Source organism: Acinetobacter harbinensis, from assembly GCF_000816495.1.
GTDB lineage: Bacteria > Pseudomonadota > Gammaproteobacteria > Pseudomonadales > Moraxellaceae > Acinetobacter > Acinetobacter harbinensis.
On the sequence record NZ_JXBK01000001.1, the window covers coordinates 1,454,647 to 1,500,373 of the forward strand.

Genomic DNA, 45,727 nt, shown 5'->3' on the forward strand with positions numbered 1-45,727 from the left:
AACGCGCCATTTCTTTGCATGAACTACACTTCGTCGGTTTTCTTGAATATAAAATTACAAATTACAATATTTTTAATCCGAACATTGTTTAGTTAAAATAATATTTTTATAAGGTCTGGGTTATATTTTGCATTAAATAACTGAATAGACATCACATTTCCAAATTTTTATTATTAAGATATTCTATTTAATTATTCTTATTTTGATTATTTATATTAATTAATTAAATTGAAAATATCTTTGATAACAAATACACTACAATAATAAGTATATGATTTTTATTAATTTTCGCAGTAAGTGGGGGTTTTTTATGAAAACTGTGACCAAGTTTCCAATAAATATATTAAATCTGTGTATCGTTTCAGTAATGCTAACGGCTTGTGGCGGTGGTGGAAGTGAAGGTTACTATGCAGATAACGATAAAGGCTCTACACAAAAGCCAAGTGGTGATTCCAATCAAGAGCCGGTGGATGATGAAACAACCACCCCAGGAACAGATGCCCCTTTAACACCAAGTGAACCGGATACACCTGCTACACCCGGCAGCAGTATTCCTGCCACGCCAATCGGGCCGGGTACACCGAGTATTCCCTCAACGCCAATCGGGCCAAGTACGCCAGTAAAACCAGGAACCAGTATTCCTGCAACGCCAATCGGACCAAGTACCCCGAGTATTCCTTCAACACCAATTGGACCAAGTACCCCAAGTATTCCTTCAACCCCAATCGGACCAAGTAAACCGATCAAGTATCCAGAGCCGAAAAAAGATGTTGCTAGCATAACTTCTTTGGGTTTTTTTGATCATAACGATAGAGCGGGAACAATTCGAACTATTCGTCCAGATCTGGTTGGTTCTTTTCAGGCCATGATTCAGTTTGGCCAGAATCACACCGTTGACCCACAGGGTAATGAAGCAAACAATATGCCGCGCTTGACGGCAGAAAAAGAAGCTATCTTATTGGTCACCCCAACGCTTGAAATGGGTGATATTGATAAACTCGTGGCTGAAATTTATAAGGATGGGCTTTTCCTAAGAACAGTTAATCTTGCTGATCCGACTCAAATTCCAGCCACGGATCAGACCAATACTGATGCGCGTCCTCGCGTTTTTTATAGTAAGCGTGCATGGTCGACTAAACTTAAATGGGATGAGGTACAGGGCGGTCTCAAAATTCGCATTATCGATGGAAAAAATCGGAGTGGTGAATTATCAGAAGATAAAATAGATTTTGCCGCACCGGGTGAGTTGATATTAACCAATATCCGTCTAGGCATGTTAACCAATCCGCCTCAATCTTGGGGGCATTACATGTTACGTGACCCAGAAAGAGCCGGATCGGATTATTTCCAAACCATTCCAGCGGCAAGAATCACCGTTGCTCAATATGATGACATGAAGCTTGAAAAAGTAATGGTGTCTAATGGCACTATTTATGATTCGGTGAGTAATTCAGATGGCGGCGTTTATGACGGCGATATGCGTGAAAACACCGCAAAAGCTACCTTTGGTGTCGGCATTAACTTGGCCAACTGGGGCGTAACCAGTGCCTCTATGCAAAGTCAAGAGCAGCCACAGCTGACCCAAAATGTGAATGCGCATCACGCGCGCGGTAAGTATAAAAATGGTGAACATAACCACGGTTTAAGCGGTGGTAATGGCATGCTGACCATTATTGACTCGGTCGGGAATGAGTTTAGTCACGAAATTGGCCATCATTATGGTTTAGGACATTACCCAGGCGAAGTAAACGGCGATTATTTCTGGGCAGAGCATCATGCCAACAGTGGCTGGGGCTTTAATGGTATCAGAAATAAAATGCGCGCTAATTTAGACTGGCCGCGACAAGTTTCAGGTGATGGTCTCACTGGTAAACCGCTTTTCTTGGCCACCTATGGCTATGGTCGTGATGCAATGTCTGGCGGCTCACAGAGTGGGGCTTATTCAGACTACACCCATTACACCGGTTACAGTACCAAAATAAAAATACAGCCAGCATTTGATCGTGCAGTTTTTGCTAATGATTCAGCAACGGGCTATAAAAAGTGGAATGCAGCACTTAGAAAAATGGAAGTGATCCAACCTAAAGTGCCAAAATCTACCAATGTTTGGTATAACAGTGCCGATGGTAATTACTTAAAACCACGCTTACAAGGTGTACCGGTTTTCACTCTATTGGGCGGTTATGATCCTGTGACGCAAAAAGGGATTATTTATCCTGCGTTACGTGGTAATTGGGGTAATATCTTTAACTTACCTGCACCAAACAACTCAGCAGAGGCAGCAAGCTGTTGGTTGACCGTCACTTATAGTAATAACACGGTAAATAATATTGCCTTGTCGCCTAATCGTATGAATGGCAACGCCAATAAATTCCATGTCAATTTAGCCATTGCTGAAAATCCGAAAAAAGTAGATTTGTATTGTAAAAAAGCCAATGAAGCGCAAGCATTGCTCGCATCAGCAGATATTCCTCAATATAGCGATACCATTAAACCCGTCGTGACTTTCGGTAAGCAAGATGGTTATACCGCACTAAGAAAAGTGGAGTTGCCAAGCTTAGAGGAAAAACTTCTTGCACAAGCAGAGAATGCTACGGTTAGTTTAGATGCAAATACAAAGTTGTTGTATGACTCTTATAAAGACTATCGTAGCGAATTAAGCCCTGCAGCAAGTCAGGTATTACAGCGTTATGAGCAGCAACAAGAAACGATTTATCGTCTAAATCGTTGGGTTAATGTTTACCGAGAGGCTTTAACCACCAAAGATCCTGAAGCGCTCACTGATTTTCAAAATTTCATGAAGACCTTGGGTTTGCAAGATGATAAACCTTTAGAAAATGTCAAAACTATAATGAATGGCAAAAACTGCCTGAAAGTGGAGAAGTTAGCAGACGGCAAGTTTAATAGCTTTATCAGTGGTCCAAGTGCGTGTACTGGGGATGACTCTGAGCAGTGGGTTTATGATCTTAAGGGTAAAATTCACAGTAAAATGGCACTGGATCAGTGTTTAACACAACAAGACGCTTGGGTCGTTTTGGGCGATTGTGGTTTAGACTCACCAACGCAAATTTGGAATATGAATGGTGCCACGGAAATTAAACAAGGCAATAAATGCTTTGATTTACGCACGGGTAATTTAAGCAATAACCGCGGAAGCTTAATTGTTTATAACTGTAGTGGTGGTGGTAATCAAAAATGGACAACCATGACCAAAAATTCAAGCTTGATCTTGGCGACAGCCGGTAGCAATCTACCATTAATTGTGGATAGCATGCAAAATCAATCAGCAATGATGAGAACTATGCAAATGCAATCATTAAGTGTGGATAGTGCGGAAGAGCCATCAATGCTAGAGAAATTAGGCACAATGATCAGTGATTGGGTTGATGAGCTGTTAAGTTAAGCGTTTATACACAAGCTTAATGTGCTATCACCCAAGTAGTGACAGTTAAAAGGGGATGAGCATGATCAATAATCCAAGTTTAATTCTGGCAACCGCAGGGAATAATCTACCGTTGATTGTTAAAAGCATGCAATAAGTCATAAAGTTGATAAATAAATAAAAAATAAGCCCATTAAGGGCTTATTTTTTATCTGAATTTTATGCTTGATTTTAAATATCTTCCCAGTCATTTATTTCAATTCAATAAAAAATAATGACATTGTTACTATTATTGATTGAATAAGATTAAATTTTAGATACAAAAAAAGCCCTTAACGGGCTTTTTTCAATGCAACAACTTAGTTAGCCAAAGCTTTAACTTGTGCATTCAAACGGCTCTTATGACGAGCTGCTTTGTTTTTATGGATGATGCCTTTATCAGCCATACGGTCAATTACAGGTACAGCAGTTTTATATGCTTCTGTAGCAGCAGCATAATCACCAGCAGCAATAGCAGCTACTGTACGTTTTAAATATGTACGAACCATTGAACGTAAGCTTGCGTTGTGTTTGCGCGCTTTAACGTTTTGACGGGCACGTTTTTTAGCTTGAGCTGAGTTTGCCACTCGTGCACTCCTTGAAATAGATTGGTCTGGGCGGGCTGAAATTGCAACTGAAAACCTTCATCAGAAGAATTATCACCAGCCCGTAAACAAGTGCCATATTGTGATTAAACTACAACGTTAAGTCAAGACTTGACTTGCTTTGACAACATTTTAGATGCATAAAAATTCTAAAGAAACCGTTAGATTAGTAATAACTTGAAGAGATTGCTTAAAAAATGACTGAATCAATTAAAAGTGTAATCGTAATTGGCGCAACTGGCCTTGTCGGGCGTGAACTGCTAAAACAACTCAATGCACTTCAAAGCTGTGAAAAAATCACTGCTGTTGTGCGCCATGAAGATGCTGAACTCAAAAAATTAGCCAAAGTGCAGCAATTTATTATTGATGACTTTTTATTACTCAATGATGAAGATGTCCAGGGTTATAGTCATGCATTTAGTTGCTTGGGCAGTACGCTTAAAAAAGCTGGTTCTAAGCAGAATTTTTACAATATTGATTACGAGATTAATGCCCATTTTGCTGACTTGCTGCAAAGTAGTGCAACGCATTATCTATTGATCAGTGCAATGGGTGCCAATCCACAATCTAGAATTTTTTATAATCAGGTGAAAGGCAAGTTAGAACAGTATATCCAAAGTTTAACACTGACACGGGTCTCTATTATTCGCCCTTCTTTATTGTTGGGACAACGCCCTGAACAACGTGGATTAGAAGATGCTGCACAAAAGCTCTATCAAAAATTATCCCATTTGGTTCCAGATCGCTTTAAGTATAAACCGGTGACTGCGCAGCAAGTGGCGAGTACCTTGGTCGATGCAGCGCAAAATCAAACTACAGCATTTGAAATGTATGATAATTTACGCATACATAATTTTAAATAAGGATACTCAAACATGTCTGATGTGGCTTTTGTAACTTGTGATTTGCTCGATGATTATCCAGAAAAAAATATTCAAGTGGTTACGCCGTCAATGGATGGCAAATCCTTTAAAAGTTACGGCGCACGTAAAATTTTTGCTGGTCAAGTGGTGACGGTAAAATGTTTTGAAGACAATTCGCGGGTGAAAGAGCTGTTGGCAACCGATGGCACAGGTAAAGTGCTGGTGGTCGATGGTGGCGCTTCTATGCGCTGTGCGCTCATGGGTGACATGATTGCCGAATCTGCCGTTCAGCAGCACTGGAATGGCGTGGTGATCTATGGTTGTATTCGTGATGTCGATGCAATTGCTGAATTAGATTTAGGCGTACATGCCTTGGCCGCTATACCGCAAAAAAGTCAGCGTAAGGGTTTGGGTGAAGTCGATCTTGGCTTGTGTTTTGGCGGCGTGACGATTCACTCGGGTGATTACTTATATGCCGATAATAACGGCATTCTCATTACACAAGAAAAATTAGTCGATTTCTAAGCACAATTAAAAAAAGGATAAAACAGTGAACCATCAAATTAAAGTTATACAAGCCTTAGCATCCTCATTGTTAGAGGGCGGACGAGGTATGCAGGGTACAGCCTTTCCTCAGCAACCTGAAAAACCCCTGCAATTATACGAGTTTGAAGGTTCGCCGTTTTGTCGCCGTGTACGTGAAGTGTTGACCTTGTTGAATTTGGATTATGAGGTTTATCCTTGTCCCAAAGGTGGAGAGAAATACCGAAAAATAGTGCAAGAAAAAGGCGGTAAACAACAATTTCCTTTTTTGGTGGATGAAAATTCTGGTGTGGCGCTGTATGAGTCACAAGACATCATTCATTATTTATTTCAGCATTATGGAAAAACTGGCAAAACGCCGCAAAAATTTGCCCATTATCCTCAACTGCCTGTGGTGGCACTGGCAGGTACGCTGGTAAATGGCGCACGTGGTATTTGGATCAATAAAAAAATTATTGATCGTGCTGCACCGGCTGAATTATTAGAATTATGGGGTTTTGAAGCCAGTCCATTTACTCGCGTGGTGCGCGCAAGCTTAGCTGAGTTAGAGCTGCCGTTTATCTATCACAATGTGGCGAAAGAGCGCTGGCAGGATATGGGGCCAGCAGTTTTGCGTTTTAAACCAGGGAAATACCAAGCGTTAGCCGGTGGCAAGCGTGAAAAAGTGATGAATGTGATGGGGCGCGATATTCAAGTACCGTATTTGGTCGACCCGAATACGGGGGTAAAAATGTTTGAATCTGCAGCGATTGTAAAATATCTCAATAAGCACTATGGCTAATGACTAAAACCTAAAGCTGAAAATAAAAAATAGCTCAATCAAGAGCTATTTTTTTGAATTTAAACATCAATCAAAGTATTTGCTTTCTGACTGATGGTTTATTCTTCATCTGCAGGTGGTAATAACATCAAAATAGATTGATTGAGCAATTCTGCTAAATTTTCTAAAATATCATCCTGTTGCAAGGCCGCATCCAAAAGTAAAGGCTGACCATCGGCCAGTGCTTGCAGTTTCTCAGTGAAAGCCTTGGAAATGCATAAGGCATCGCCATTGCCCCAAAAATGAGTTTGACCATCTTGCTGGGTGTAAAGTAGGCGTGACGCTGGCTCAAGCATAATTTGATAGCCTAAACCCATGGCTTCTTCTAAATCACCTGTGCCAATTTCATCCACTTCCGGAACATCGTTCGGATAGCCGGGGCGTGAAATCAAGCTCATTAAGGCGTGATCCAATAAGTTGGAATGTTGCAGCCCTTTGAGTAACTCTGCTTTTAAATAAGTCAGCTCTGCGCTATTGATCTGTCCGATTTGACTAGACTGCTGACGTGCAACATCGATTAACGGATTTTTCAGTAAGTCATTTTCAGCACACTGATCACCAACACTATCAATCATGTCAGAGACGTTTGGCATACGAAAGCCAAAAGAGTAGGTTAAGCAATCATCTTCTGCTACGCCATAATGGGCTAGACCCGGTGGAACATAGAGTAAGTCACCCGGAGCCAGTACTTCATCGAAATTGACGTCTATCTCATGCAATAGTTTTAACGGCTGACCAGCCACAAATGGCGTGTTTTCATCACACATTTGTCCCAATTGCCAGCGGCGATGACCATAACCTTGGACTAAAAATACATCATAAAAATCGAAATGCTGACCGACTGATCCACCTTTTGGCGCATAAGAGACCATAATATCGTCACGACGCCACTGTGGAATAAAGGGGAATTTTTTCCATAGTTCGGCCAAATCAAAAGAATAGTGATCGACTGCCTGAACCAACAGCGTCCACAGTTTAGGCATTTTTTGGAAATCAGCTTTGATTAATGGTGAGGATTTAACCGACCATTGCTTAGAATCTTTATCCTTTTGCTTGATTAAACGTGCAGTAATATTTTCATCGAGTGCCAGTTCCATCACATCGCTCGGCTCTAGCAATTGCGTAATTTCAGGCAATGCATTACGCACCAAGAGTGGTTTTTTTTGCCAATATTCGGTAAGGAATTGTTCAGCGGTAATCCCGCCCAAGATATCTAAAGTGTGTGACATATATACAGCCTAAAAATTAAGGAACTAAAATATTGAGTTGGCGAAGAATTTTACACAGCTGAATCATCGGCATGCCCATCAGTGTGGTTTGATCTTGTCCGATCATTTGTTCAAACAAGCTAATGCCCAAGCTTTCACATTTAAAACTGCCGGCACACATGAGCGGCTGTTCCACTTCGATATAGCGTTGAATTTCGGCCAAGCCCAGTTTGCGGAATTTCACTTTATAGTGCTCAACCAAGGTCTGTTCAAAGCCTGTTGACAGCTGTTGCACACTTAATGCGGTACTGAAATAAACAATTTTATCCGAATTGGCCTGTAGCTGTTTGACCGCTTTTTCTACCGTTAAAGGTTTGCCCATAAAAATATCGGGTGCGCCTTCACGCCAAGCCACTTGATCTGATCCGATCACAATCGCGTCGGGATGCTGCTTAGACACGGTGCTGGCTTTTTCAAAGGCCAGTCGTTTGGCCAAATGATCGGCATGATTTTCGCCACGCGGTGATTCATCAATATCTGGAACAATACTTTGATAATCAATCCGCAGACGATCCATCAATTCTTTACGTGTTTGGCTACTTGACGCCAAAATAATTTGAGAATGAGTCATTAGATCGCGTATTCCATTAAGATATTAAGCGGAACGTAAGACAGCACCGCTTGATGGCAGGCTTGCAGTTTAATCGGCGGTGCAACGCCAGCTTGGTAAGCATCGACCCAACGCGTGACACAGATACACCAAAAATCTCCGGGTGCTAATCCGGGGAAATCGACTTCTGGCAGCGGCGTAATTAAGTCATTGCCCACTTTTAACGAAAAATTAAGAAATTCAGCAGTCATCTCTGCACACAAAGTGTGTTGCCCTAAATCGGTGGTGGCGGTATGACAAAAGCCATTGCGAAAATATCCGGTAATCGGGGCATAACAACAGCTAGCTAAAGATTCGCCTAAAACATTTAAACGATTGATGTTTGGATCGGGGTGAATAGACATAAGCTCTAAATCATGATGTGGCTTTTGCCTATCATAATCAAAACTTTGCCTTTCGGCAGCTTTTCTACAAAAGAAGCTAACCTTTTTCTACACAATCATTTAGAATCAGGCCGTTTTGATATCGATAAAGAGAGCTATACATGAATTTTCAGCGTATGACAGACCTTGATTTAGCAGGTAAACGTGTTCTTATTCGTGAAGATTTGAACGTTCCTGTAAAAAATGGTGAAATTACCAGTGATGCTCGCTTACGTGCAGCATTGCCGACCATTAAAGCCGCCCTTGCCCAAGGTGCTGCGGTGATGGTGTGTTCTCATCTTGGTCGTCCCGTTGAAGGTGAAGCTCAAGCTGAACAATCTTTAGCACCCGTTGCTGCGTATTTAACTCAAGCTTTAGCTCAAGATGTCCAATTATTGACTGACTACTTAGATGGCGTTGAAGTTGCCGCAGGTCAAGTGGTTTTGCTTGAAAATGTGCGTTTTAATCATGGGGAAAAGAAAAACAACCCTGAGCTTGCACAAAAATATGCGGCACTGTGTGATGTATTCGTGATGGATGCCTTTGGTACAGCGCACCGTGCTGAAGCATCCACTGAAGGTGTGGCACGTTTTGCTGCAGTTGCTGCTGCTGGACCTCTGCTTGCGGCTGAATTAGATGCATTGGGTCGTGCGCTAAAAACTCCTGAGTCGCCAATGGTGGCAATTGTTGCGGGTTCTAAAGTATCGACTAAGCTTGATGTATTGACCTCACTCTCAAGTCTGTGTGATCAAATTATTGTCGGTGGCGGGATTGCCAACACCTTCCTTGCTGCGGCCGGTTACAACGTGGGTAAATCATTGTGTGAAACTGATTTAATCGACACAGCTAAAGCCATTGCCGCGAAAGTCTCTGTTCCATTACCAACCGATGTGGTCGTCGCGGATGCAGCTGAAATCAACTTTGCTGATTTCCTCGGCTCATTGGCCAAAGCCAAAGCTGTAGTGAAAAAGGTTGCTGATGTAACCGATAACGACATGATTTTGGATGTCGGCCCAGAAACAGCCAAAGCCTTTGCTGAAATTATTAAAAACTCAAAAACTATTCTGTGGAATGGTCCAGTTGGTGTATTTGAAGTCGATCAATTCGGAGAAGGCACCAAAGCCTTATCTTTAGCGATTGCAGAATCGGCAGGTTTTTCAATTGCTGGCGGTGGAGACACTTTAGCCGCCATTGATAAATACCATGTGGCCGATAAAATTGGTTATATCTCAACTGGTGGTGGTGCATTCCTTGAATTTGTTGAAGGTAAAACCCTTCCTGCGGTGGCCGTATTACTTGAACGTGGCTAAGCGCTAGCAATGTCTTAGTGGCTATAATAAAAAAGGTTGATCATGTGATCAGCCTTTTTTATGCGTAGGATATTTGGGCTTCATGGCGTGGTCATCAAAATGACATATTGCTGCAATAAAATGATGCTCATTCAATCTGCTGGGATAGAAAAATCGAATGACTTTAAAATTAACACTTGCAGCACTGTTGGCTGCATCTTTGGCTTTAACGGCGTGTAGTAAAAAACAAGATACCACCAGCGCGACCTCTGCTGAAAATAGTGCAGCAACTGAAAAAATCACTGCTGAACAACAAGCGGCCATTGATGCGATTGATCAGCCTGTTTTGGATGAAAAAAATACCGATGTGGCGGCAGAGATTGCGAATCTACCGGCAGATGAGGCCACAGCAGTTGCTGAAATGCCAGCTTCTAGCGCGGTTGCGCCTTAACTTTTCAGGTTTTATCTGGAAGTCTCTGCAAATGCAGGGACTTTTTTTGAAATAGTGTTTTTTCTTGCTGAATTGAAAGTCATCAGCATGTAGAATATGGGGCATTACCTGGGAGGACATTATGGCACTTATCTCATTGCGCCAGCTCTTGGATCACGCCGGCGAACACAATTACGGCGTACCAGCATTTAACGTAAACAATTTAGAACAAATGCGCGCCATTATGTTAGCGGCAGACGAAACCAATTCACCTGTTATCGTACAAGCATCTGCCGGTGCGCGTAAATATGCAGGCGCGCCGTTTTTGCGTCATCTCATTTTGGCTGCAATTGAAGAATGGCCACATATTCCAGTGGTAATGCATCAAGACCATGGTACTGACCCTGATGTTTGTCAACGCTCAATCCAACTGGGCTTTTCATCGGTGATGATGGATGGTTCACTGGGTGCAGACGGTAAAACGCCAACAAGCTACGACTATAACGTAGATGTTACGCGCCGTACTGTTGCCATGGCACATGCCTGTGGTGTTTCAGTTGAAGGTGAAATTGGTTGCTTAGGTAGCCTTGAAACCGGTATGGCTGGTGAAGAAGATGGCGTAGGTGCTGAAGGCATACTCGACCATTCGCAGCTGCTTACTTCAGTTGAAGAGGCCACGCAATTTGTTGCTGATACCAATGTCGATGCTTTAGCGATTGCGGTAGGTACTTCACATGGTGCGTATAAATTTACCCGTCCACCGACAGGTGATATTTTAGCCATTGATCGTATTAAAGAGATTCATGCCGCGTTACCGAATACACATTTGGTGATGCACGGTTCAAGCTCTGTGCCACAAGAATGGTTAGCGATTATTAACCAATATGGTGGTGAAATTGGCGAAACTTATGGTGTGCCAGTTGAACAGTTGGTTGAAGCGATTAAACATGGTGTACGTAAAATCAATATTGATACTGACTTACGTTTGGCATCAACCGGTGCAATGCGCCGTATGATGGCTGAAAAACCAAGCGAATTCGATCCACGTAAATTTTTCTCTGCAACTGTTGATGCAATGAAACAAATTTGTGTCGATCGTTATACCGCCTTTGGTACAGCGGGTCATGCTGATAAAATTCGTCCTATTTCATTAGAAAAAATGGTTGATCGTTATAAATAAGGTTTAATCCTTAGCGACCAGCCAAAGCCCACATTGATTGTGGGCTTTTTCTATTTAACTGTAAAAACAAGGCTCAAGATGGAACTTATATTTGCTGCCGCCTGTTGTAGTGTGATTATTTCAATCCTACTCAAGTTGGCAAAAGCCCACGGTTTTGATGCGCTACAGATGATTGTTTGGAATTATGCTTCGGCCAGTGTGCTGTGTTTTTTATGGTTTAGGCCCGATATACAGCATATCTCTATCGGTGATACGCCGTGGTTGTTAATCCTTGCTTTAGGGCTGTTGCTGCCGAGTGTTTTTTTATGTCTTGCGAAGTCTTTACACTATGGCGGCATTGTCAAAACTGAAATTGCCCAGCGTTTATCGGTGATATTATCGCTGTTGGCTGCCTTTTTTATTTTTCAGGAACATTTTAGTGCGCTTAAAATGCTTGGTATTATTTTAGGTATTCTGGCTATATTCACACTTTTATATTCACAGCATAACAATCAAGGGCAGCAGACCCATCCAAAACGCGCGATTATGTATTTGGCTTTGGTGTGGTTGGGCTATGCACTGGTTGATATCTTGTTAAAGTACAGCACAGGATTAGGGTTGCAGTTCGCGGTGGCGCTGAATCTGATATTTGGCTGCGCGTTTATCCTGTCCTTGATTTATATTGTTGTCACCACAAAAACAGCCGGCAGCAACAAGAATATCTTGGCTGGTTTGGCTTTGGGGATCTTAAATTTCACCAATATTGCGCTTTATGTGCAAGCGCATATGCTACTTAAAGACACGCCCGCCGTTGTATTTGCAGGCATGAATATGTTGGTGATGATTTTGGGGGTGTTCAGTGGTGTGATTCTTTTTAAAGAGCAGTTAAAGCCTGTGATTTTATGTGGTTTAGCTTTGGGACTCAGCAGTATTATTTGCTTAGCGTATGCGATAGCTGTTTAAACAGGGTTTGTACAAAGGTTTTGGGATGCTTAATCAGATCTCGTTTGTCCGCAGTACCCAGCAATAAGCCATCTTTTTTACAGGTTGGGCAGGCCGGATAAGAAGTCATATTGTGCATCGTGTAGGGATACATATAGATTTTATTACAGGTGGTACATTTGAATTTCATGGGCATTTTAGCTGCAACAGACATGGTTCAGTATTCCCGTTTAATTTTTGCGCAAATATACCTGATTTCGGCTCAAAAAATAAGCCCCTAAAGACAATAAAATGCCAAAAATATCACACTTTACTGTCTTTAGGCTTAAATTAAAGTTGAGTGAAAATTTCTTCGGCACTTAAGCGCGATTTTGGCAGCTCAGCATTGAAATCATGTTGACTACGATAACCCAGTGTCAGTAACACTGAAGGAATCAGGCCTTTTTCTTTTAAGTGTAATTCTTCACTGAGAATCTGCTCATCAAAGCCACCCATTGGCGTTGCATCAATACCTTCAATGCCGGCGGCGAGTAACAATTGCCCCAAAGCAATAAAGGTTTGATTTTCTGCCCAGCGCTGAATATCACCTTTTTCATTGCGATAGTAATCGACATAGCCTGCACGTGCGTCTTTTTGTCCTTGTTTGGCATTTGCATCTTTAAAGCGCCCCTGAATTTCATCTTGACTGAGTAAGTGATCAAGATGTTGCGGGTCAATATCGGCTTTGGTACAAAATAAAATCGTGTGTGATGCATCTAAAACTTTCGCTGCGTTATAGGCATATTTCCCCACCAAGGCTTTGGCGATGCGCTGCTTTGCAGCATCATTATCGGCAACAAAGAAATGCCAAGGTTGAATATTAATCGAGGAGGGCGTCAGGCGCAGAATTTCCAGTAAGCGTGCAATTTTTTCTGCTGGAATTTTTTGAGTGGCATCATACGCTTTAGTGGTATAACGCGTTTTAGAAACAGTTAATAGATCCATCAATGAACACTCCATTTATTCAGTATATTTAAAACAGTCTACCTTAAAATTTAATATAACAGATTAGGCTTAGACCTTAGTTGTTTAGCACTATTGACTTTAATACGCTACAGTTTTTAGAAGCAGAGATTTGAATTATATAAAAAATTAATTTTCATTTGCCATGCTGCAAATGGTTCTAATACGATAAAGATTACTTTAATGATTGCTTAAAATACAGCAAACGCTTACAACTAAAAAAACTCAGTAGCACCATGTTTTTAGTTGTAAGTCTTGCTCTGGTTGATTGTCATCTATTTCTAAAATTTGTGCTTCATGTGCGCGCCAATCACCCAATACAATACGTTTTTTATTATTCACCATATGAACATTCGGACGATGCGTATGGCCGTGAATTAGGACATCTACCGACTGCATGGCCTGTACAACTGCCTGCTGATTAACATCCATAATGGCATAAGATTTTACTTGTTTGGTTGCTGCACTTTTATGACGGAAGCCATTGGCCAGTTTTTGCCGGAAACTTAAAGGCATGCTTTTTAGAAAACCCAAAAGTAGCGGATTGCGAATGATTTTACGGAATTTTTGATACGAGACATCATCTGTGCAGAGTAAATCGCCGTGTTCTAAACGAATATGAAGATGACCGATGGTTAAGGTGTCGATATCTGGCAGTAAGCTGGCATGAAATTGCTTTAAAAAGCGCTGACCAAGAGCAAAGTCGCGGTTTCCCACTTGAAAATAAATCTGATTGCCGGCGTGATGAAACTGTTTTAGCGCTTCAACCACTTCATCTAGCCATGCAGCGCTGTAGTCATCGCCAATCCACGCATTAAACCAATCTCCCAAGATATATAACTGAGTATTTTTATTTTGGTAATGGATTAATAAATCTAAAAACCCCCGAACCAGTCGAGGGTGTTCAGGTGACAAATGTAAATCTGCGATAAACAAATAGGTCACGCTATTTCCTTTTAAAGTATGTCGCCTTCGCAAAGTTGTGCTTCACAAAGGCGACACTAAAATTATTCAGAGATAATTTTAGCAGATTCAATGACTACGTTTTCTAAAGGTACATCAGCGTGATAACCACGGTTGCCAGTAGGAACGTTTTTGATGGCTTCAACAATGTCTAGGCCTTCAACAACTTTACCAAATACGGCATAACCCCAACCTTGCGCTGTTTTACCGCTGTGGTTAAGGAATGAGTTGTTTTTAACGTTGATAAAGAACTGAGCAGAAGCAGAATGCGGCGCTTGCATACGTGCCATAGCAACAGTACCTTCGTCATTGCTTAAACCGTTGTCTGCTTCATTTTCAATAGAATCGCGTGTGGCTTTTTCTTTGAAGTTTTCATCCATGCCGCCGCCTTGAACCATGAAGTTTTCAATGACACGGTGGAAAATCACACCATCATAAAAACCGTCACGTACGTACTGAAGAAAGTTAGCCACCGTAATTGGAGCTTTTTCATCATTCAGTTCAAGAACAATACGTCCTTTATTGGTGTTTAATTCAACTTGAGGAAAACTCATTGTGTAATCTCCTGATCATGGGTCTAAAAACCCATGGTTTTTTGGTTGAGAGAAGCATAAGCAAACTGTAAACTACAAGGCAAGCAAAAAACTTTATTTTCTTTGTTAATACGCACAGAAATGCGGTTTTATTATCCTATTTTATATTATAGAAGTGATTTATCAACTATGAAGCCGAATGATGTTGTTTCATCCCTGCCAAATAACCCGACAACAAACACTCAATCTGTCGATGCTGTGCAGCAAGAACAACAGCTGGGCTTAGACTTTGTCCGTCAAGTCATCACTGACGATCTTGCAGCAGGTCGTACTCAGCAGGTGGTGACTCGTTTCCCACCCGAACCAAATGGTTATTTGCATATTGGCCATGTTAAAGCCATTTGTTTGAATTTTGGCATTGCCCAAGAGTTTGGCGGCGTATGTAATTTACGTTTTGACGATACCAATCCGGATGCCGAAGAACAAGAATATGTGGATGGCATTGCCAACGATGTAAAATGGTTAGGCTTTGAATGGAATGGCGAGCCGCGCTATGCCTCAAGTTATTTTGAGCAATTGCATGCGTGGGCGGTACAGCTGATTGAGCAGGGCGATGCCTATGTTGATCTGCAATCGCCAGAAGAAATTCGTTTAAACCGCGGTAATTTTATCGAACTGGGTAAAAACTCTCCTTATCGTGACGGTACAATTGCAGAAAATCTAGCACGCTTTGTACAAATGAATAATGGCGAGTTGGGCGAGGGCAAAGCGGTACTGCGTGCCAAAATTGATATGGCCTCTCCTAACGTGCATATGCGCGATCCAATTTTGTATCGTGTACTGCATTCTGAGCATCATCAAACGGGCGATACATGGAAAATGTACCCGATGTACGACTATGCGCATCCATTGTCTGATGCCATTGAAGGCATTACCCATTCGCTGTGTACTTTAGAGTTTCAAGATCACCGTCCATTTTACGATTGGGTGGTACAAAAAGTTAAATCGGCTTCAGTACCGCATCAGTACGAATCGAGCCGCTTAAATATTGATTACACCATTACCTCTAAACGTAAATTACGTAAATTGGTTGAAGGTCACCATGTACAAGGTTGGGATGATCCGCGTATGCCAACCGTGGTTGGAATGCGTCGTCGTGGCTTTACCGCGGAAGGCTTACGTGATTTCTGTAAGCGCGTTGGGGTCTCAAAAACTGATGGTATTGTCGATGTGGCCATGCTGGAGTTCTGTATTCGTCAATCGCTGGAAAATAATGCCGCACGCGGTATGGCAGTGCTGAATCCTCTGAAAGTGACCTTAACCAACTTACCTGAAGATATGGATTTAACCCATGCGCGCCATCCGAATGTGGATATGGGCGAACGTGTTATTCCCTTGTCTAAAGAAATTTACATTGATCGTAAAGATTTTGAAGAAGTACCGCCAAAAGGCTTTAAGCGTTTAATTCCACAAGGCGAAGTGCGTTTACGTCATGCTTACGTGATTAAATGCGATGAAGTGATTAAAGATGCCAATGGCGAAGTGGTCGAGCTGAAATGTTCAATCGATCCAGACACGTTAGGGAAAAACCCTGAAGGACGTAAAGTCAAAGGCGTTCTACATTGGGTCTCTGCAACACAAGGTATTGCCGCAGAAGTTCGAATTTATGATCGTCTGTTTAACAAAGCGGCACCGGATGCAGATGATGACTTCTTAGCCAACTTAAATCCTGATTCTTTAACTGTATTACAGGCGATCATTGAGCCTGCACTAGCACAGGCAAAAGCAGAAGATCGTTTTCAGTTTGAACGTGAAGGTTACTTCGTGGCGGATCAATATGATCATACGACTGAAAAGCCAGTGTTTAACCGTATTTTAGATTTACGCGATAGCTTTAAACCGGGTAAATAACTTAAGCACTCTATTTCAGGCAAAGATTGTCATTCAATCTGAATAGCACTATGCTGAAATAAGCCACAAAAGCTCAACTTAGGTTGGGCTTTTTCATGTATATCGCTCAGGAATTGCCGTGATTATTCGAGATAAAACCAATAGTTTTGCACTGCTGTTTGCTTGGCATGGCACCATTTTGCCTAAAGTCTTTCTTGCGCTGATGATGGTGGTATTCATCTCGACGACCTTGGTGTATTTATCCGTCCATCATTATGTTTCAGTGCCGGAAGTTCCCGCGATTGGTTTCACTGTTTTTGGAGTGATCTTGTCGATTTTTATGAGCTTTCGAAATACGGCCTGTTATGAACGTTGGTGGGAAGGGCGGCAGTTGTGGGGCGCGTTAATTGCCAGTTCACGGCATGTGATCCGTGATAGCCATGTGCTAGAGGATAAGCCACGTCAAGTGTTGCTGTACCGCGTTATGCTGTTTAGTCATTTACTGCGTGATCGACTACGTAAGCAAACACACGCATTTGAACATGATCACACACAGATTCAATGCACAGCGCAGCAATGGCAGATACTGAGTCAGCATATCAATCCACCTCAGTATTTATTGGAAATCACGCAAAAAGATTTGGCTGCACTTTATAAGCGTGCTGAGATTAGCGATATTATTTATAGCAGCTTAACGCAGCATACAGTTGCCATTGGCAATATTCATGCCGGTTGTGACCGAATTTCATCAACCCCGTTACCATTTTCATATTCGGTATTGCTACACCGCGCCGTGTATTCATTCTGCTTTATTCTGCCGTTTAGCTTGCAGTCCAGTTTGGGGATTTGGACACCAGTGATTGTTGCGCTGATTGCGTACTTATTTTTAGGTTTAGATGCCTTAAGTGCAGAGCTTGAAGAACCCTTTGGCATTCAGGAAAATGATCTGGCTTTAAATTCGATTGTCCGCAGTATAGAACGTGAAATACTCTGTTCGCTAGAGCAGGACTTGCCGCCTGCCATTGCGGCGCATCAAGGCAATCTGCTTTAAACCTGTATAGAGTTTTGCACGCAATTACGGGTTTTTATGTTCACTGGCTTTGAGCAGTAAGTCATCGGCATCTTTATGTTTGGCTTTATCACGTAATTTTTTCTTGATATACAGCACCAATGCAAAACAGGTGGTGGTGATGGTGAGCAACATACTGCTCATATAGCTCATGATCGAGCTGATATAGCCAATAGTGGTTAGACGGTTCATCATACGCAGAACCTGCGGACTGCTTTCTACACCGGTAATGGCCCATGTGCATAAATGTTCGCAATTATTGATAATCAGGTGATAGTTGTTTTCATTCATGCGTGAGCGCATGCGCCGTACCACTTTGCGCCCTTTAAATTTTGGGTGCTGATAGTCTTGCTGAACAATGGTTTTACCAAAGCTAAATTTTTCAATCGAGGTGATTTCAATCGGGCGTTTTTTAAAGAGATGTGCAAAACCTGAATAATGAATCACACGACCACGCCCTGCATAAATACCATGATGGGAATAGCCTAAGTGTTTAACAATAAGGTGTGCGCCTAAAGGAAATCGTATATTTTGCTGTTGCATCCTAGGTATGACCAATAACGTTGCCCATATAAGTTATGACGACGCTAGTTTACTGCGTCTACGGCGAAGAATCGACTATTTTAATCCGCTTAATGATTTATTCGACATAGCGCATAAACAGCTAAAATCGTGCTGAATGAACTGTTCAGAATAATCGAAACCGGCGCTTAAAACGAAGATAAGCGCTTTATCACTGGAAATATCTCAGATTTAATCTTTAAAAATAGCGTGCTTATTTAGTCACGCGAAAGAAAATTTCCGATCAAACTTTTAAAACAAAAAAGCACTTGGGATGAGCCAAATGCTTTTTTTTGCTTAATCTGTACTATTGCAAGGGTAAATGCTGTAACTCATTCAGCTCTTTGCGGCTATAACCGCGTGAAGCTAACAGCTTTTTAATGCCAATGATGACATCTTCATCGACTGCCTTTGATAAAGTCTGAATCAATTGTTCATTTGACTTACAAGAATAATCATTTTCAACACACGAGATTTGATTCTTGTGCTCATTTTGCTGTTGATCTGCAATAAACAGCTTCTGCCAAAAACTCATATAGACTTCACATTCAACCTAACATAGAACGAAATATAGCCAATTCCCTAAATAATACAAGGCCATATCAGTGATAAAAGCAGCAGTTGAACTCTAAATTTTCCGATGCTAATGGCTAAATTTAACGGGATTATGACAGTTACATATTATATTTTATTATAAGTAATTCATTTTCAATGCAATAAAAAAATGAAGTCTGCTCAGACTTCATTTTTTTAAACAGCATCAAGATGTTAACACTGAAATAAATTGTTTAAATCTTTTGCAGTAATACACCACATTCCACATGGTGGGTATACGGAAATTGATCAAACATCGCAAACTTAGTGATTTTATGTGTGTTGGATAAAGTCTTTAAATTGTCTTCTAAGGTATCTGGATTACAGGAAATATAAATGATACGTTCAAAACGCTGAATCAGTTTCAGTGTTTCATCATCAATGCCTGCACGCGGTGGATCGACAAAAACGCTGTCAAAATCATAACTACTGATATCAATACCTGCTTCTTGCAGACGGCGGAATTCACGTTCACCATTATAGGCTTGGGTAAATTCTTCGGCTGACAGGCGCGCCACTTGAATATTCTCAATCTGGTTTTGTTCAATGTTCCACTGTGCCGCATAAACCGATGACTTGGCCAGTTCAGTGGCTAAAACACGATTAAACTTGGTGGAAAGCGGTAGGGTGAAATTACCATTTCCGCAGTACAATTCCAGCAAATCTTTCTCAGACTGTTCCGCGGCATGACATGCCCATTCCAGCATTTTTTGGCAAACTTTGGCATTTGGCTGTGTAAAACCACCTTCAATTTGCTTATAGATATAAGTGCGCTCGAACACTTGCAGTTTTTCAACCACATACTCATCGGATAAAACAAATTTTTGTCCGCGGCTACGACCAATCAATTTAATGTTGAATTGTTCAGCCAGCGCTTTGGCTGCCACTTCCCAATCGCTGTCTAGTTGACGGTGATAAATCAGCGAAACCAGTATTTCACCGCTTAAAGTCGCTAAAAAGTGTGCTTCAAATAAACGTGATTCTAAAACAGGATTGGCTTTTAACGCGGCCAATAATTGAGGCATTAAAGCGTTAATGCTTAGATCGGCAATGGGGAATTCATCTATGCGCAGTACGGTCTTTTGATTGCTATCGTCGTTGCGTTCAAACATGGCATAGAACATATCGTCATCGGTATGCCAAATCCGAAATTCTGCGCGCATACGGAAGTTTTGTTCAGGCGACTGAAACACTTCTAAAGCAGGTGGGTTGAATTCGGCAAATTGAGCAGAAATACGGGCAATCTTGGCATCAAGTTGTAACTGATAAGCTGAAGTCATATGCAGTAAAAATCACAAACACATAGAAAACACGGATGGTAACAAAGTTTGAATCGGATGACTAAACTTATTGCCGATTCAGAGCTAGAAATATGCGCTAAAGATGCAATCTGCGTGGCGTGTTAATGCAGTATGGATAGAATACACTGGCTAAAATATCGAAGCAAAAATACCAGAGAGCATTAATAAGAATAATCAAAAGACACCAAATCCACCGCATTGGGGAGTTGTAGATTTGGCGAAGCGGAAAATGAACCGGTTTAAAATATACCGATCGAACAGCTGCTTTAAGTTAAAGTCATGAGACTGGCATTACCGCCGGCCGCGGCAGTATTAATGCTAATCGCGCGCTCAATGACCAAGCGCTCTAAGGCAATATCCTGCTGCAATGGTTTTAAATGCGTGATCCCGATAATTGCACCTTGGCGTGCGGCAATTTGACGTTGCAATTGTTGCAATTGCTGTTCGCTACCATGATGAAGTACTGCATCAAAGTCATCGCGTTCAATATGCTGAATGACTTTTAGACTATGACTGATCTCTTTTGGCATCTGCGCCAGATATTTTAAAACAAAAGGATTGTCGGCCATGACCACAGGCTGACTGCCGACTGCAAAAATTGCACACCATTGCTGAATTTGATCCTGCTCATGAGTAGCTAAAGAAAGCACACGGTTTCTAGGGAGCACCACGTATTGATTACTTTCACCGGTTGGCCCTTGTAATTCATAATGCTGTCCGGCACAAAAGGCGGGTACTGGCGTGAGTGCATAGTGCGGGAAAGTCTGTGTGGCCCAAGTATGAAATAGCTCGTATAAAGGCTGAACAGTCGCTTGCTGTGGAGCCGCTTGTGTGGCAAATGGCATGGCTAATTTTTTAGCAGAGCAGTGCTGCATTAAACGGTAAAGATAAAGCGGTCCGCCAGCTTTAGGCCCTGTACCCGATAAACCTTCACCGCCAAACGGTTGCACACCCACCACAGCACCGACAATATTACGGTTAATGTATAAGTTGCCCACTTCAGCATGCGCAATCACAGTTTGAATGGTTTCATCAATACGGGTATGCAGTCCCATGGTCAAGCCATAGCCTTTGGCATTAATTTGTTCTAGTAGCTGCGATAATTGGCCATATTTATAGCGAATTACGTGTAAAACAGGGCCAAAAACCTCGCGCTGTAAATCATCTAAGTTTGGCAGTTCAATCAGCGTGGGTGTAATAAAGGTACCTTGGCTGATGCTGCTGTCATTCTGTGCATTGAACATAAGCTGATGTACTGCATGACCTTTACTACGCATTTGTGCAATATGTTGTTCAATATTACTTTGTGCTTCTAAATCAATCACAGGGCCAATGTCAGTTTTTAATAAGTGCGGATGACCCAGCTGTAATTGCTGCATTGCACCTTTAAGCATGTTAATCACGCTATCGGCATTGTCCTCTTGTACGCAGAGCACACGTAAGGCTGAGCAGCGTTGACCGGCACTGTCATAGGCTGAGCTGACCACATCTAAGACCACTTGTTCAGTGAGTGCAGATGAATCAACGATCATGGCATTTTGACCACCAGTTTCAGCAATCAACGTAATGGGTTGACCTGAGTGACTTAAGCGCTGTGCCAGTGTATTTTGTAAAATTTTGGCGACTTCGGTAGAGCCGGTAAATAAAATTCCTTGAATACGCACATCTGCCGTTAACTGCGCACCGACGGTTTCACCTTGGCCGGGCAAAAGCTGCACCACATCCTTAGGAATACCGGCTTGCCATAATATTTGAATGGCGAGGGCGGCAATCAGTGGCGTTTGCTCGGCCGGTTTAGCAATCACGGTATTGCCTGCAGCCAAGGCCGCAGAGATTTGTCCAGTAAAAATAGCCAGCGGGAAATTCCACGGACTAATACAAAGCACCGTACCCAAAGGCTGAATAAGCGTGTCGTGGTCTAAATCAAGAATTTGTGCTGCGTAATAACGTAGAAAATCAATCGCTTCACGAATTTCCGCAATCGCATTTGCTGCTATTTTACCACTTTCACGGCACAGTAAAACGATTAACTCGGCTAGACGAGCCTGCATCATATCCGCAGCACGTTGTAAACAGGCCGCACGTTCATTTTTGGCTGTCGCTGTCCAATCCATTTGCGCATGCGCTGCATTTTCAAGCGCTTGATTGACTTGTGCTGTGCTGGCTTCATGTACATAGCCGACAATATCGCTATGCTGCGCTGGATTTAAAATGGCAATCGGGGCAAGGCTTGTATCAAGTGCTGCGTTTTCAAGCGTTAGATTTTTACCCAAAGGCTGGGCTTGCCACTGCTGCTGATATAAATTTTGAGCCGTGTTGTTTAGGCTGATTAAATCTTGATCATTGGCTAAATCGAGACCGAATGAATTTGCACGTAGTGCGCCGTATAAATTATCGGGTAAAGCAATTGCGGGATGAGATTGACCAATTTTTGCTTCTTGTGCAGCATTTTTTAAAATTTCGCTTTGTGGATTTTCGATTAAATCTTCCACTTTTAAAGTTTTATCTGCAATGCGATTCACAAAAGAGGTGTTGGCACCATTTTCCAGCAAACGTCGCACCAAATACGCCAACAAGGTTTCATGATTACCAACAGGCGCATAAATACGGCAGGGCACACCCAGTTTTTTATCACTTATTGCACCGACCACTTGTTCATACAGCGGTTCGCCCATGCCATGTAAGCATTGGAACTCATATTGACCACTGTAATAATGGTTTGGATCGGCTAAATGGTAAATAGTGGCCAGTGTTTGGGCATTATGCGTGGCAAACTGCGGATAAATTTGCTGCGGTGCGGCCAGTAATTTCTGCGCACAGGCAATGTAGGATAAATCGGTATGTACTTTACGGGTAAACACCGGATAGTCGCTCATGCCATCCATTTGCGCTTTTTTAATTTCGCTGTCCCAATAGGCGCCTTTAACCAAACGAATCATTAAGCGTTTATCACTGCGTTTTGCTAAGTCGACGACATAATCAACCACATAGAAACAGCGTTTTTGATAGGCTTGAATCACAAAACCAATGCCTTTCCAGTCGGCAAGGGTGGGTTCAAAGCATAAGCGCTCTAACAATTCTAAAGAAATTTCTAGACGTTCTGATTCTTCAGCATCAATGTTTAAACCAATATTGTAATGCTTGGCCAGTTCTGCCAATTGCAACACTTTGGGATACAGCTCGCTATGAACGCGCTCAATTTGCGCACGTTGATAACGCGGATGCAAGGCGGAAAGTTTAATTGAAATACCGGGGCCGTCATAAACGTCTTTATCGGTTGAGGCTTGACCAATGGCATGAATAGCGTTGCTATAATCTTGATAATAACGATCGGCATCATGCGCCGTTAAAGCAGCTTCACCCAACATATCGTAAGAATAACGGAAACCTTTATCTTCTAAGGGTTCAGCATGTTGTAAGGCTTCTTGGATGGTTTCGCCGGTCACAAACTGTTCACCCATCATGCGCATTGCCACATCGACGGCTTTACGGATAATGCCGCGACCACTGCGTGCCAATAAACCGGTTAATGCACCCGATAAGCTATTTTGCTTAGGCGTTTCCATCAGTTTACCGGTCAGCATTAAACCCCATGCCGCAGCATTGACAAACATCAGGCTACTTTGCCCAACATGATCTTTCCAATTGCCTTGATTGATTTTGTCACGGATTAATAGATCACGTGTTGCACTGTCTGGAATACGCAGCAATGCTTCTGCCAAACACATCAGCGCAATGCCTTCTTGCGAAGACAAAGAAAATTCTTGTAACAGACCTTGCACAATGCCGGCTTTACCGGCTGATCCTTTGCGTTCGCGTAAAGTATGTGCCAGATTAAACGCCAGATCATAAATACGCTGATTTAATTCGCTAGACATTTGGCTGTAGTCGAGTAGATGTTCAACGCATTCAGGTTCAGCACGACGCCAAGCCGTATTCATTTGCGTTTCATATTCGGTTTTTTCTTTGAATTCAGTTAAAGCGTCCAGCTGAGCTTTTGCTGAATTGAGCGGAGTCTGTGTATCCATCATCTTTATACCAACGTCCTGTTACGATCAATATTTTTGTTGAGAGCACTACCTTATATAATTTATAATTACAGAAAGAACGACGAATAACTCACTATAATTTTGATTCATTTTAGAGAATAATTCAGATGAGCAGCCCAATTTCGACATTGGACAAAACGGATATCAAAATTTTAGATATTCTGCAAAATGATGGCCGTATTTCCAATATAAAACTGGCGGAAGCCGTTAACTTATCTGCCACCGCTGCTTTGGCGCGAGTGCAAAAGCTAGCCAAAGATGGTTTTATTTTAGGCTATGAAGCCAAGTTAAATCCTGAGATGCTCAATGCCAGTTTCGTGATTTTTGTTGAAATATTACTGGATAAAACCACGCCAAATGTTTTGGAAGAATTTTCAGACGCGGTAATGCAGTATCCAGAAATTGTTGAGTGTCATATGACCAGTGGGGGATTCGATTTTGTGGTGAAAATTCGCTGTGCCAATATGGAGGAATTTCGCAAAATCTCTGGACAAATTTTATGGCGATTGCCCGGAGTCAAAGAAACCCGAAGTTATCCAGTCATGGAAGTGATTAAAGAAAGCTCAAAAATTTATCTAAAAAGTAAACCCTCAAAATAAAGACAAAGAAAAAGGGGCAGTTGCCCCTTTATTCCTATCTGTTGATTAAAGCAATTTTTAGCTGTTTAGCCCTGATTTTTCAGTTCGGCCATTTCTTTTTTATACAGTGCATCGGCTTGTTCAAAACGTTGAACCACTTCTGCTGAGGGTGCTTTTTCAAGTAAGCTTACCACCACAATACTGATAAAGGACAAAATAAAGCCAGGGATAATTTCATATAGTCCAGTACTGGCCAATAGATTTTTCCATAAAATGACCGTTAGCGCACCCACGATAATCCCGACAATTGCGCCGTTTAAAGTCATGCGTTTCCACAGCAAAGACAAGATAATCAATGGCCCAAAAGCTGCACCAAAACCGGCCCATGCATACGCCACTAAACCTAAAACTTTACTTTCTGGGTTGCTGGCCAGTGCAATGGCCAATACAGCAATGGCCAACACCATAAAGCGACCGACCCACACCAATTCCTTTTGTGAGGCGGTTTTACGTAAGAATGATTTATATAAATCTTCGGTTAAGGTACTTGAGCAGACCAAAAGCTGACAGCTTAATGTGCTCATGACTGCGGCTAAAATTGCGGCTAAAATAATGCCGGCAATCCACGGATTAAATAAAATCTTGGTCAATTCCATAAAAATGGTTTCAGGATTTTGAGCCACAGCAGCTGCCAATTCCGGATGTTGTTGGAAGTAAGCAATCCCGATAAAGCCTGTACCTACTGCACCGGCTAAACATAAAATCATCCACGTCATACCAATACGGCGCGCAGCGGGAATGGTCTTAACCGATTCAGCTGCCATAAAGCGCACCAAAATATGCGGTTGACCGAAGTAGCCTAAGCCCCATGCCAGTGAGGACAAAATTGCTACACCACTTAAACCAGAAAGCATGTTGGTGGCGTGTGGTCGCGCAGTTTCAATCAGCATACTGAATTGTTGAGTATGATCACCTAAGGCCAAATACGCCATAATTGGGGTAAGTATCAATGCAAAAATCATCAGTCCTGCTTGGAATGTATCGGTCCAGCTAATCGCTAGGAAACCTCCAATACACACATAGCTGATGGTGGCAATGGCACTAATCCATAACGCGGTGTGATAAGACAGGCCAAAAATACTTTCAAATAATCGGGCACCGGCCACCATGCCTGAAGCACAGTAAATCGAGAAAAACACCAAAATCACTAAAGCGGAAATCACCCGTAAAATACGCTTACGATCGGCAAAACGGCTGGTAAAGTAATCCGGTAGTGTCAGGGCGTTGTTTTGAATTTCAGTGTATACACGTAAGCGCCCAGCCACCAACAGCCAGTTCAGCCATGCGCCCACAATTAGGCCAATGGCAATCCAAACTTCTGATAAACCAGACAGATAAATGGCGCCCGGCAAACCCATCAACAGCCAACCGCTCATATCAGATGCACCGGCGGATAGCGCAGTGACCACACTGCCTAAGCTACGGCCACCCAAAATGTAATCTGAGAAATTCTTGGTGGCTTTGTAGGCATATAACCCGATGGCCACCATAACGATAATATAAAAAATAAAAGTAATTAATGTGGGGTTGAGTTGACTCATGCGCTCATCCTTATGTCCTCAATGGCTACGTCCGTGCAAGATGAATTTTTATACATATTCAGCAAGGAGCTGATTCAAGCACAAAACTAAAATTACGTTCCGTTACAATTGCGCAGGATTTCATAGTAAGTTGTGTAGCGCAATGTATTTTCAGATACAATTCAGCCGAAGATGTGCGCTATTTAAGCAAACAGCAATCAAGAGCGCACTTTTGATCATTTATAAAGCAAGGTTTTTTTCACTGCATCCACTTCATCACTTTCGCCTGTTGTTGAACCTTCTCTTAGGTGTGGTTTGGCTGTATCGGGTCGAGTTTTTATTAACATTACACGTTGTTACACTTGTTACGTAAAGTTTGTATTTAGTTGTAGAGCATTGCCAAATAAATATCTTTTTATGCTGTTTAAAATCATTTAAAGGTATAGTATTTTTGCTATTGCACAATCTTGGTGCACAAATGTGAGTATATTAAAGTGTCTATTGTTAAATTAGAAAATACCCGACTGGAACATGATTTACTCGGCGCCAAGGAGGTTCCGGCTACATGTTATTATGGTATTCATACTTTACGCGCTTTAGAAAATTTCCAAGTATCGAACCAAAAAATTGGTGATTATCCTCATTTTATTCGCGCTTTGGCACAAGTGAAAAAGGCTGCGGCACAAACCAATTTAAAATTTCAACAAATCCCTGAATCTGTCAGCGACGCTATTCAATTTGCCTGTAATGCAGTGATTGCTGCACCAGAACAGTGGGGTCATGCTTTTCCGCTGGATGTGTATCAAGGCGGTGCGGGGACTTCGGTGAATATGAACAGCAATGAAGTCTTGGCCAATATTGCCTTAGAGCATTTGGGTTTGCATAAAGGTCAGTATGAGCATGTCAATCCGAATGATCATGTTAATAAATCTCAATCGACCAACGATGTATATCCAACTGCTTTACGCATTGCCACGTATTCAGGTCTAGATGACCTATTCCTGCCGCTGCAAAACTTAATTGACAGTTTGCAAAGCAAAGCCATCGAATTTCAGTTTGTATTGAAAATGGGGCGTACCCAATTACAAGATGCAGTACCCATGACGTTGGGACAAGAATTTCGTGCTTTTGCCACATTGCTTAAAGAAGATTTACGCCTGATTCGTAGTACACGTGAGCTGTTATTAGAAGTGAATTTGGGTGCAACTGCCATTGGTACCGGAATTAACACTCCAAACGGTTATGCTTTTGAAGCCATTCAAGCCTTAAAAAAAATCACCGGTTTGAATTTAGTTGCCGCTGAAGATTATGTAGAAGCTACCAGTGATTGTGGTGTATTTATTCTTTTATCTAGCACGCTTAAACGTCTTGCGGTTAAATTATCAAAAATCTGTAATGATTTACGTCTGCTTAGTTCAGGTCCGCGTGCCGGTTTGGCTGAAATTCACTTACCAGAATTACAAGCCGGTTCATCTATTATGCCGGCTAAAGTAAATCCAGTTATTCCAGAGCTGGTGAATCAAATTGCTTATAAAGTCATTGGTAATGATTTAACCGTGACTTTGGCCGCAGAAGCAGGGCAATTACAGTTAAATGTTATGGAGCCAGTGATTGCGGTGTCGATGAACGAGTCGATTGAAATGCTGACGCGTGCCGTAGTTAGCCTAGATCATAAATGTATTCAAGGTATTCAGGCCAATGAGCAGACTTGTTACGATAATGTGATGCGCAGCATTGGTATTGTGACGCTGTTGGATCCAATTTTAGGTCACGCGCAATGTGATGAGATTGGTAAACAATGTATTGCCGAGAATAAAACTGTTCCACAAGTGGTGTTAGAGCGCGAACTGCTGACTCAGCAACAATTAGATGAGATCTTCTCATTTAGTAATTTGGTTTCAGAAGTGATTAGTCAAAATGAGCCTTTATCACGCGTAAGCTAACCAGACGCCTTAGTATTTAATATTTTTTATATTTATAAAAAGGTGGTGCATTCAATGCACCACCTTTTTTTGATCAAAATCAAACTGAACACACCCTACGCTTGCGTTAAAATAAGGTCAATCTCAAAGAGCATATATCGCAATGTGGCATAAATTAACCGGTTTATTTAAAACAGATCAACTCTCTGCTGAACAGCAGTTTTTACAAGACCATCAAATTGAATTTGATCCACTACAAGGTTATATCGTGCAGGGTGTGGTGCTCAATGATTGGTCGGCACGTTTGTGGTACTTTTCAAACCGTAAACTGAGCAAGTTTGATGATTTAAAAGCCTTATATTTTGCTGCAATTGTCATCAATGAGAAAATTGATTTAGAAATTGCTCATCAACGCTTTATTCTACATTTAGGCAATACTGAAGAAAATCTATTACAGTTGAAGCAGGCGATTCAAAAATTAAATGATTATTATCGCCAGTTTATACGCGATCAATAATTTAAGGATTGGCCTTTAATTTCTAACACGAAGATCCATGTCGCGTAAATCATCAGTGGATGATAAAAATAACGCAACCACGAAAAAACCCATGTTAAGATATTGCCTATGTCATTTAGACCAAAAGCTATCTACATGTTCCAACAAGAAATTTCTCAACTTAATTTACAACAATTAAAAGCTGGCGAAAAACGCTGGGTCGGTCATTTACAAGGCTCATCTGCGGCACTGTTGTTTAAAGAAATTGCCAGCCAAAGTCAGCAATTGTTCATTGTGGTTGCTCGAAATAATCAGCATTTGGGGCAATTGGAAAGTGAATTAGAGTTTTATGGCATTAAGCCGACAATTTTCCCCGATTGGGAAATTCTGCCTTATGACCGCTTGTCACCGCATCAAGATATTGTCTCAGAGCGCTTATCCATTTTATCCAATATGCCTAAACATGGCGTATTGCTGTTGTCTGCCTCGACCTTGGTGCAGCGTGTTGCACCGACATCGTGGGTGTTGGGTGAACATTTTGATATTCAAGTGGGGCAAAAATTTCAATTAGAGCAACAAAAAATTCGTTTGATACAAGCCGGTTATCATTTGGTTGATACGGTTTATGATCATGGTGAGTTTGCAGTACGTGGCAGCATCATGGATATCTATGCATCAGGACAAGATGCTCCCATTCGTATTGATTTATTTGATGATGAGATTGAAAGTTTAAAATTCTTCGATCCAGAAACCCAAAGAACCACACAAACCCTAAAACAGTTTTTAGTATTGCCCGCCAAAGAATTCCCCTTAAAAGAGGGGCGCTCTATCTTTCGTGATCGCTATGCGGAAAGTTTTCCAAATGCCAATCCAAAGAAAAATCCAATTTATCAAGATGCCTTAGAAGGTATTGCATCGCCCGGGCTTGAGTTTTATTTCCCACTATTTTTTAGCAAACAGGCCATGCAAAGCCAAAGCAGCTTAATGGCGTACTTACCCAGTAATGCCATTGTCATTACAGACAAACAATTGGATGAAAGTTTAGCCAATTTTTGGCAGGATGTAGCGCGTCGCTATGAAGATCGTCGGCATAATATTGATCAACCCATTCTGCCGCCAGAAGATATTTTCTTAACGCCAAATCAAGTGTTAGAAAAATTAAATACTTTTGCTCGAATTATCGCATCGCCTGATGAATTTATACAAAAAACCGGTGTCATCAATTTAAAAACTGAATTGCCGCCGCGCTTGGCAGTCGACCCAAAACAACAACAGCCTTTTTCCGTGGTTAAGCAATATATTGATGCCGCCAATCATCCGGTATTGTTGGTGGCCGAAAGTGCGGGCCGCCGTGAGACGTTAAAAGATGCCTTGCGCAGTGCATTGGGTGATATTCCCACCGTTGACAGTTTTGCAGAATTTAGACAATCTTTATATGCCATCGCGATTACCAGTGCGCCACTTGACCGTGGTCTGGTCATTCCAGATTATTTAACCGTCATTTCAGAAAATCAGCTGTATGAGCACCGCGTAGTCCAACGCCGACGTAAACGTCAGCAGGAAGTGTCCGAAGAATTTCTCATTCGTAGTTTAACCGAGCTGAGTATCGGTGCGCCGGTGGTGCATATTGACTATGGTGTAGGGCGCTATGCAGGACTGGTTAAACTCACCATCGATGATCAAGAGTATGAGTTTTTACAGCTAGATTATGCCGATGCAGCTAAAGTTTATGTGCCAGTCACCAATTTGCATTTGATTAGTCGTTACAGTGGTGGCGACCCTGATTTAGCACCTTTGCATAAATTAGGCACAGATGCATGGAATAAAGCCAAGCGTAAGGCTTTAGAGCAAATTCATGATGTTGCCGCTGAATTGTTACATATTCAAGCGCGCCGTCAGGCAAAACCCGGCTTTGCTTTTGAGCTGGAGCAAAGTCCGTATATGCAATTTTCCAGTGGTTTCGCTTATGAAGAAACCCTTGATCAGGCCAATGCCATTGAAGCCACATTGCATGATATGCAGTTGGCTAAACCGATGGATCGTCTGGTGTGTGGCGATGTCGGTTTTGGTAAAACTGAAGTGGCCATGCGTGCGGCATTTTTAGCAGTCCAAAACAATAAGCAAGTGGCCGTTTTAGTGCCGACCACCTTACTTGCACAGCAGCATTATGAGTCGTTTAAAGACCGTTTTGCCGATTGGCCTATTCGTATTGAAGTGCTGTCGCGTTTTGGCTCAAACAAAAGCCATCTTAAAATTGCCGAAGACTTAAGCAATGGTAAAGTCGATATTGTCATTGGCACACACAAAATATTGCAGCAAAGCATTGGATTTAAAAACTTAGGTTTGATGGTGGTGGATGAGGAGCATCGCTTTGGGGTACGTGATAAAGAGCGTATTAAAGCTATGCGTGCCGATGTCGATATGCTCACTCTGACGGCAACGCCGATTCCGCGCACCTTAAATATGGCCTTTAGTGGAATGCGAGATTTATCCATTATTGCCACACCGCCGGCGCGCCGACTGGCTGTAAAAACTTTTGTACAAGAGCAAACCAGCGATTCCATTAAAGAAGCCATTTTGCGTGAGTTACTGCGCGGCGGTCAGGTTTATATTTTACATAATGAAGTGGATAGCATTGAACGGGCAGCACAGAGTATTCGTGAGTTGGTACCCGAAGCGCGTGTGGCAGTGGCACATGGTCAAATGCGCGAACGCGAACTGGAGCAGATCATGCAGCAGTTCTATCACAAAGAATATAATGTCTTGGTTTGTTCGACCATTATTGAAACGGGAATTGACGTTCCCAATGCCAACACCATTTTAATTGAACGCGCGGATAAGTTAGGTTTAGCGCAGTTGCATCAATTACGCGGTCGTGTCGGACGTTCACATCACCAAGCCTATGCCTACTTATTGGTGCCATCAATGAAGGGTTTAAAAGGTGATGCAGAAAAACGCCTTGATGCCATTCAACGGGCTTCAAATTTAGGCGCAGGTTTTATGCTGGCCACTGAAGATTTAGAAATTCGTGGGGCGGGTGAGCTGTTGGGTGAGCAGCAAAGTGGTTCGATGCAAGCCATTGGTTATAGTCTGTATATGGAAATGCTAGAAAAAGCCACCAAAGCCATTCAAAAAGGCAAAACGCCTAATTTTGATGCGCCATTATCGCTTACAGCTGAAATTAATCTGCATATGCCCGCACTTATTCCAGATGATTATTTGGGTGATGTGCATCAAAGACTATTGTTTTATAAGCGTATTAGTAATACTGACACGCAAGAGAAACTCGACAATATTCGTATGGAGTTAATTGATCGTTTTGGCGTACCACCGCAACCAGTGAAGCAATTGTTTGCAGTGCATCAAATGCGTCTCAAGGCTGAGCAACTGGGTATTACCAAAGTAGATATTGGCGCACATGGCGGACATATTGAGTTCTCTCCAGATACGCCGGTACAAGCTTTGAGTATTATTCAAATCATGCAAAAACATCCTACATTTTTTAAAATGGATGGTGGGCAGCGCTTAAAAGTGATGGTAATGCTTGAAGACTATGCAAAAAGAATTCAATTTATTTCTGATTTGTTAACCAGTTTGCTAAAAGAAATTCAATGATTGTGCTGCGAGTGCATAAATACTATGCACTCGTATTTAAATTTGAGTTTTAGCTTGCAGTAATTACCAAGAAATACTTGATTTTTTAGAGAAAATTATTATATTGATAGCCGCTTCGTGATTCAAAATAAATAGTGGTTTATTTGTAATGAAACACATTGTATAGAATATTCACGTCCTAACGGATGTGGTAGTATTAGCCATCATTCTAATTTTGCGTCATTTATAAAGATATGTTTAGTTTGCATCCTCAACTTGCTCAAGATACTTTTTTTGTAGGCGACTTTCCACTGTCAACATGTCGTTTAATGAATGATATGCAATTTCCGTGGCTCATCTTAATTCCACGTGTACCTGGCGTCACTGAATTATATGAATTAAGCCAATCTGACCAAGAACAATTTTTACGTGAATCGAGTTGGTTGTCTAGTCAATTGGCTCGTGTATTTCGTGCGGATAAAATGAATGTTGCTGCCTTAGGAAATATGGTGCCACAACTACATTTTCATCATGTGGTTCGTTATCAAAATGATGTAGCGTGGCCAAGACCAGTTTGGGGCACACCTGCTGTACCTTATAACAATGAAGTTCTTGCACATATGCGTCAGACACTAATGCTTGCCCTACGTGGTCAAGGTGATATGCCATTTGATTGGCGTATGGATTAATTCATCATTAATTTGGTTTGTAATATAAAAATGATGATGTGGATAATCCGATCCGGAGCAATTGAGTGTCTTTAGACGACTGGATTAGAAAAGAGCCAAGACAATTTGAGTATTTTCATCGTTTGATGGGCTATCTCATATTGTCTTTGCTGATTACCGTCTATTATTACACTTCGCCTGATACGCACTATCAGCTATACGTGCCGATTTTTTTGGTGTTGGTTTTAATCATTACGCCGCGATTATCCAATTGGCTGTTGTATCGTTATAATACAAAAATAAAACGTGCCATCTTATTTGTGATGGATATGGCGGTGATTGCCGTTATTTTATCTGCTATTCATTTAAACCTTGTACTGACTTTTCTGACGATCTTCGTCATTCTCTATACCACGATTAGTAATAAAATCTCGTTTTTGGTGCTGTCATTGGCCGGTTTAATTGGGATTGCCATTTTCTATCTGTGTAATATCTTTATCTTCGGTTTTGGTGAATATTTTGAGCAAACCACCGGTGAATTAACGGTACTTGGTTTTGTCTGCTTATTGACCTATTTTGGTGTCGGTAGTCTGTATCAGCGTAGTCAAATTCAATATATCAGTAATCGAAAATCCTATTATTACGAACAAATGAATCGTTATATGGAATTTGCCAACCAACTGAGTCGTTATGCACCAGTACAATTGTGGCAATCGATTATGAAAGGCGAGTCGGAAGCAAAAATTGAATATAAACGTAAGAAAATGACTATTTTCTTCTCGGATATTCAAGGCTTTACTGAACTTTCAGAAACACTGATTCCTGATGATTTGGCTTTTTTACTGAATGACTATTTAAGTCATATGACTGAAATTGCAAAACAATATGAAGCCACCGTCGATAAATTTATGGGCGATGCAATTTTAATCTTCTTTGGCGATCCGATTTCTCAAGGCGTCGAACAAGATGCAAAAACCTGTTTAGATATGGCCATCGATATGCGCCAGCAAATGAAGTTGCTGCGTGAGCGCTGGATTAAAATGGGTTATCCGGCATTGCATATTCGTATGGGAATCAGTACAGGCTATTGTCACGTGGGTAATTATGGTGCTGCACATCGCATGGCATATACCATTGTGGGGCGCGATGCCAATTTAGCGGCACGTTTACAAAGTGCGGCTGCGGTAGATGAAATTTTAATTTCTGATGATACCTATAGTTTAATTAAAAATGATTATCTCTGTGCGCCTAAATCTCCAATTCGATTGAAAGGTATTCAACACTTGGTGAATACTTGGCAGGTAATGGAGAAATATACATCGCGTAAATCGGACTATCAACGCTGGTTTGACTATGAATATAAAGGCTTTCATCTATTGTTAAATTTAGATGAAGTACAAAATTATGAATATCCAGAACTGATTGGTGTTTTGGAAAAAATGATTGTTAGAATTCAAAAACAACAAAATATGACCAACTCCCAAGGAATTGTAAAACTTAATTTAGCCGATGAAGTGATTGAAGAGCCAATCGATCATCATTAATGGGTTTAATCTTATACGCTTAAACTCAAAGTTTTTATATTAAAAAACCACGCCGAAGCGTGGTTTTTATTGCAGAATCAATTAGTGATTTTCAGAAGCATGGTTAATTGTATATTTCGGAATTTCAACTTCTAAATCTTCATCGACAATTTTAACCTGACAAGAAAGGCGTGAATCTGGTTCAAGTCCCCAAGCGCGATCGAGTAAATCTGCTTCGACGTCGGTCATTTCAGTCAAGCTGTCAAAACCGCGGCGAACCACCACGTGACAAGTGGTACAGGCACAAGACATATCACAAGCATGTTCAATCTTGATGCCATTTTTTAATAGGCTTTCACAAAGATTGGCATTGGGTTCAACTTCAAACTCAGCACCAGTCGGGCAAATTTGCGCATGTGGAAGAACTTTAATACGTGGCATAATGTCTACCTATTTATTTGTGTGAATTTGACCAGTCATCGAGTTGTGTGCCTTTTAATGCAGAATCAATATGTTGATTCATACGTATTCCAGCAAAGACATCGCTATGTTGTTTAAGTTGTTGCACTGCTTTTTCAATCGCGTCGATATCTGAGGTTAATAATTGTTGCTCAAGTTCAGTTGCTGCATGCTGCAAAGCAAGCAATGGTTCAGCATCAAGCAGCTTTGAATCGACCTTTAATGCTTGAGTGAGTGCTTCAAGCTCACGCTGTGCTTCCACTTTGGTTTCTTGTAAGTGACGAAGATTTTTATCTTCTTCGGCAAACTTAAAACCTTCAATTAATAAGCGTTCAGTATCGGCATCAGCCAAACCGTAGGATGGCTTAATATCAATGTGTGCATATACACCAGAGGTGGTTTCTTTGGCAGAAACATTCAGCAAGCCATCGGCATCGACTTGAAACGTCACTTCAATTCGTGCTTGACCCGCAGTCATTGGTGGAATGCCATGCAAGACAAAACGACCTAAGCTACGGCAATGTTCAACTAAATCACGTTCACCTTGTACCACATGAATCAGCATGGCGGTTTGGCCATCTTGGTACGTCGTGAACTCTTGACGACGCGCCACAGGAATTGCGGTATTGCGTGAAATCAAGCGTTCAACGAGACCGCCCATGGTCTCTAGACCTAGTGATAGTGGCGTCACATCGAGTAACAAGGAGCCATCTGTGCTGTTGCCAATTAGTTGGTCAGCAGTAATGGCTGCACCAATTGCAACCACTTCATCGGGGTTAATGGTACACAACGGTTCTTGATTAAACACATCACGCACGGCTTTTTGTACTGCATAAGAACGCGTCGATCCACCGACCAAAACCACGCTCTGAATATCATCTAACTCAAGTTTGGCATCACGCATCACGCGCTTACATACACTGATGGTTTTATCTAAAGCCACTTTAATGATTTGTTCAAATGTTGCCCGATCTAGTGTTAAAACCTGATCTAAAACGGGTAACTGAGTTGATTCAAGTGTGGTCAGTGCTTCTTTCGCTTCACGTGCAGCAACAATGACATGCGCGTATTGCGTATCATCGAGCGTTTCAATATTGAGTTGTTTTTTAGCCCATTTTACAATCAGACGATCTAAATCATCGCCGCCCAGTGCAGTATGTCCGCCAGTGGCTAAAACTTCAAAGACACCTTGGGTGAAACGTAAGATAGATACGTCAAAAGTACCGCCGCCTAAGTCATAAATGACATAGTTACTGTCAGACGCTAAGTTGCTGGCTTGATCTAAACCATAGGCAACCGCAGCAGCCGTGGGTTCATTCAATAAGCGTAGGACATTTAAACCGGCTAATTCAGCAGCATCCCGCGTGGCTTGACGCTGTGCTTCATCAAAATAAGCTGGAACGGTGATGACTGCACCATTAATAGGATTCTTTAAACTTAATTCAGCACGTTGTTTGAGTTGTTTTAAAATTTCAGCTGAAATCTCAACCGGTGTTTTACGGCCTTGATGGGTTTCAAAAGCGGGCATTTGATGGTCTTCACCGACCAAAGTGTAGGGGTGTTGAAATTTAATATCTGCTTTTGAACGCCCCATAAAGCGCTTAATTGAAACAATGGTATTTTGAGGATCACTGGTCAAAAATGCTTTTGCGGCATCGCCATACTGCGCCCCATGTTCTGCATAATGCACAATCGATGGGAGTAACACGCGACCCTGTTCATCGTTAAGAACTTTGGCTTTGCCCGATAGAACCGTTGCCACTAAAGAGTGTGTGGTACCTAAATCGATACCAATGGCAATGCGGTGTTCATGAGGTGCACTTGATTGACCAGGTTCTGCAATTTGCAAGAGAGCCATTGTGTTACATCCTTTGAACGTCTAAAAGTAAAATAAATTAAAAATCATCGTCAAGATCAAAGCTATCGTCATCTAAAAAACGATCTTCAGCTTTGTCAATATCAGCCATGACTTTTTGAAAGAAGCGTAACTTCCGAACTGTATCTCTGGCTTCTGTCCAATCTTCTTCAGTATAGTCAATTTTAAATTCACGAACCAAGCTATCCATCCATTGTTGGACTTCTTGCTTCAGTGAAATCAGATCATCCGCAGCGTGTGCTTCATCAAGATGTTCACGAATTTCTAAGGCCGATTGTAAAAAATCAAAATCACCAATAGATTGATCGAGTAAATGATCTTGTTTTTTTAACGCCAGCAAATAAGCGGCACGACTATCGACTTGAGATAAAATTTTATAGGCTTGATTGATGTCGCTTGACTGGATTAAGGCCTGATCTTTGTTTTCAGCCTTATCGGGATGATATTGTTGCTGCAATTTTAAAAATTCAGTTTTTAAAGTTGCTAAATCAATATCGAGTGCCACAGGAAGATTGAACAGCTCAAAATGATTCATGGGAGATTTGATCCGCGAGAGTTTTATAAAAATAACGACCAGTATAAATGCAATTAAAACAGTGTATTGTACACTGTTTTAAGGCTTTAAAAGAGTATGCATATAACGGATTAAATCGTGAAAGATTCACCGCAACCACATTCGCCTTTTTTATTGGGGTTGTTAAATTCAAAGCCTTCGTTTAAGCCATTTTTCACATAGTCCATTTCTAAACCTTCTAAATAGACACTGCTTTTAGGATCAACAAAAACTTTGACATCAAACTGCTCAAACATTTGGTCATGCGTATCGACTTCATCAACGAATTCGAGTACATAGGCCAAACCAGAACAGCCTGAAGTTTTCACGCCAACGCGAATGCCTTCACCCTTACCGCGATTTTTTAAGTAATTGCTGATATGAGTTGCTGCATTTTCAGTTAAATGAATCATGAAAACTCCGTTATTCCTAATTTAAAACTTAAAGCAATTAAGCTTTAGCTTTTTTGCTGCGATAGTCTTCAACAGCAGCTTTAATCGCATCTTCAGCAAGTACTGAACAGTGTACTTTTACTGGTGGAAGCGCAAGTTCAGTTGCAATATCAATATTCTTAATGGCTTGTGCTTGATCAAGAGTTTTACCTTTTAACCATTCAGTGACCAGCGAACTTGAGGCAATAGCAGAGCCACAACCGTAAGTTTTAAAGCGCGCTTGTTCAATGATGCCGTTGTCATCCACTTGGATTTGCAGACGCATAACGTCACCACAAGCAGGCGCACCAACCATTCCAGTACCTACATTTTCAGCGTCTTTATCCAAAACACCGACATTACGAGGGTTTTCATAATGATCAATTACTTTTTCGCTATAAGCCATGATGCATCTCCAAAAATCGGGGTCAGCCTAATAAGATTTAATATGGGGGCATCTTATAGAATTGCCATAAGATGCCATGAATAAATTAGTGTTCAGCCCATTCGACTGTCGATAAATCGATGCCGTCTTTGTACATATCCCAAAGCGGAGAGAGATCACGTAATTTTTGTACAGCAATTTTAGTGACTTCAAGAATGTGATCAATATCTTCTTCAGTGGTGTACTTACCAAAGCTAAAGCGAATTGAACTGTGCGCAAGTTCATCGGTCAGACCTAATGCACGAAGTACATAAGACGGTTCCAGTGTTGCTGAAGTACAAGCAGAACCTGAAGAAACCGCAGCATCTTTCAATGCCATCATCAATGATTCGCCTTCAACAAAATTGAAGCTGATATTCAACCAGTTGGCCACATTGTGTTCAGGATGGCCGTTTAAGAATACTTGCTCTAAACCTTGTAAACCATTCCACAACTTGTCACGTAATACACGAATACGTTTTTGCTCAGATTCTAGATTTTTACCTGCAAGCTCGAATGCTTCACCCATGCCGACAATTTGATGCGTTGCTAATGTACCAGAGCGCATGCCGCGTTCATGGCCACCACCATGCATTTGTCCTTTAAGACGAACGCGTGGGCTACGACGGACAAATAATGCGCCTATACCTTTAGGGCCATAGGCTTTGTGTGCAGAAAAACTCATCAAATCAATTTTCATTGTTGAAAGGTCAATTTCAATTTTACCGGCGGCTTGCGCTGCATCGACATGAAAATAAGTTTTATTGGCACGGGTAATTTCACCAATTGCAGCGACATCCGTTACCGTACCAATTTCATTGTTTACCATCATCAGTGAAACAAGAATCGTATCTGGACGAATCGCCGCTTTAACCATTTCTGGCGTGATTAAACCCGTCTTTGGTTCTGGCTCAAGATAGGTGATTTCAAAGCCTTGTTCTTCAAGTTCACGACAAGGATCTAAAATGGCCTTGTGTTCAATTTTACTGGTAATAATATGTTTGCCTTTAGAGGCATAGAATTGTGCAATGCCTTTAAGTGCAAGATTGTCAGATTCAGTTGCACCAGAAGTCCATACAATTTCGCGTGGATCTGCTTTAATTAAATTAGCAACCTGTTCACGTGCATGTTCTACTTTTTCTTCTGCTTGCCAACCGTAAGCATGAGAGCGTGATGCCGGATTACCGAAAGTGCCGTCAAATGTTAGACACTCCATCATACGTTCTGCAACTTGAGGATCTACAGGAGTAGTGGCTGCATAATCAAGATAAATCGGACGTTTCATGTCAAATACCTGTAACCGATAAAAGGGCTGAATCAAAACTTGGTGAATTTTGGCGGATTGCAACGGTTTGTACGTTGTCTCGTGCTACTAGATCAGCAAGTGTAATTTTTGCTAAATAATCGGCAATGTGGTCGGAGAGTTCTTGCCATAAATCGTGGGTTAAGCACATTGCACCATTTTGGCAATTGGCTTTATGGTCGCAACGGGTTGCATCCACGGTTTCATTGACTGCTTCAATAATTTCTAACATGGTGATTTCTTCAGCCTTACGCGCTAAATGGTAACCACCATTGGCACCACGAACGCTAGAAACCAAGCCGTGACGCTTTAATTTCGCAAATAACTGCTCAAGATAGGCAACAGAAATAGTTTGACGCGCTGCAATTTCGGCAAGCGTGATCGTTTGTTCAGTTGGCTGCAAAGCTAAATCAAGTAGAGCAGTCACTGCGTAGCGACCGCGAGTAGTAAGACGCATGATTCGATACACATGTTAAGACTAGATGTGCCAATTTTATGAATCCTGACTAAAATAGTCAAGTTTTAATTGAGCTTTAAATTATTTTATTTTTTAAGAGAAATTATATGTTTATGCAAGCCATAAATTATACACTAATAAGCCAATCAGCAGAGCGATGCTTACAATAAAGGCGATGTTGATCCTTTTTTGTTTCTGTTGTATACGGCGCAGACGGTTTTTGTATTGTTTGACTTCAACTTGCAAAGCGCTAATGGTTGAGCGCTGTTGGTCAATTTTTTCTAAAAGCGGTGCAACACGCTTTTTAGAGGCAACCATATTTTGTTCATCAGTGGGTTCAGTTAACCATTGTTTCCAATCAGATAAAACTTTAGGCACACTAAACAATAAAACCAAATCGCGGAACTCATCTTTTAAGCTCATCTCACCATCTATACGCATTTTTTTAATACTGCGACGATTGGCAAAAACAAAGACTTTGATTAAATCCATAAGTGTGGTGCGAATATCTAAATCAATGGCTTTATCGGGTGCGGCAGTATCAAAAAGTAAACCTTGTTCGGTAAATTGAACATAAAAATCAAAATATGGTAAATAGCTATTAATTTTAATGCATATTTTTTGATCTATAAATTTTTTAGCCTGCAACCCAGCCACACGATCATGCTTTAAAATGAAAGTGAAAATTGTTTCTAGAACAATCATAGTCATTGTGAGCAACAAATGTGATTGATGATGACTTTGTTGCGATGTACTCATAAAACTCAATCCTTACCTGAAAAGAAAGCATCCGATACTTCAACTGTGCTTCAGGGCTTAAACCAAATATATAATAATCTTGCTTTGTAGAACAGTTTAGCAAATCGATCAAGTGTTTAATTTGTTATTATGCGGGTATTTTGTGGGAAAATAGATTAAATAGTATGGAAAACAAGCAGGAGCGACAATGAATGAATAATACAATAAAAAATCAGCAGGACGTGCAGGACAAACCAGAAACCACTGATAAGAATAAAAATAGTTTAAGTTCTGGACGTAAATCAGGTTTGGATTTTCGTAAATACACACAACAAATTTGGTTGGCTGGCTTAGGCGCTTTTTCACGTGCTGAAGAAGAGGGCACTAAACTTTTTGATTCCTTGGTAAAGGTGGGTGAAGAACTAGAATCTAAAACGGTTGATATCGCCGATCAGGCCGTTGAAAAAGTTTCGTTTAAGGCCAAAGAATCAGTCATAGACACCAAAGATAAAGTGGAGAAATTACTCGATCAAGGGGTAAATCACTCTTTAAATCGATTGGGATTGGTCACGGTGAAAGATATTCAACACTTAGAAATGCTCATCTTGCAGCTGCATACTAAAGTAGACTTTTTAATTGAAGAAAATAAGACTCTAAAATCACAAAATGTAAAAAAATGAAACAAATGGGGTATTTATTCATTTTTCAACAATTTTTTTCGCATTTATTTTGCAAAAATGCATATCTAGAGTATTGCCTTTTGCCCCAGAGCATTGCTATAAAGGTGTTATGGAATCCTTAGACCTTAAATAAACGATATTAAGAGGACGTAATCTTCATGAATAAATCAGAATTAATCGATGCAATTGCAGAGAATGGGGGATTGTCTAAGACTGACGCGGGTAAAGCCTTAGATGCAACAATTACCTCAATTACTGAAGCACTTAAATCTGGTGATACAGTTACCCTAGTTGGTTTTGGTACATTCAACGTTAAAGAACGTGCAGCACGTACTGGCCGTAACCCACAAACTGGGGCAGCTTTAGAAATTAAAGCCAGCAAAGTACCAAGCTTTAAAGCTGGTAAAGGTTTGAAAGATTCTGTCGCTTAATCTTTCTAAAACCATAAACGCGCCTTATTAGGCGCGTTTTTTATTAATAATGCTGATTTAAAGTTCGAACTCGTTCATTCGTTGGGAGTTTTCGGATAGAATTCCCCACAAATAAAATATTGGAATACTTATGGAATCTTTTCGTAAAGTTATTAAGGGTTGGCTGGGCAAAGTTTTGCTCATTTTGTTCTTGACGCCTTTAGCACTTGTAGGTATTGAAGGATATTTTAGTGGGGGCAAGTCAGAAGATTCAGCAAAACAGGTCAATGGCCAAGAGATTTCTAAAAAAGAATTAGAAGCACTGAACAAAAGCTTTAAAGAGCAATACTTAAGCTATGCCAAAGGTGACGAAACTTTACTGAATCAATCTTTTATTGAAAATAAAGCGATGGATACGTTGGTTGCGCGTACTTTGTTGTTGCAACAAGCCGAGAAGTTAGGCATTTCATTAAGTGATGCACAAATTGAACAAATGGTGGCGCAACAACCAAGTTTTCAAGAAAATGGTAAATTTTCAAAAGTTTTATATGCCAACTATTTGCGCTCTGTCGGTATGACCAATGATGCGTTGATTACCAATTTACGCCAAGATCATGCGTTAAAAATGTTGACCTCGACCTTTATGGATTATACTTTGGTCAGCAAGTTAGATATTGAGCAAATTGCCGATTTACAAACGGAACAGCGGACTTTGCATTTGGCGAGCATTAAATTGGATGACTATAAGAAAAATATAAAAGTCACTCCGGAAGAAATTAAAGCCTATTACAACAAGCATCCCAACCTCTATAAGCAAGTTGCGCAAGTAGATGTGGATTATGTACTGTTAACACCAACAGACGTGGCTCCAGCCAATACTGCTGTTACAGATGCTGAGTTACAACAAGCCTATGCAACATTTGTTGAGGCACAAAAGAAAAGTATTAAACCGCTGGTTAAGCATATTTTAATCACCACCGATAACCGCTCAGATGCAGAAGCCAAAAAATTAGCAACCGATGTGGCTGCAAAAATTAAAGCGGGCATGCCTTTTGCGCAAGCAGCTAGTCAATATTCAGAAGATACAGATTCTAAAACCAAAGGTGGTTTAGTTTCTGCCTATGAAGCTGGCATATTTGGAGATTCATTTGACCAAGCAATTGGTTCTTTAAAACCGGCTGAACTCTCTGCGCCGATTAAAACCCAATATGGTTATCATTTAATTGAAACGCAAGCAGCCGCTGTAAAGTTGCCGTCATTTGAAACTGAAAAACCACGTTTAATGGCCGAAGTACAAAAAAGTAAATCAACCAATGCCTTTGCAGATACCGTGAATGGCTTAAATGAGATGGTGGTTGGCAGTGATTCACTGGATGTTGTGGCGCAAGAGGTTAAAGGTGTAACCGTTCAATCAGTGAAGGGAATGACCTTATCAACACAGCATCCTGTACTGAGCGATGCCAACGTTAAAGTAAAACTGTTTAATGATGATGTCAAAAATGGGGATCGCAATGCCTCAAGCAGCATTCAGCTGGCCAATGGCAATACAGTATGGGTGAAAGTACGCGAATATCATGCTGCGGGTGTACAGAACTTAGCTGAAGCAACACCGCGGGTGAAAGCTGAGTTAATTGAACGAAAAGCAATTGATGCGGCAAAAGCGAAGATCCAAACTTCGTTAGATCGATTTAAATCACAACCTGCGGCCACAGCACTGGCAGAAAGTGAAATTAGCTTTGAAAGTGCCGGCGTCTTTACTCGCTCAGCAGGTTTAAGACGTGAAATTGAACGTGCCGCATTTAGTGTGCCTACACCCAAAGCAGGCATGTGGTCAGTCACTACAGCAGCATTACCGAATGAATTGGTCGTCGTTGCGGTATCCAACGTGAATAAAACCACGTCAAATGCCTTAACGGATGAGCAATTGGCTGAATTAACTAAGTTATATCAGCAATTACGCGGTCAGCAAGAATTAGATGATTACACGCAATATTTAAAATCTAAGGCGAAAATCAAATAATTCCAACTGATAAAAAAACCTGCGTTAACGCAGGTTTTTTTATCACTCAAATACAGGATTACTCAGTACGTAATTTCAATTCATAGCCTGAATATTTACGAATATTAATTACGCCATTGTCTAAAATAAGATATTGACCTTTTATGCCCAACAATACGCCGCGAATGATCGGTGTTTTATCTAAGTTATGAGATTTTATTTTTTCAGGATATTGCTCTACAGGATAGATAAATTCACGCGGTAACTCGTCTTCCAGCAGTTCAACTGTTTCGTTGAACTCTAAATTCTGACTAAATTCATCACGAATGATTTTAATCTTTGGCGCGAATTCTTCAATTAATTGAGCCCGCACTTGCAGCAAATCTAAAGGTTCTGCTTCACCTTTAAGCAGTTTGCGCCAATCTGTTTTATCCGCCACTTGTGTGCCAAACATGATTTCCAGTTGACCGGATAAACGACGTGAGCCAACTTTCATTATGGGTAAGGCTTGTGTTGCACCTTGATCAAGCCAACGTGTTGGCATTTGGCCTTGACGGGTAATCCCGACTTTTAAGGCACTAGAATTGGCTAAATATACAATGTGTGGCTGAAAGCACACTTCATGGGCAAAACGATCTTCGCGGCATGTACCCAAATGGTAGTGACAGGTTTCTGGTTTCATAATGCACAGATCGCAGGAGGCTTGGGTTTTAAAGCACTTAAAACAGTGGCCTTGTGCATAAGATTTTGGCGTTTTTTTGCCGCAGGAAACGCAATAAATATTGCCAGTATGTTCAATCTCGATCTCTTGACCGAGCTGAAAAGGAAGATCGGTTTGCGCGCGGTCTAGAACAAATTTATATTCTACATTTGCCTTACAGGTCTGTTGATCAGTTACACTAAGGTGTTTTAAACCTGCATGCATTTTATGGCAAACGCCTTGTAGTTCCATGAAGAATACTCTCTTAAATAATAAGGATGCAGTTATGGCTGAACCCAATCTCATTGCGTTAATGCTTGAGCATTTATACGCAGAACAGCCGATTCATACTGCATTGTGTATTGGTCAAAACCTTAGCCAATACGATCATAATCAATCTATTCAATGGCGCTATTTTAACGTAACTGAATTTTTAAATCTGCCTTTTCAGCAGCGCTATGATTTGGGCTTTATTTGGCTAAATTACAACGAATTCTTGCAGATAAGTCCGATGCAAAAAGCGCAAGTGTTGGTTAAATTACGTGATTTAATGGCCAAACGTATTGTGGTGGCCGCTCAATTAGACGATGAAAAATTATTGCGTAGTTTGGGCTTTACTCGGCTACTTGAACACAGCCAACAGGCTGCTGATTTTGAGTTTTGGCAATTTAATATTCTAACGTATAAACAGGTACCTGATTGGTTAAACGCTAGGTTTTGGGCAAACCCTGAAAATTGGAATAAATTTCGTTGGTAAAAGATTTATTTGTACTGCCTTTAACTATTGCAAATTTTAACAATTTGTTTAATGCAGCATGATCAAAGCATCGTATGCTTTTATTAAGTTGAAATAAGGACAATACGATGACAAATCTGAGTAATATTGTAGAGATATTGGCTAAGCAGGCTTTAGGTAGTAATCAGCAGACTCAATCACAGCAGTCTGGTTTGGTTGGAATCTTGGGTTCGGTGCTTGGGCAACTGGGTGCCAATAACAATCAACAGAATCAACAGAATCAACAGAATCAACAAAGTCAGCAAGGTGGACTAGGCGGAATTTTA

General features: G+C 41.2%; 42 protein-coding genes and 1 pseudogene. 21 read left to right on the forward strand and 22 right to left on the reverse strand.

Annotated elements, in window-relative coordinates; genetic code table 11:
• Positions 1-310: 310 nt before the first annotated feature.
• Entirely contained in the window at positions 311-3,403 is a 3,093-nt protein-coding gene (locus SE27_RS06785; RefSeq protein WP_081406908.1) for a M66 family metalloprotease, read from the forward strand.
• 338 nt (positions 3,404-3,741) lie between these two features.
• Here SE27_RS06785 and rpsT read toward each other — a convergent pair whose 3' ends face one another.
• Positions 3,742-4,008: a 30S ribosomal protein S20 gene (gene rpsT, locus SE27_RS06790; protein WP_039622003.1), complete on the reverse strand. Its 267-nt coding sequence runs from the start codon at positions 4,006-4,008 to the stop codon at positions 3,742-3,744.
• 215 nt (positions 4,009-4,223) lie between these two features.
• Here rpsT and SE27_RS06795 point away from each other — a divergent pair, with 215 nt between their 5' ends.
• Genes SE27_RS06795 through SE27_RS06805 form a run of 3 tightly spaced genes read left to right on the forward strand, consistent with a single transcriptional unit; the run spans position 4,224 to position 6,213 of the window.
• Positions 4,224-4,889, forward strand: a complete 666-nt coding sequence (locus tag SE27_RS06795; protein ID WP_039622004.1) for an NAD(P)H-binding protein — start codon at positions 4,224-4,226, stop codon at positions 4,887-4,889.
• A 12-nt stretch (positions 4,890-4,901) separates the two neighbouring features.
• On the forward strand, positions 4,902-5,414 hold the full coding sequence (rraA, locus tag SE27_RS06800) for a ribonuclease E activity regulator RraA (RefSeq protein ID WP_039622006.1): 513 nt from the start codon (positions 4,902-4,904) through the stop codon (positions 5,412-5,414).
• Positions 5,415-5,439: 25 nt separating this feature from the next.
• Positions 5,440-6,213 (forward strand): glutathione S-transferase N-terminal domain-containing protein, encoded by a 774-nt coding sequence (locus SE27_RS06805; RefSeq protein WP_039622007.1) that lies wholly within the window; start codon positions 5,440-5,442, stop codon positions 6,211-6,213.
• Between the two features lie 98 nt (positions 6,214-6,311).
• On the opposite strand, the gene SE27_RS06810 is transcribed toward SE27_RS06805, so the two are convergent.
• The 3 genes from SE27_RS06810 to SE27_RS06820 are packed head-to-tail and all read right to left on the reverse strand — an operon-like array spanning position 6,312 to position 8,474.
• The gene (locus SE27_RS06810) at positions 6,312-7,481 is read right to left on the reverse strand and encodes a cupin domain-containing protein (RefSeq protein ID WP_039622009.1); all 1,170 of its coding nucleotides are present in this window, start codon (positions 7,479-7,481) and stop codon (positions 6,312-6,314) included.
• A 16-nt stretch (positions 7,482-7,497) separates the two neighbouring features.
• Entirely contained in the window at positions 7,498-8,091 is a 594-nt protein-coding gene (locus SE27_RS06815; RefSeq protein ID WP_039622010.1) for a Maf family protein, read from the reverse strand.
• Positions 8,091-8,474, reverse strand: coding sequence for a DUF2237 family protein (locus tag SE27_RS06820; RefSeq protein WP_039622011.1), 384 nt, complete (start codon positions 8,472-8,474; stop codon positions 8,091-8,093). The genes SE27_RS06815 and SE27_RS06820 overlap by 1 nt, the downstream gene beginning before the upstream one ends.
• A gap of 140 nt (positions 8,475-8,614) precedes the next feature.
• Here SE27_RS06820 and SE27_RS06825 point away from each other — a divergent pair, with 140 nt between their 5' ends.
• The 4 genes from SE27_RS06825 (at position 8,615) to SE27_RS06840 (ending at position 12,333) form a co-directional block, all read left to right on the forward strand.
• On the forward strand, positions 8,615-9,802 hold the full coding sequence (locus SE27_RS06825; protein ID WP_039622012.1) for a phosphoglycerate kinase: 1,188 nt from the start codon (positions 8,615-8,617) through the stop codon (positions 9,800-9,802).
• A 157-nt stretch (positions 9,803-9,959) separates the two neighbouring features.
• Positions 9,960-10,232 carry a hypothetical protein gene (locus SE27_RS06830; RefSeq protein WP_039622013.1) on the forward strand — a complete coding sequence of 91 codons (273 nt, stop codon included), beginning with the start codon at positions 9,960-9,962 and terminating at the stop codon, positions 10,230-10,232.
• Positions 10,233-10,353: 121 nt separating this feature from the next.
• Entirely contained in the window at positions 10,354-11,391 is a 1,038-nt protein-coding gene (gene fba / locus SE27_RS06835; protein ID WP_039622014.1) for a class II fructose-bisphosphate aldolase, read from the forward strand.
• Between the two features lie 78 nt (positions 11,392-11,469).
• The gene (locus tag SE27_RS06840) at positions 11,470-12,333 is read left to right on the forward strand and encodes an EamA family transporter (protein WP_039622015.1); all 864 of its coding nucleotides are present in this window, start codon (positions 11,470-11,472) and stop codon (positions 12,331-12,333) included.
• On the opposite strand, the gene SE27_RS13655 is transcribed toward SE27_RS06840, so the two are convergent.
• The 4 genes from SE27_RS13655 to SE27_RS06855 form a co-directional block, all read right to left on the reverse strand.
• Entirely contained in the window at positions 12,302-12,526 is a 225-nt protein-coding gene (locus tag SE27_RS13655; RefSeq protein WP_081406885.1) for a hypothetical protein, read from the reverse strand. The two genes, SE27_RS06840 and SE27_RS13655, sit on opposite strands and share 32 nt — an antisense overlap.
• 116 nt (positions 12,527-12,642) lie before the next feature.
• Positions 12,643-13,296, reverse strand: coding sequence for an oxygen-insensitive NAD(P)H nitroreductase (gene nfsB, locus SE27_RS06845; protein WP_039622016.1), 654 nt, complete (start codon positions 13,294-13,296; stop codon positions 12,643-12,645).
• A 243-nt stretch (positions 13,297-13,539) separates the two neighbouring features.
• Positions 13,540-14,259 (reverse strand): UDP-2,3-diacylglucosamine diphosphatase, encoded by a 720-nt coding sequence (locus SE27_RS06850; RefSeq protein ID WP_039622018.1) that lies wholly within the window; start codon positions 14,257-14,259, stop codon positions 13,540-13,542.
• Positions 14,260-14,321: 62 nt separating this feature from the next.
• The gene (locus tag SE27_RS06855) at positions 14,322-14,831 is read right to left on the reverse strand and encodes a peptidylprolyl isomerase (RefSeq protein ID WP_039622020.1); all 510 of its coding nucleotides are present in this window, start codon (positions 14,829-14,831) and stop codon (positions 14,322-14,324) included.
• A gap of 168 nt (positions 14,832-14,999) precedes the next feature.
• On the opposite strand from SE27_RS06855, the gene SE27_RS06860 reads away from it, so the two are divergent.
• Entirely contained in the window at positions 15,000-16,721 is a 1,722-nt protein-coding gene (locus SE27_RS06860; RefSeq protein ID WP_039622022.1) for a glutamine--tRNA ligase/YqeY domain fusion protein, read from the forward strand.
• Between the two features lie 118 nt (positions 16,722-16,839).
• Complete coding sequence (locus SE27_RS06865) at positions 16,840-17,751, forward strand: bestrophin family protein (RefSeq protein WP_039622024.1); 912 nt, start codon at positions 16,840-16,842, stop codon at positions 17,749-17,751.
• 24 nt (positions 17,752-17,775) lie between these two features.
• Here SE27_RS06865 and SE27_RS06870 read toward each other — a convergent pair whose 3' ends face one another.
• The 4 genes from SE27_RS06870 to putA all read right to left on the reverse strand — a co-directional run bounded on the left by SE27_RS06870 (position 17,776) and on the right by putA (position 24,256).
• A complete protein-coding gene (locus SE27_RS06870) occupies positions 17,776-18,312 on the reverse strand; it encodes a lecithin retinol acyltransferase family protein (protein ID WP_039622025.1) in 537 nt (178 codons plus the stop codon).
• Between the two features lie 325 nt (positions 18,313-18,637).
• Positions 18,638-18,865 (reverse strand): hypothetical protein, encoded by a 228-nt coding sequence (locus SE27_RS06875; RefSeq protein WP_039622027.1) that lies wholly within the window; start codon positions 18,863-18,865, stop codon positions 18,638-18,640.
• Between the two features lie 253 nt (positions 18,866-19,118).
• Positions 19,119-20,204: a tRNA (uridine(54)-C5)-methyltransferase TrmA gene (gene trmA, locus SE27_RS06880; RefSeq protein WP_039622029.1), complete on the reverse strand. Its 1,086-nt coding sequence runs from the start codon at positions 20,202-20,204 to the stop codon at positions 19,119-19,121.
• Positions 20,205-20,491: 287 nt separating this feature from the next.
• Positions 20,492-24,256 (reverse strand): trifunctional transcriptional regulator/proline dehydrogenase/L-glutamate gamma-semialdehyde dehydrogenase, encoded by a 3,765-nt coding sequence (putA, locus tag SE27_RS06885; protein WP_039622031.1) that lies wholly within the window; start codon positions 24,254-24,256, stop codon positions 20,492-20,494.
• 125 nt (positions 24,257-24,381) lie between these two features.
• Between putA and SE27_RS06890 the strand changes: the two genes are divergently transcribed.
• On the forward strand, positions 24,382-24,873 hold the full coding sequence (locus SE27_RS06890; RefSeq protein ID WP_039622033.1) for an Lrp/AsnC ligand binding domain-containing protein: 492 nt from the start codon (positions 24,382-24,384) through the stop codon (positions 24,871-24,873).
• A gap of 65 nt (positions 24,874-24,938) precedes the next feature.
• Here the strand turns inward: SE27_RS06890 and putP are convergent, their stop codons facing one another.
• Complete coding sequence (gene putP, locus SE27_RS06895) at positions 24,939-26,453, reverse strand: sodium/proline symporter PutP (RefSeq protein ID WP_039622035.1); 1,515 nt, start codon at positions 26,451-26,453, stop codon at positions 24,939-24,941.
• A 473-nt stretch (positions 26,454-26,926) separates the two neighbouring features.
• On the opposite strand from putP, the gene aspA reads away from it, so the two are divergent.
• From aspA to SE27_RS06920, 5 genes are all read left to right on the forward strand, one after another.
• A complete protein-coding gene (gene aspA, locus SE27_RS06900; protein WP_171160668.1) occupies positions 26,927-28,375 on the forward strand; it encodes an aspartate ammonia-lyase in 1,449 nt (482 codons plus the stop codon).
• A gap of 142 nt (positions 28,376-28,517) precedes the next feature.
• Positions 28,518-28,871, forward strand: coding sequence for a hypothetical protein (locus SE27_RS06905; RefSeq protein WP_039622037.1), 354 nt, complete (start codon positions 28,518-28,520; stop codon positions 28,869-28,871).
• A gap of 135 nt (positions 28,872-29,006) precedes the next feature.
• Positions 29,007-32,465: a transcription-repair coupling factor gene (mfd, locus tag SE27_RS06910; protein ID WP_039622039.1), complete on the forward strand. Its 3,459-nt coding sequence runs from the start codon at positions 29,007-29,009 to the stop codon at positions 32,463-32,465.
• 233 nt (positions 32,466-32,698) lie between these two features.
• Positions 32,699-33,133: an HIT domain-containing protein gene (locus SE27_RS06915; protein WP_039622040.1), complete on the forward strand. Its 435-nt coding sequence runs from the start codon at positions 32,699-32,701 to the stop codon at positions 33,131-33,133.
• A 65-nt stretch (positions 33,134-33,198) separates the two neighbouring features.
• A complete protein-coding gene (locus tag SE27_RS06920; RefSeq protein WP_039622041.1) occupies positions 33,199-34,656 on the forward strand; it encodes an adenylate/guanylate cyclase domain-containing protein in 1,458 nt (485 codons plus the stop codon).
• An 81-nt stretch (positions 34,657-34,737) separates the two neighbouring features.
• On the opposite strand, the gene fdx is transcribed toward SE27_RS06920, so the two are convergent.
• The 8 genes from fdx to SE27_RS06960 all read right to left on the reverse strand — a co-directional run bounded on the left by fdx (position 34,738) and on the right by SE27_RS06960 (position 40,897).
• Entirely contained in the window at positions 34,738-35,076 is a 339-nt protein-coding gene (gene fdx, locus SE27_RS06925; RefSeq protein WP_039622043.1) for an ISC system 2Fe-2S type ferredoxin, read from the reverse strand.
• Between the two features lie 13 nt (positions 35,077-35,089).
• Entirely contained in the window at positions 35,090-36,952 is a 1,863-nt protein-coding gene (hscA, locus tag SE27_RS06930; protein ID WP_039622044.1) for a Fe-S protein assembly chaperone HscA, read from the reverse strand.
• A gap of 37 nt (positions 36,953-36,989) precedes the next feature.
• Positions 36,990-37,505: a Fe-S protein assembly co-chaperone HscB gene (gene hscB, locus SE27_RS06935; protein ID WP_039622045.1), complete on the reverse strand. Its 516-nt coding sequence runs from the start codon at positions 37,503-37,505 to the stop codon at positions 36,990-36,992.
• A 110-nt stretch (positions 37,506-37,615) separates the two neighbouring features.
• Positions 37,616-37,936: an iron-sulfur cluster assembly protein IscA gene (gene iscA, locus SE27_RS06940; RefSeq protein WP_039622047.1), complete on the reverse strand. Its 321-nt coding sequence runs from the start codon at positions 37,934-37,936 to the stop codon at positions 37,616-37,618.
• A gap of 37 nt (positions 37,937-37,973) precedes the next feature.
• On the reverse strand, positions 37,974-38,360 hold the full coding sequence (iscU, locus tag SE27_RS06945) for a Fe-S cluster assembly scaffold IscU (RefSeq protein ID WP_039622049.1): 387 nt from the start codon (positions 38,358-38,360) through the stop codon (positions 37,974-37,976).
• An 85-nt stretch (positions 38,361-38,445) separates the two neighbouring features.
• Positions 38,446-39,663 carry an IscS subfamily cysteine desulfurase gene (locus SE27_RS06950; RefSeq protein ID WP_039622050.1) on the reverse strand — a complete coding sequence of 406 codons (1,218 nt, stop codon included), beginning with the start codon at positions 39,661-39,663 and terminating at the stop codon, positions 38,446-38,448.
• Between the two features lies 1 nt (position 39,664).
• Complete coding sequence (locus tag SE27_RS06955; protein ID WP_039622053.1) at positions 39,665-40,138, reverse strand: Rrf2 family transcriptional regulator; 474 nt, start codon at positions 40,136-40,138, stop codon at positions 39,665-39,667.
• A 111-nt stretch (positions 40,139-40,249) separates the two neighbouring features.
• A complete protein-coding gene (locus SE27_RS06960; protein ID WP_039622055.1) occupies positions 40,250-40,897 on the reverse strand; it encodes a hypothetical protein in 648 nt (215 codons plus the stop codon).
• A 191-nt stretch (positions 40,898-41,088) separates the two neighbouring features.
• Here SE27_RS06960 and SE27_RS06965 point away from each other — a divergent pair, with 191 nt between their 5' ends.
• The 3 genes from SE27_RS06965 to SE27_RS06975 all read left to right on the forward strand — a co-directional run bounded on the left by SE27_RS06965 (position 41,089) and on the right by SE27_RS06975 (position 43,986).
• Positions 41,089-41,556, forward strand: a complete 468-nt coding sequence (locus tag SE27_RS06965; protein ID WP_039622057.1) for a phasin family protein — start codon at positions 41,089-41,091, stop codon at positions 41,554-41,556.
• 158 nt (positions 41,557-41,714) lie between these two features.
• A complete protein-coding gene (locus tag SE27_RS06970) occupies positions 41,715-41,987 on the forward strand; it encodes an HU family DNA-binding protein (protein WP_039622060.1) in 273 nt (90 codons plus the stop codon).
• 130 nt (positions 41,988-42,117) lie between these two features.
• Positions 42,118-43,986, forward strand: coding sequence for a SurA N-terminal domain-containing protein (locus SE27_RS06975; protein WP_039622062.1), 1,869 nt, complete (start codon positions 42,118-42,120; stop codon positions 43,984-43,986).
• 58 nt (positions 43,987-44,044) lie between these two features.
• Here the strand turns inward: SE27_RS06975 and SE27_RS06980 are convergent, their stop codons facing one another.
• Positions 44,045-44,917 (reverse strand): DUF2797 domain-containing protein, encoded by an 873-nt coding sequence (locus SE27_RS06980; RefSeq protein WP_039622063.1) that lies wholly within the window; start codon positions 44,915-44,917, stop codon positions 44,045-44,047.
• Between the two features lie 34 nt (positions 44,918-44,951).
• On the opposite strand from SE27_RS06980, the gene SE27_RS06985 reads away from it, so the two are divergent.
• Positions 44,952-45,422: a DUF6231 family protein gene (locus tag SE27_RS06985; RefSeq protein WP_039622065.1), complete on the forward strand. Its 471-nt coding sequence runs from the start codon at positions 44,952-44,954 to the stop codon at positions 45,420-45,422.
• A 107-nt stretch (positions 45,423-45,529) separates the two neighbouring features.
• Positions 45,530-45,727 (forward strand): annotated as a pseudogene (locus SE27_RS14440) (YidB family protein); the annotation flags it as partial.

Bases quoted from the DNA above. Each gene is read 5' to 3' on its own strand.
- SE27_RS06785 (WP_081406908.1), top strand. From the start codon at position 311: ATGAAAACTGTGACCAAGTTTCCAATAAATATATTAAATCTGTGTATC.
- SE27_RS06795 (WP_039622004.1), top strand. From the start codon at position 4,224: ATGACTGAATCAATTAAAAGTGTAATCGTAATTGGCGCAACTGGCCTT.
- rraA (WP_039622006.1), top strand. From the start codon at position 4,902: ATGTCTGATGTGGCTTTTGTAACTTGTGATTTGCTCGATGATTATCCA.
- SE27_RS06810 (WP_039622009.1), bottom strand. From the start codon at position 7,481: ATGTCACACACTTTAGATATCTTGGGCGGGATTACCGCTGAACAATTC.
- SE27_RS06815 (WP_039622010.1), bottom strand. From the start codon at position 8,091: ATGACTCATTCTCAAATTATTTTGGCGTCAAGTAGCCAAACACGTAAA.
- SE27_RS06820 (WP_039622011.1), bottom strand. From the start codon at position 8,474: ATGTCTATTCACCCCGATCCAAACATCAATCGTTTAAATGTTTTAGGC.
- SE27_RS06825 (WP_039622012.1), top strand. From the start codon at position 8,615: ATGAATTTTCAGCGTATGACAGACCTTGATTTAGCAGGTAAACGTGTT.
- SE27_RS06830 (WP_039622013.1), top strand. From the start codon at position 9,960: ATGACTTTAAAATTAACACTTGCAGCACTGTTGGCTGCATCTTTGGCT.
- fba (WP_039622014.1), top strand. From the start codon at position 10,354: ATGGCACTTATCTCATTGCGCCAGCTCTTGGATCACGCCGGCGAACAC.
- SE27_RS06840 (WP_039622015.1), top strand. From the start codon at position 11,470: ATGGAACTTATATTTGCTGCCGCCTGTTGTAGTGTGATTATTTCAATC.
- SE27_RS13655 (WP_081406885.1), bottom strand. From the start codon at position 12,526: ATGTCTGTTGCAGCTAAAATGCCCATGAAATTCAAATGTACCACCTGT.
- nfsB (WP_039622016.1), bottom strand. From the start codon at position 13,296: ATGGATCTATTAACTGTTTCTAAAACGCGTTATACCACTAAAGCGTAT.
- SE27_RS06855 (WP_039622020.1), bottom strand. From the start codon at position 14,831: ATGAGTTTTCCTCAAGTTGAATTAAACACCAATAAAGGACGTATTGTT.
- SE27_RS06860 (WP_039622022.1), top strand. From the start codon at position 15,000: ATGAAGCCGAATGATGTTGTTTCATCCCTGCCAAATAACCCGACAACA.
- SE27_RS06870 (WP_039622025.1), bottom strand. From the start codon at position 18,312: ATGCAACAGCAAAATATACGATTTCCTTTAGGCGCACACCTTATTGTT.
- SE27_RS06875 (WP_039622027.1), bottom strand. From the start codon at position 18,865: ATGAGTTTTTGGCAGAAGCTGTTTATTGCAGATCAACAGCAAAATGAG.
- trmA (WP_039622029.1), bottom strand. From the start codon at position 20,204: ATGACTTCAGCTTATCAGTTACAACTTGATGCCAAGATTGCCCGTATT.
- putA (WP_039622031.1), bottom strand. From the start codon at position 24,256: ATGATGGATACACAGACTCCGCTCAATTCAGCAAAAGCTCAGCTGGAC.
- SE27_RS06890 (WP_039622033.1), top strand. From the start codon at position 24,382: ATGAGCAGCCCAATTTCGACATTGGACAAAACGGATATCAAAATTTTA.
- putP (WP_039622035.1), bottom strand. From the start codon at position 26,453: ATGAGTCAACTCAACCCCACATTAATTACTTTTATTTTTTATATTATC.
- SE27_RS06905 (WP_039622037.1), top strand. From the start codon at position 28,518: ATGTGGCATAAATTAACCGGTTTATTTAAAACAGATCAACTCTCTGCT.
- mfd (WP_039622039.1), top strand. From the start codon at position 29,007: ATGTTCCAACAAGAAATTTCTCAACTTAATTTACAACAATTAAAAGCT.
- SE27_RS06915 (WP_039622040.1), top strand. From the start codon at position 32,699: ATGTTTAGTTTGCATCCTCAACTTGCTCAAGATACTTTTTTTGTAGGC.
- fdx (WP_039622043.1), bottom strand. From the start codon at position 35,076: ATGCCACGTATTAAAGTTCTTCCACATGCGCAAATTTGCCCGACTGGT.
- hscA (WP_039622044.1), bottom strand. From the start codon at position 36,952: ATGGCTCTCTTGCAAATTGCAGAACCTGGTCAATCAAGTGCACCTCAT.
- hscB (WP_039622045.1), bottom strand. From the start codon at position 37,505: ATGAATCATTTTGAGCTGTTCAATCTTCCTGTGGCACTCGATATTGAT.
- iscA (WP_039622047.1), bottom strand. From the start codon at position 37,936: ATGATTCATTTAACTGAAAATGCAGCAACTCATATCAGCAATTACTTA.
- iscU (WP_039622049.1), bottom strand. From the start codon at position 38,360: ATGGCTTATAGCGAAAAAGTAATTGATCATTATGAAAACCCTCGTAAT.
- SE27_RS06950 (WP_039622050.1), bottom strand. From the start codon at position 39,663: ATGAAACGTCCGATTTATCTTGATTATGCAGCCACTACTCCTGTAGAT.
- SE27_RS06955 (WP_039622053.1), bottom strand. From the start codon at position 40,138: ATGCGTCTTACTACTCGCGGTCGCTACGCAGTGACTGCTCTACTTGAT.
- SE27_RS06960 (WP_039622055.1), bottom strand. From the start codon at position 40,897: ATGAGTACATCGCAACAAAGTCATCATCAATCACATTTGTTGCTCACA.
- SE27_RS06965 (WP_039622057.1), top strand. From the start codon at position 41,089: ATGAATAATACAATAAAAAATCAGCAGGACGTGCAGGACAAACCAGAA.
- SE27_RS06970 (WP_039622060.1), top strand. From the start codon at position 41,715: ATGAATAAATCAGAATTAATCGATGCAATTGCAGAGAATGGGGGATTG.
- SE27_RS06975 (WP_039622062.1), top strand. From the start codon at position 42,118: ATGGAATCTTTTCGTAAAGTTATTAAGGGTTGGCTGGGCAAAGTTTTG.
- SE27_RS06980 (WP_039622063.1), bottom strand. From the start codon at position 44,917: ATGGAACTACAAGGCGTTTGCCATAAAATGCATGCAGGTTTAAAACAC.
- SE27_RS06985 (WP_039622065.1), top strand. From the start codon at position 44,952: ATGGCTGAACCCAATCTCATTGCGTTAATGCTTGAGCATTTATACGCA.